The 56,811-nt window shown below is 39.2% G+C and carries 39 protein-coding genes and 1 riboswitch; of the genes, 11 read left to right on the top strand and 28 right to left on the bottom strand.

Features of this window, described 5'->3' with window-relative positions; all coding sequences use genetic code 11:
* The first annotated feature begins 202 nt into the window (after positions 1-202).
* The 3 genes from WSC_RS24635 (at position 203) to WSC_RS0111265 (ending at position 1,692) form a co-directional block, all read left to right on the top strand.
* Positions 203-373, top strand: coding sequence for a hypothetical protein (locus WSC_RS24635; protein ID WP_016956036.1), 171 nt, complete (start codon positions 203-205; stop codon positions 371-373).
* Between the two features lie 385 nt (positions 374-758).
* Entirely contained in the window at positions 759-1,253 is a 495-nt protein-coding gene (locus tag WSC_RS0111270; RefSeq protein WP_016956033.1) for a hypothetical protein, read from the top strand.
* Positions 1,254-1,362: 109 nt separating this feature from the next.
* Positions 1,363-1,692 (top strand): hypothetical protein, encoded by a 330-nt coding sequence (locus WSC_RS0111265; RefSeq protein ID WP_016956032.1) that lies wholly within the window; start codon positions 1,363-1,365, stop codon positions 1,690-1,692.
* A 99-nt stretch (positions 1,693-1,791) separates the two neighbouring features.
* Here the strand turns inward: WSC_RS0111265 and WSC_RS0111260 are convergent, their stop codons facing one another.
* Positions 1,792-2,106, bottom strand: coding sequence for a hypothetical protein (locus WSC_RS0111260; protein WP_016956031.1), 315 nt, complete (start codon positions 2,104-2,106; stop codon positions 1,792-1,794).
* Between the two features lie 593 nt (positions 2,107-2,699).
* Between WSC_RS0111260 and WSC_RS0111250 the strand changes: the two genes are divergently transcribed.
* The 4 genes from WSC_RS0111250 (at position 2,700) to WSC_RS24160 (ending at position 10,231) form a co-directional block, all read left to right on the top strand.
* Positions 2,700-3,161: a protease complex subunit PrcB family protein gene (locus tag WSC_RS0111250; RefSeq protein ID WP_157447260.1), complete on the top strand. Its 462-nt coding sequence runs from the start codon at positions 2,700-2,702 to the stop codon at positions 3,159-3,161.
* 566 nt (positions 3,162-3,727) lie between these two features.
* Positions 3,728-4,945, top strand: coding sequence for a glycoside hydrolase family 88/105 protein (locus WSC_RS0111245; RefSeq protein WP_016956028.1), 1,218 nt, complete (start codon positions 3,728-3,730; stop codon positions 4,943-4,945).
* Between the two features lie 16 nt (positions 4,946-4,961).
* Complete coding sequence (locus tag WSC_RS0111240; protein ID WP_016956027.1) at positions 4,962-6,632, top strand: glycoside hydrolase family 43 protein; 1,671 nt, start codon at positions 4,962-4,964, stop codon at positions 6,630-6,632.
* Between the two features lie 152 nt (positions 6,633-6,784).
* The gene (locus WSC_RS24160; protein WP_016956026.1) at positions 6,785-10,231 is read left to right on the top strand and encodes a response regulator; all 3,447 of its coding nucleotides are present in this window, start codon (positions 6,785-6,787) and stop codon (positions 10,229-10,231) included.
* Positions 10,232-10,259: 28 nt separating this feature from the next.
* On the opposite strand, the gene WSC_RS0111230 is transcribed toward WSC_RS24160, so the two are convergent.
* The 5 genes from WSC_RS0111230 to WSC_RS0111210 form a co-directional block, all read right to left on the bottom strand.
* Positions 10,260-11,384, bottom strand: coding sequence for an exo-alpha-sialidase (locus WSC_RS0111230; protein ID WP_040394354.1), 1,125 nt, complete (start codon positions 11,382-11,384; stop codon positions 10,260-10,262).
* Positions 11,385-11,728: 344 nt separating this feature from the next.
* A complete protein-coding gene (locus WSC_RS0111225) occupies positions 11,729-12,991 on the bottom strand; it encodes a DUF2264 domain-containing protein (protein WP_016956024.1) in 1,263 nt (420 codons plus the stop codon).
* Between the two features lie 21 nt (positions 12,992-13,012).
* Entirely contained in the window at positions 13,013-14,128 is a 1,116-nt protein-coding gene (locus WSC_RS0111220) for a glycoside hydrolase family 88/105 protein (protein WP_016956023.1), read from the bottom strand.
* A 109-nt stretch (positions 14,129-14,237) separates the two neighbouring features.
* A complete protein-coding gene (locus WSC_RS0111215) occupies positions 14,238-15,377 on the bottom strand; it encodes a DUF1501 domain-containing protein (protein WP_016956022.1) in 1,140 nt (379 codons plus the stop codon).
* Between the two features lie 11 nt (positions 15,378-15,388).
* Positions 15,389-16,774, bottom strand: a complete 1,386-nt coding sequence (locus WSC_RS0111210; protein WP_016956021.1) for a DUF1800 domain-containing protein — start codon at positions 16,772-16,774, stop codon at positions 15,389-15,391.
* A gap of 135 nt (positions 16,775-16,909) precedes the next feature.
* Here WSC_RS0111210 and WSC_RS0111205 point away from each other — a divergent pair, with 135 nt between their 5' ends.
* The gene (locus tag WSC_RS0111205; protein WP_016956020.1) at positions 16,910-17,860 is read left to right on the top strand and encodes a glycoside hydrolase family 43 protein; all 951 of its coding nucleotides are present in this window, start codon (positions 16,910-16,912) and stop codon (positions 17,858-17,860) included.
* A 48-nt stretch (positions 17,861-17,908) separates the two neighbouring features.
* Here the strand turns inward: WSC_RS0111205 and WSC_RS0111200 are convergent, their stop codons facing one another.
* The 7 genes from WSC_RS0111200 to WSC_RS0111170 all read right to left on the bottom strand — a co-directional run bounded on the left by WSC_RS0111200 (position 17,909) and on the right by WSC_RS0111170 (position 25,838).
* On the bottom strand, positions 17,909-18,958 hold the full coding sequence (locus WSC_RS0111200) for a sensor domain-containing diguanylate cyclase (RefSeq protein ID WP_237716306.1): 1,050 nt from the start codon (positions 18,956-18,958) through the stop codon (positions 17,909-17,911).
* Positions 18,959-19,023: 65 nt separating this feature from the next.
* Positions 19,024-19,719 carry a MauE/DoxX family redox-associated membrane protein gene (locus tag WSC_RS0111195; protein ID WP_016956018.1) on the bottom strand — a complete coding sequence of 232 codons (696 nt, stop codon included), beginning with the start codon at positions 19,717-19,719 and terminating at the stop codon, positions 19,024-19,026.
* 9 nt (positions 19,720-19,728) lie between these two features.
* Positions 19,729-20,031 (bottom strand): hypothetical protein, encoded by a 303-nt coding sequence (locus WSC_RS0111190; protein ID WP_016956017.1) that lies wholly within the window; start codon positions 20,029-20,031, stop codon positions 19,729-19,731.
* Positions 20,032-20,136: 105 nt separating this feature from the next.
* Positions 20,137-21,777, bottom strand: coding sequence for a hypothetical protein (locus WSC_RS0111185; RefSeq protein ID WP_016956016.1), 1,641 nt, complete (start codon positions 21,775-21,777; stop codon positions 20,137-20,139).
* Positions 21,778-21,858: 81 nt separating this feature from the next.
* Positions 21,859-23,766, bottom strand: coding sequence for an alkaline phosphatase PhoX (locus tag WSC_RS0111180; protein WP_016956015.1), 1,908 nt, complete (start codon positions 23,764-23,766; stop codon positions 21,859-21,861).
* Positions 23,767-23,917: 151 nt separating this feature from the next.
* The gene (locus WSC_RS0111175) at positions 23,918-24,502 is read right to left on the bottom strand and encodes a hypothetical protein (RefSeq protein ID WP_016956014.1); all 585 of its coding nucleotides are present in this window, start codon (positions 24,500-24,502) and stop codon (positions 23,918-23,920) included.
* Between the two features lie 139 nt (positions 24,503-24,641).
* Positions 24,642-25,838: an amino acid aminotransferase gene (locus tag WSC_RS0111170; protein ID WP_016956013.1), complete on the bottom strand. Its 1,197-nt coding sequence runs from the start codon at positions 25,836-25,838 to the stop codon at positions 24,642-24,644.
* Between the two features lie 204 nt (positions 25,839-26,042).
* Positions 26,043-26,272, top strand: a riboswitch (cobalamin riboswitch).
* 110 nt (positions 26,273-26,382) lie between these two features.
* Between WSC_RS0111170 and WSC_RS0111165 the strand changes: the two genes are divergently transcribed.
* Together WSC_RS0111165 and WSC_RS22565 are read left to right on the top strand one after the other, a co-directional pair.
* On the top strand, positions 26,383-28,482 hold the full coding sequence (locus WSC_RS0111165) for a TonB-dependent receptor plug domain-containing protein (RefSeq protein ID WP_016956012.1): 2,100 nt from the start codon (positions 26,383-26,385) through the stop codon (positions 28,480-28,482).
* On the top strand, positions 28,483-29,706 hold the full coding sequence (locus WSC_RS22565) for a hypothetical protein (RefSeq protein ID WP_016956011.1): 1,224 nt from the start codon (positions 28,483-28,485) through the stop codon (positions 29,704-29,706). It abuts the gene before it with no gap.
* A 24-nt stretch (positions 29,707-29,730) separates the two neighbouring features.
* Here WSC_RS22565 and WSC_RS0111155 read toward each other — a convergent pair whose 3' ends face one another.
* Positions 29,731-30,477 (bottom strand): alpha/beta fold hydrolase, encoded by a 747-nt coding sequence (locus tag WSC_RS0111155; protein WP_016956010.1) that lies wholly within the window; start codon positions 30,475-30,477, stop codon positions 29,731-29,733.
* Positions 30,462-31,487, bottom strand: coding sequence for a DUF2817 domain-containing protein (locus tag WSC_RS0111150; RefSeq protein ID WP_016956009.1), 1,026 nt, complete (start codon positions 31,485-31,487; stop codon positions 30,462-30,464). Before WSC_RS0111150 ends, WSC_RS0111155 begins: the two co-directional genes overlap by 16 nt.
* Positions 31,488-31,953: 466 nt before the next feature.
* Here WSC_RS0111150 and WSC_RS0111145 point away from each other — a divergent pair, with 466 nt between their 5' ends.
* A complete protein-coding gene (locus tag WSC_RS0111145) occupies positions 31,954-32,745 on the top strand; it encodes a short-chain dehydrogenase (RefSeq protein WP_202802001.1) in 792 nt (263 codons plus the stop codon).
* A gap of 305 nt (positions 32,746-33,050) precedes the next feature.
* Here WSC_RS0111145 and WSC_RS0111140 read toward each other — a convergent pair whose 3' ends face one another.
* The 13 genes from WSC_RS0111140 to WSC_RS22540 all read right to left on the bottom strand — a co-directional run.
* A complete protein-coding gene (locus WSC_RS0111140; RefSeq protein ID WP_016956007.1) occupies positions 33,051-34,217 on the bottom strand; it encodes a XylR family transcriptional regulator in 1,167 nt (388 codons plus the stop codon).
* A 99-nt stretch (positions 34,218-34,316) separates the two neighbouring features.
* Positions 34,317-36,833 carry a glycoside hydrolase family 3 protein gene (locus WSC_RS0111135; protein WP_016956006.1) on the bottom strand — a complete coding sequence of 839 codons (2,517 nt, stop codon included), beginning with the start codon at positions 36,831-36,833 and terminating at the stop codon, positions 34,317-34,319.
* A 35-nt stretch (positions 36,834-36,868) separates the two neighbouring features.
* Positions 36,869-38,398: a cellulase family glycosylhydrolase gene (locus WSC_RS22560; RefSeq protein WP_016956005.1), complete on the bottom strand. Its 1,530-nt coding sequence runs from the start codon at positions 38,396-38,398 to the stop codon at positions 36,869-36,871.
* Between the two features lie 30 nt (positions 38,399-38,428).
* Entirely contained in the window at positions 38,429-39,724 is a 1,296-nt protein-coding gene (locus tag WSC_RS22555) for a GDSL-type esterase/lipase family protein (RefSeq protein WP_016956004.1), read from the bottom strand.
* Positions 39,725-39,786: 62 nt separating this feature from the next.
* The gene (locus WSC_RS0111120) at positions 39,787-42,723 is read right to left on the bottom strand and encodes a TIM-barrel domain-containing protein (RefSeq protein ID WP_016956003.1); all 2,937 of its coding nucleotides are present in this window, start codon (positions 42,721-42,723) and stop codon (positions 39,787-39,789) included.
* A 30-nt stretch (positions 42,724-42,753) separates the two neighbouring features.
* Complete coding sequence (locus WSC_RS0111115; RefSeq protein ID WP_202802000.1) at positions 42,754-44,490, bottom strand: DUF5597 domain-containing protein; 1,737 nt, start codon at positions 44,488-44,490, stop codon at positions 42,754-42,756.
* Between the two features lie 99 nt (positions 44,491-44,589).
* Positions 44,590-45,972 (bottom strand): tryptophan 7-halogenase, encoded by a 1,383-nt coding sequence (locus WSC_RS0111110; RefSeq protein WP_016956001.1) that lies wholly within the window; start codon positions 45,970-45,972, stop codon positions 44,590-44,592.
* Entirely contained in the window at positions 45,965-47,464 is a 1,500-nt protein-coding gene (locus tag WSC_RS0111105; RefSeq protein WP_016956000.1) for a tryptophan halogenase family protein, read from the bottom strand. The genes WSC_RS0111110 and WSC_RS0111105 overlap by 8 nt, the downstream gene beginning before the upstream one ends.
* 69 nt (positions 47,465-47,533) lie before the next feature.
* Positions 47,534-50,479 (bottom strand): TonB-dependent receptor, encoded by a 2,946-nt coding sequence (locus WSC_RS0111100; RefSeq protein ID WP_016955999.1) that lies wholly within the window; start codon positions 50,477-50,479, stop codon positions 47,534-47,536.
* A 17-nt stretch (positions 50,480-50,496) separates the two neighbouring features.
* The gene (locus WSC_RS22550; protein ID WP_016955998.1) at positions 50,497-52,950 is read right to left on the bottom strand and encodes a glycoside hydrolase family 95 protein; all 2,454 of its coding nucleotides are present in this window, start codon (positions 52,948-52,950) and stop codon (positions 50,497-50,499) included.
* A 313-nt stretch (positions 52,951-53,263) separates the two neighbouring features.
* Positions 53,264-54,784 (bottom strand): cellulase family glycosylhydrolase, encoded by a 1,521-nt coding sequence (locus WSC_RS24155; RefSeq protein WP_016955997.1) that lies wholly within the window; start codon positions 54,782-54,784, stop codon positions 53,264-53,266.
* Positions 54,785-54,911: 127 nt separating this feature from the next.
* Positions 54,912-55,766: a type 2 periplasmic-binding domain-containing protein gene (locus tag WSC_RS0111085; protein WP_016955996.1), complete on the bottom strand. Its 855-nt coding sequence runs from the start codon at positions 55,764-55,766 to the stop codon at positions 54,912-54,914.
* 131 nt (positions 55,767-55,897) lie between these two features.
* The coding region (locus WSC_RS22540) for a DUF4340 domain-containing protein (protein ID WP_016955995.1) at positions 55,898-56,811 on the bottom strand (914 nt) is incomplete at its 5' end.

Here is a 56,811-nt window from a genome sequence, read left to right as displayed (position 1 = left end):
CAAAATCTTAAAAGTAAACGGCTTCAAATGAGGCATTTGTGTGCTTTGCTATTTTTAAATTGCTGGTTGGCGTGCAAAGTTAATTGGCATTTTAGTTTGGTTTTATTAGGTTAGAGCTGTGTTGTTAACGCGCTAAATTTAAACCAATTTATCGTTTGCTTAAATGTTGGTAACCGCAGGTTTTTAGGTTAAGTTTAGGCAATTGTTTTTAATTATTGGTAAAGGGCATTTTTATGCAGCCTTTGAGTTGTCGGGCATTTCTAACAATGCAGTTAAAGGGATGCAAAAAGCTTGGCCAAATTTTTGCGGAGCAAAAATGTTAGCCAACTTTATTCCACCCTTTACTACGGCGTTAGAAATAGCAAAATCTTAAAAGTAAACAGCTTCAAATGAAGCATTTGTGTGCTTTGCTACTTTTTCTAATTTAGCTTGGCGTGCCATGTTTAATTGGCATTTTAGTTTGGTTTTGTAGGTTAGGGCGGTGTTGTTAACCTGCTCAATGCAAGCCAATTTATTGTTTGCTTAATTGTTGGTTACCGCTGCTTTTTACGGTAAGTTTAAGCATTCGTTTTTAATTATTGGTAAAGGGCATTTTTATGCAGCTCTTGCGTTGTCGGGCATTTCTAACAATGCAGTCAAAGGGATGCAAAAAGCTTGGCCAAATTTTTGCTGAGCAAAAATGTTAGCCAACTTTATTCCACCCTTTACCGCGGCGTTATGTTGCAATTCAAAATATGAGTCGAAAGGAATAAAAATAAATGATACATCAGATTGAATTACCCAGTTTGGGAGATGAACTGCTAGAAATTCGTGTAGATGGCCTATTTTCTAAGGCTTCTGTATACCACAACAACAATTGGATTAAAGAGGTGTCTAATGATAGTGGTGTATATGACGTTCATTTGAACACTGGTGACTTAATAAAAATTGAAATTCAAGATGATTTCTTGGATTCAGTTCCTAGAGTCAAAGTAAACCAAAAATCAGTTGAACTTACATCTCCATCTTCAAATTTTGCGAGAGTTATAGCGCTGTTTCCTGCATTTACCGGGTTGCCTATATTATTTTTTACAGATCTTCCAACTATATTAAATTTAATTGTAATAGGTATCGTTTTAGGTGTTTGGTCTCTTTCAATGAGATCTCTTCGACTTAACAATAAATCTATACTTAAAATAGGCATATTAAGTATCACCACGTGCTTGAGTTTTGTGTTTGCAGCTGCTCTATATTTCGTGCTGCAGGCAACATAACAATGCAATTATGAAGGGACGCAAAAAGCTTGGCTGCGTCACTTCGTTCCTATTATAGCCAAGCTTTTTCGCGCCCCATATTGCGGCGTTATAAAACAATAGGGCAATAATGGAAAAATCTGAATATGGTAAGTGGATTCATACTGCTTTTGCTGGCGCAAGTTTTGCCTACTTTCTGGCAGTAATCGATAAAGCTGAACTTATTGTTTCTAGTTACTCGTTAGCCTTTTCGACGTTGCTCTTTGCAATAGCATTGGCATTAAACGCCTTTTTTGCAATGCTTTACTATGGTCTCGACGGTGAACCTGATTTTTCTGAAAAATTCGCCAAGTATTGGTTGTTAGTACGTTTTAATAATTTGGCACAGTGGTCTTTTATCTTGGCGGTGATTGGGGTGGTATATTTTGTAATTGAGCCTGTGGTGATAATTGTTTTATAACAAAGCAATTATGATGGGACGCAAAAAGCTTGGCTGCGTCACTTCGTTCCTATTTTAGCCAAGCTTTTGTGCGCCCCATATTGCGGCGTTAGGTGTCAGTTAACCACTAAAGTAGCCAACGGCATATGAAATTAGCATTATCGCTACAGTTTTAATTCGCTTCTTCCAATCACGCTCACCTCTTACGTCAAAAGCAGCCCAAGCAGTAGCTAGCGCTAGAAAAGCTATGCTTGTAGCTTTACCGACAGTGAATGAAGAATATGCCCAAAATCCAATTCCAACAACAGCAACGAATAGCGCTATATGCGAAATTTTTGTTAGTAATTCCCATAGTTCTTCCGAGCCTTCCATCGGGTCATTCGTACTGTTTTTTGTTTCGTAAGTTTCTGTATTATGGTTTTCGTTGTCGGTCACGTATAATCTCCAAGTTAAGATATGCTTGGATATGGGTATAATTACCCGTAATTAAAGGCGGGTGCAGAAAAAACACCTAACAATCGCATTAAGGGTGGACGCAAAAAGCTTGGCTGCGCTCATTCTTCGCTTAGTATAGCCAAGCTTTATTACGCCACTTATGCGGGCGTTAGCTAGAAGTTTTAAAAGCTAATAGTTTAAAAATATTAAAATTGGTGTCGTTGGTTTTCGTGTTGCTGAAAGTTGTTTACGTTGATCATTTAACTTTCGAGTCGCCACGCACCAGTTGTTTTGAAGTTGGTTTTTTCAACTTGTTTTACCGTTGAGCGGCGATTGTGTTGTTTGCTTGTCGCTTCAAGTTCATTTATAAAAATGGACTTTTGTGTCGCCACGCTTTTGCGTTTCTCAAGTTCATTTTTCTAAGTTTATTTACGGTATTTGTATTGTACTAATCTTCAGCTTTTAGGTAAGCTTCTAGCCAACAATGCAATTAAGGGTGGACGCAAAAAGCTTGGCTTGCGCTCGTTCCTCACTAATTATAGCCAAGCTTTATTGCGCCACTTATGCGGGCGTTATGCGTACAAGGAGTTTTTATGAGTAAATATCTAGTAATTCTAATGCCTATGATTTTTCATTTGCAGGGTTGTAATTCAGCTAAGGCTGAATCACCAATACCGTCTATGGAATATGAGGTGATCCATGAATCTGATTACAATGAATACGCAGATACGACGAATAAAAGTACCATTGTTTTAAGTTCCCAATATGAATATCAAAATGAATTACTCAAACGGACATCAGAAGCATCTAAAACTATTAATTTTGAAACTGAAACTGTTCTTCTTATTGATATGGGTACGCAAAATAGCGGCGGTTATAGTATGAGTACAGAATTAATAGACAAAGGTGATTATATAAACGCCAATATAACTTATGTGTTCCCTGGTGATAGTTGCAGCACCGATCAAGCCATAACTAATCCGTTTAAGTTTATTAAAGTTAATTCAAAGCAATATATTATTGTTACTGAAGAACTAACATACTCAAGTTGTTAGTACGCATAACAATGCAATTATGATGGGACGCAAAAAGCTTGGCTACGTCACTTCGTTCCTATTATAGCCAAGCTTCATTGCGCAATTTATGTGGGCGTTAGCTAGAAGTTTCGTTAGTTAAAAGTAGTTAAACTATTGGTGTTTATTTGCGCGGTGCTGGCATTTATTTGCTTGTTCCGTTAACTTGTTAGTCGCCATGCACCAGTTGTTTTGAAGTTGGTTTTTCCAACTTGTTTACCGTTTAGCTGCCTTATCGTTGATTTCCTGTCCCTTTAGATTCAAGTTTTTGTAAAATTTTAGTTTCATATCCCTACGCTTTTGTCGAAAAAGCCGACAATGTTGTACACGTAATTGCCGGCAAACTTGAAGACTTAACACCCTTGCTGTCTGAACTAAAACACAATCAAGAGAATTTCATTGACAACGGATATTATCAAAAAACAAATTTTCATAATCCATTTATCAAATATCGTATTGTTAATGCTTTGTTGCTCATATAAATTAGTTAAATGAATGCTACCGGTGGCAGTTAGTGTAAAATGTTTGGCCGTCAATAGGAGTGAGCAATGTCGTTCAGTAAACTTAAGCAAGCTTGTGTATTGTCTATTGTTTTTATGTTTTCAACGCAGAGCTATGCGAGTAACAAACAGGTTTTAGATAATTTACTGCCTATGTCTGAGCGTATGGCTCAATCGGAAATGCAACGCAATCCAAAAGCTTGGTCGATTGATTGGCGCGACTACCCAAGATGGACATATACCCATGGTTTGGTGCTGCTATCTATGGCCAAACTATATGAAAAAACCGCTAAAGCTGAATACTTCGAATACATTCAAAACTATGTCGATACTTTGATAAATGAGCAAGGTGATATTGCTACTTACGACATTCATAAATACAACATTGATATGATAAATCCAGGTAAGTTGTTATTTTTTATGTATCAACAAACTGGTCAAGCCAAATACAAAATAGCTGCAGATACCTTACGTCAACAATTGCGTGATCATCCAAGAACAACTGAAGGTGGCTTTTGGCACAAGCAGCGGTACACCTCACAAATGTGGCTAGATGGTTTGTATATGGGCGCACCATTTTATGCGCAATACATACATTTGTATGAGCAGCCCAAAGTATACGACGATGTAATTTTACAGTTTGAACAAATAGAAAAACACTTATATCGCAAAGATACTGGTTTGCCAGTACACGGCTGGGACGAGTCTAAAACACAGCGCTGGGCAGATAAAAAAACAGGGCAATCTAAACATCATTGGTCGCGTGCTGTGGGTTGGTATGCTATGGCCATGGTTGATGTATTAGAGTTTTTGCCACAGCAATCTTCACAAAGAAAATGGCTCGCAAGTCGCTTTAATAACTTGGTCGCGCAAATGGCAAAGTTTCAGCACCCAACTGGACTCTGGTATCAAGTTGTAGAGTTACCCAATGCCAAAGACAATTATTTGGAAGCCTCTGGCAGCATTATGCTGACTTATGCCATATTAAAAGCGCACAAAATGCATGATTTAACTAAAGACTTATTACCTATAGGATTAAAAGCTTATCAGGGAGTAATAGACCAGCTTATTTCTACTAATGAATTTAATCATATCAGTATCAATCAAGTGTGTGCTGTGGCTGGGTTAGGTGGTAATCCATATCGAGATGGCAGTTATGAATATTATATCAGCGAGCCTGTTAGGGCGGACGATCCAAAAGCTGTAGGACCGTTTATTCTTGCCAGTTTATTAATTGAAGAAAGACAACAAATATTAAAAGACTAATAGGGCAGTCAAGCATATGAAACTAACTGACATTATAAAAATATCTTTAGCTGCGGTTACGTTAACTGCGATAAGCGCATGTTCTGAACAAGAAAAACAACAAGTAACAACGCCAGCAACAGAGCAAGCGTTCACTACTGCAAATCAATATTACCAAAATCCAATTATTCACGTTGATTATTCAGATCCTGACGTAGTAGCTGTTAACGGCAATTATTACATGACTGCTTCGAGTTTTAATGCCGCACCGGGTTTACCTATTTTGCATTCAACTGATTTAGTCAACTGGCAGTTGATAAACTACGCCTTGCCTAAACAAGTACCACAAAATCATTTTGCGACCCCGCGCCATGGTGAAGGTGTTTGGGCACCGAATATTCGTTATCACGACGGAAAATTTTGGATTTTTTACCCAGATCCTGATTTTGGTATTTATGTAACCACAACGGCTGATCCGGCAAAAGCTTGGACTGAACCCAAACTCATATTGGCCGGCAAAGGCATTATTGATCCGACACCTTTATGGGATGACGACGGCAAAGCTTACTTGCTACATGCATGGGCCAAAAGTCGAGCTGGCTTTAATAATGTTTTGAGCCTGAGGGAAATGTCGGCTGATGCAATGCAAGTTTCAGACGAATATACCAACATAGTAGAGGGTACAAACTTTAAACATTACCGCACAATTGAAGGGCCTAAATTTTATAAACGCAATGGCTTTTATTACATATTTGCCCCAGCTGGCGGGGTTGATTTAGGTTGGCAAACTGTATTTAGAGCACAAGACATTCAAGGACCTTACCAAGGCAAAGTGGTGATGGAGCAGGGCGATAGCCTAACAAATGGGCCGCATCAAGGTTCGTGGATCCACACAGATTTAGGTGAAGATTGGTTTATTCATTTTCAAGTGAAAAAAGCTTATGGCCGAATTGTGCATTTACAACCAATGCAATGGGAAAACGGCTGGCCGGTAATTGGCATAGACGATGATGGCGATGGTATTGGCAATCCTGTTAGCCGTTATATACGGCCAAAAACGGCAAATTATACAGGCGAAAAAAAGCTAAATATTTCGGATGAATTTAACCAAGATACTTTAGCATTGCAGTGGCAGTGGAATGCCAACCCACATGAATCTTGGTATAGCTTAAGTGCCAAACCAGAACATTTGCGTTTGTACGCCCAGCCAAAAGTACCAACTACAGGTGATAACTTATGGATGACACCTAATTTATTAGTACAAAAACTACCGGCCGAGGCTTTCCAAGCTATTGCTAAGTTTACCGTTTCCGACAATATGCAAAACGTCCAAACGGGTTTAACCGTGTTTGGCGAAGATTACGCATGGATTGGTTTATCACCAAATGAGCAAGAAGGCCATGATATCGTGATAATGCAATGTCATGGAGCGCGTAAAGGTTGTGATGAAAAACAACAAGAAAAGTTAGTTGAATCTCTTAGTGGTAAAAATATAAATTTAAGAATTATGGTGCAACCAGGTGCTCACGCAATATTCAGCTATAAAACACCGGATATGCCAAGATACCGTATTATTGGCGAACATTTCCAAGCACATGAAGGCCGTTGGGTTGGTGCTAAAGTTGGCGTATTTGCAGTAACAACCAATGGCAGCGCCAGTTCAGATCAATATGTAGATATTGACTATATTAGAGTCAGCCGCTACTAACAATCTGTCCACCGTCATTAAATCAATGGCGGTGATACAAAAACCTGCAAAAACAACGACAAATTTTAAATATAAGCTATTGTTTAGTTATTCCTTTATCAGTTAGGCTAGCTGATATTTTCCTTCTAGAGCACCACGGAATACTAGGTAGTATGTTAAGTTTTAACTTGATTCAATTTGCAAGAACACTTGGAAGCATTTCACTTTTACTTGGATTTACTGTACTTGTAGGTTGGTACACACATAATCAGCAGTTGATTCAAGTCTTACCTCATTTTGTTCCAATGCAATACAATACTGCGCTTGGATTTTTTATTACAGGTATTGCACTGACTTGGGTTCATTCGAAGAAGCTTGTTTATCCACTCGCGGTGGCTATTACATTTTTGGGTGGGTTAACACTTGTACAATATTTATTTACGGTGAATTTGAGCATAGACCAACTCTTGATGGAGCATTACGTTACCACTAAAACATCGCACCCTGGCAGAATGGCACCTAACACAGCTATTTGTTTTTTAATGACTGGATTAACCCTATTAATACACTCTAAAAAAGAACGGTTAGGTGTACTTGGTATATTAACCAGTTTTATATTGAGCACCTTAGTGATAGCGTTAGGTTTTATCGCTTTATTTGGTTATTTTACCGCATTAGAAACGACTTATGGTTGGGGCCATTACACGCGAATGGCCGTGCACACATCTATTGGTTTTATATTTGTTGGCACAAGTTTAACCCTGCAGATTTATCGTAAATACAAAGAGCAAGTTACCATTAAGGATTGGATTTCGGCGATTGCAACTGTTGGGCTAGTCACAGTTGTACTGATATTGTGGCAAACTTTGGTCGCGCGCGAGTCTAAAAATATACAAGCTGCAATTGAATACAATCTATTAAATCTAGCTGAGCGCATTGATACTCAATTGCTGTTAAACCGACAAGCAATTGATAGATTGGCTGAACGCATAGCATTAATGGAACAAACAAATAACCAGCTGTTAAATGTAGATATAACGAATTATTTAAACGATCACACAAGTTTTGCGGCAATTTCTTTAGTCAAAAACAATAAAATTAGTCATTTTTATTCACGAGACAATAAATACAATGAGTTAAAGAACGTTGTTGAACACCAGCTAAATTTGCAAAAACGACCTCAAAATGAAGTATCTGCTCGGTATTTTTCATTAAATAAAACAAGTGACTTAAGCCCGCTGCTACACTATATAACGCCAATTCAGTCAAAGTTAATTGCAATGGAGTATTTAGTTGTCACTATTGAACCGACAAAACAATTTTTAACCAGCAAACAGCAACAACAAAGTTTGGGATACCACTTAGATGTTAAAGACCAGCAGAAAGCGGTTTATGCACAAAGTAACATTGTTAACCCAGTATTTATTAAACAATGGCGCCAATCAACCAAGCTTAATGAAATAAATTGGCAAATTGAGGTTACACCGCATAAATCTCTAATTAATAAATTAAAAACAGGTTTAGCAGAAATCGTTTTATTGTTTGGTATCGTATTAAGTTTCTCCATAGTTGCTGCCATTCGCATGTGGCAAATTGCGATAGAAAGAGCAAAAAAATTAGAATTACAAAAAAGTCTATTGTCGCAGTCAGTAAGTAAACTCGAGTTAGCGGCGCGAATTGTAAAATTAGGGGTTTGGGAATGGAATCTAACAGATAACACCCAAATATGGGATGAGCAGCTCTGTCAGATTTATGCTGTATCGAAGGAATCTTTATACAAGGAAGACATGTATGATATATGGCGAAAATCATTACATCCTGATGATGTCGAGCAAACCGAACACAGTTTAAAACAAGCAATAAAATCTACGGCCACCAATTGGGAGATAGAGTTTAGACTAAAGCTTGCCAACGGAACTATTAAGTATATTTCTGCCAATGGCGTAATTGAAAGAGACATGAATGGTAGAGCTGTACATGTCACAGGGACTAATTTAGATGTGACCGCACAAAAAGAAATGGAGCACAATTTAATTGTGTTAAGAGAAAAAGCCGATGCGGCAAATCAAGCCAAAAGTGATTTTTTAGCCAATATGAGTCACGAAATACGTACACCAATGAATGGCATTATCGGCTTAACCCAGCTTGTTTTATCTATGCCGATTGAAAACAAAGTACGTGAGCATCTACAAAAAGTAGAAGATTCATCTAAGGCGTTACTTAATATTATCAATGACATTCTAGATTATTCCAAAATTGAAGCTGGCAAGCTTAATGTTGTTGAAGAAGATTTCGACCTTGAGCGTTTATTAAGTAGTACTGCGGGCATTCTCAGTGTGCGGGCTGAAGACAAAAACAATGAGCTTAATTTTGAAATAGAGCCGGGCATAACCCAATTTTATCGAGGGGATGCTTTAAGATTAAACCAAATTTTAAACAATCTAGTGGGCAATGCGATTAAATTCACAGACAATGGATTAGTGTCGGTACAAGTAACCCAAAAACATTACCAAGACTCAGTATGGTTAACTTTTGCGGTTAAAGATACCGGCATAGGTATGACCCCAGAACAAACGGCAAGGTTATTTCAACCATTTTCGCAGGCAGACCAATCAATCACACGCAGGTTTGGTGGAACAGGGCTAGGATTAACCATAAGCAAAAGGTTGATTGATCTGATGGGCGGTGAAATAGGGGTTGTTAGTGAGCCAAATAAAGGTAGTACATTTACTTTTAGCATCCCAGTTAAAAGAGCACAAACGAACAAAAGCGTAAAACATAGCTTATCTAAGCACTTAAAAACCTTAGTGGTAGATGACAATTTAGAAACCTTAGCCATTATTGAGGGCATTTTGACCTCGTGGAAATTTGATGTTGAGTTAACCGCATCTCCATTAGAGGCACTAGATATAATAGTAGATGCAGCGCAAAACAACACGCCATATGATCTATTAATTATCGATTGGAAAATGCCTGAAATGGATGGCATTGAGCTTACGAGTAATATCAGAGCCAAAGTAGATGAAATTGCCTTACGTCGTCAGTGCATCGTTATTATGGTTACCGCGCATGGCAAAGAACATGTACAAGCGCATGCAAAAAATGTAGCGATAGATGCAGTAATTGAAAAGCCAATTTTTGCCTCGCACTTACATGATGTATTGGTCGATTTACAAAGCGACATTAATGCACTGGTTCCGGATGCTGAGAGTGAACGCTATGCCTTGAATAATATTCCGCAATTTACCAATAAACAGGTGTTACTGGTAGAAGATAACGAAATTAATCAACTGGTTGCGATAGAGCTATTGAATAAATTTGGTATAAGTTCAAGTGTTGCGAATAATGGCCGCGAGGGCGTCGAATTATTCGAGCAGCAAGGTGAGCAATTTGATCTCATTTTAATGGATTTACAAATGCCGGAAATGGATGGGTTTGAAGCCACCAACCGCATTCGAAAAATAAAAAATGGTAAGGATATTCCAATTATTGCCATGACTGCCGCGGCCATGCCCAAGGATGTCGAAGAAGCAATTCAGTCGGGGATGGATGCCCACATCTCAAAACCGATTGACGTTAAAGTATTTACTCAAACGCTCAATCAGTTTTTAGCAAAATAATCTGCTGATAAGGTTAAAGGTGATACAGTCACAAAGCTTGAATAGGGATTTTCGTAACCGCAATATCTTCTTTATTCACCGCGTAACTGACCCAAATTGCATTGTTCCAAACAATGCTTTTTGGGTAACTAAAACCAGCACGTTTATACTTACCAGAGTATTTTTGTACTGGTAACGCATCTTGACCACGGATAATGTACATTTTATCAAATAGATAACCGTCTTGACTGATGGCAATGTTTAATGGAAATCTTTGTTTAGAGCCTGATGCATTATTGATAATAAAAGCACGTCCATCCGGTAAATTACCAGCGCTTAGTTTTGCTCTAGAATCAATAAAATTACTGGTTTTAACATCCGACCAAGTTTGGCCAAGGTCGAGGCTGCTTGATGTCAGAATTCGAAAACTACTGGCTTGGTCGCGAAATACCATAGTGACATTTTTGCCTTTATTTGCTGTAAACCAACTTGGTTCAATACCTTGGCTAATATGCGGTTTAACATTTGGCATATTCAATTCACCATAATGCCAACCAGAAGTCGCTGATGGATCATCTGTATAGATAGGCGTAGTCAATAAACCTGGTTGTTTGTGTAGCACGGTTAAAATACGCTTGTTGGATACATGACGTAAATCTTGCTCAAAAATACCAGCTAAAGGTTTGCCTTGATGATCTGTAACGGCTTTTGGAGCTGACCAATCAACGCCATTTCTTGAACGAACAAAATACGTGAATCCACCTTTAGGTTTTAGTTGGTAAGGCCAATAATTTAAAAATGCGATCAGCTCATTATTATCTAACCACCAACCAGCGTTAGTTATGAGCATATCTTTAGTTGATTCAGCTAAAACTTGCGGCTCAGTCCAAGTTTTGCCATCTAAAGATGAGCTATATAAAACTTTAGTTTCTGGCGCATCTTCATCTTTAATTGAGCTTTGCCATTGAGCGTATAAACGCTCGTTAAATACAAACAACACAGCACCGTGATTATATTGCGCTGAGTTTGCTTTAGCGTTGAACACAGTAAAATGTTCAACCGCATCAAGTTGCGATAAACCTAAGTTTACTTGCTGAACATCAACAAGCTCGTCTTGCAAATAAATGTCAGCTTGTTTTGTTGGTTGTGCGTTAGTTAGTTGGCTAAAAAGCATAGTACACAGACATGTGCAGCGAATAACAAAGTTAAGAATAGTATTTTGTTTTGCTAAACAGCGCTTGAGTTGAGAGCCCATAGAAGTCCTTAAATTCATTATTGTTTTTATTAATCATCAGTATGATTAGTTGAGTATACCAGTAACAGTAACCAAAAATAGCTTTTGTACATACCATAAATCAAATGGCCGATAATGTATATTATGTTAAATTAACTAAAGGCAAGTATTACCTCCTGGATTGCGCTTGGTATACTTCGTCAATGATCTCTTTGGTTGTTGCATAACAAGTATTTGCAAATTCCGCTAACTCGGCATACACAGATTCGTCTTTACTAAAGCAATCAATAATCAACTGGATAATCTTTTTTAAACGCTTGGCCACTAAAGGCAAGTTTTTGTGCCCAAGGTTTTGCCGGTTCTGTCCAAAACGGATCGTTTTGTGGTAAGCCTAAGTGCAAAAAGCTGTTGGTGGTTATATACATGCTGCCGTTGTTTGAATACCAGTCGCCTAACGCAGGATTTGCACCGGCAAAACCTATTTGCAAAAATCCATCTTTAAAATTTGTTGGGTTATCAAATATAGCTTGGTGAACGGCGCGTAAAGCTGAACGTACAGTGCCTTGTTGCAAACTATCGGGTAGCTGTTTTTGTAACGCGAGTTGCGATAAAGGCTGAAAAGCAGTTGTGCGATATGTTAATGAACGGCCTATTGGCGGATAAGTCCCAGTTGGCGAAATTAATCGCTCAAGATGTTCACAAAATCTTTGACTGCGTTTTAGCTCGGTTGCGTGCAGTTTGTCTATTTTATCTCGCCAAAAATAAACTTTATGCTCGGCCATTATTTTCAAAATATCCAATAACATTGGGTGGATAACGTACGAGTTATAATAATCAAAAGCAAAATGATCACCGTCGCCATACCAACCATCACCCACATACCATTCTGAGAATTTTCTTATGGCTAAGTCTAATCTTATTGGATCGTGTTGCTCGCCAACTTGCAGCAAAAACGCTTCGTTCATTGCCGCGAATAAAAGCCAGTTGGTATATGGTGGTGTTACAGTTCTCAGCGCTTTTATTTTTTCAATTATGCGCTGCTGAGTTTGTTTCGATTGTTGTTGCCACAATACAGGCGCGCGCAACATAGCTTGGGTGTAGTATGCAGAATCTACTAACAACTGCCCTTCAGCTATTTCCCAGTTTAGGTAATCCGCACTTTTGGGGTTTACCGAATGTTCATAAGCTTGCAGTGCATAATTTAAAATACGCTCCCTAACCTGTTTATCTGAGCCTTCGGCTTGTAATGCTAACCAAGGTGCAGCGCCAGAAATAGCTCGGGCAAAACATTCAAGGTAAGCTACTTTTTTATTTCTATTATCCGCGTTTGGGCTAACTTCAAGTGGAAACTCTTTATGCAGTTTTTCATGTGCAATTAAATAAAAAACTGGCTCAACTATTTTTTGTAGTAAGTTAGAAAAATAGTTGTGGTCATCAACAGTGCCGGATTTATCCTTGCTGTTCGTGGCCAAGGCTGAGCTGGGCATTGCAAATGAGCTTGCAGTTGCCCCGGCCAAAGCAGCGGTAATAAAGTCGCGTCTTAACATATTCCTTCACCTTATTCGCTGTTATTTAGCCAACTTATAAACTTCACTGCCTGCTGATAAAAATGCACCAATGCCATAAACTTCTGTTTTGTCTGGCCAAGCTTCACCCGGCGCTGCGCCGACGGGTTGAACATATCCAAGTAAACCATCTGCTGTTACGTGGCTTACTAAAGTGTTCCAAGCTAATTCAATTGCTGGCAGATAAGTTTGTTTATCCAACAAACCATTATTTACCCCCCAGGCTAAACCATAAGTAAAAAATGCTGTGCCGCTGGTTTCTGGTGTTGGGTACAATTCTGCTGCTTGCAAACTCATAGCCCAATGGCCTGCTGGAGTTTGTAGTTTAATTAAGCTTTGCGCCATATCTTTGTAGAGCTGGGTGAAATAGGCTTTTTGTGGCCCTTCTGGTAATTCAGGAATAATCAGAGTTAAACCACCAAATACCCAACCATTGCCGCGTGACCAAAATATCTTGTGGCCTTTGTCACGCTTATCAATAAAGTGTTCGTCACGATAAAATAGCTTTTCGTCGTTATCGTATAAATGATTTACCGTTGCAACGTACTCGGCAAACATCCAATCTCGGTATGAATTATCGCCGGTAATATTGGCAAGTTTTGCCCAAACTGGAGGTGCCATAAATAACGCATCACACCAAGTCCATCTATCTGTATATTTGTAATTGTTTAAGCGCATTGGCTGTTGGCTTGGGTTTTGTTTAATCCATTTAGTGCGCTCTAGCGTTTTTGCCAGCATGTTTGGCTTTTTATATTTTCGATATAGCTCGATATAAAGCTGGCCAACGGTTTGGTCGTCTGCGTGGTATTTACCTGGGCCTAAGTCCCAGTTGTTATCTTCTGATACTTTTAATAAAAATTGATAATACTTGTCGTCATCGGCAAGTTTTGCCCACTTTTCCATACCTATATACAAGGCACCATAAGTCCATGCATTGAAACGATTTTCCCAGTGGTTTTCGCGCTGCATATCATCATGAAAATGTTCAATTTGCCAATCAGCAACTTTACCCATTACAGATAAAACTTCGGTTTTTTCTGGCAATTTTGCCGTTACATTGGCGACCGTTAAAAATACACCTGCCATAACTGCGGTTAGTTGGATTAAACGTTTACCCATTTTATTTGTTACTCCCCCCCAAAATAGAATTAACTTATATTGTTTTAATAATATTGTATGGGAACTGTAACAAATTAATTAACAAATGAAAGTACAATTTTGCTAACTTTTACACTAATCTTTGGCTAACAGGTACAACATCAGGGAAAACTTGTTTAAGTTGTGCTGCGTTTAATCCCCAATGTTGGTGCAGTAAAGCAGCAAACCAACTGCGAGAATCTGATGTTGGCGCGAGATCCCTATTTTGATACAAGTTTTCTGGTGCCAACCCAGGCCAAGTGCCTAATACTTTACCGCCATTTACCGCCCCACCAGTGACCAATAAAGCACTAGCGGTTCCATGGTCTGTGCCATTGGTGCCATTAACTTTAACTGTGCGGCCAAATTCAGTTGCAATTATTACCACTGTATTTTGCCATTCTGCTGCTAATGCTGTTTTTAATGCGGCTAGTCCGTCATCCAACTCTTTTAATTGCCTATCTAATCGCCCTACTTGATTATTATGCGTATCCCAACCGCCCATTTCTAACATGGCGCAATCTGCTTGGGTATTGACCAATAGTTCACCACAATGTTTAGCTAATTGAATAAATTTTGCTTTGCTTTTTTTGTCTTGTTGCATGTCATTTGTTTGATTACGCAAGGCTAAGCCTTGTTCTAGGCTAGATACGAACTTTTCATCACCCTCGTGCAATTGCATTAGGCGCTGATATAAATCGCTTTCAGCATCAGGTAGATAAGATGGATACCAAGTGCTGACATTTGTTTGGTCACCACGTAAGCTTAATGGCACTGTATGTGCTATTGCTAAACCATTGGCGTCTTTTTGTTTAATTGCCCGCGCTAACCAACCACTTTCATGATCTATTGTCTCCAAACCGCTTTCTAACAAATCTTGCGCGGAAAAATGCGAGCGCTCTCTATATGGGGATGCAACCGCAACTACTGCAAACATTTGTTTTTGTTGATACCAGTTATGCATATTGCTAAGTGCAGGATGTAATGCAAAACCTTGTTCAAGTGGCAGTAATTTATCTTTAATCGGATTAACTAAATTTGCCCTATGTTCTATCAAATTAGGATCAAACGTTGGTACGACTGTGTGCAATGAATCAAGCGCGCCTCGTAACATCAACCAAACAATTTTCTTGTTGCTTTTGTTGTTATTGTCATTTGATAAGGCTGGTGTTGATGTTGTCAACAAAACGATTCCAGCACCAGTTGCTTGCAAAAACTCTCTTCTTTTCATAAACAGTGCCTCTATTTAAATTGAAACTCAGGGCTCATTAGCAACATAGCCAAAGCTTGTTGACGACTTTCTGCGCGGCTTAAAAACAAATAGGTTTTATCGGATAAACTCTCGCCTATAGCAGCTTTAGCAAGCGCTAGTGGATCTTGTTTAACTTGTTTGGCATATTCATTTGCCCAATCAATCCTATTTAAAATTGCATCTGGCCCATCCCAAGCATTGCGCTCAGTTTTATAACCAGCGGGAGAACCTGCTGAAAACGGCTGCTGGCCCATCATTTCTAGCATATTGATAAAGGCTTTTTGGTATTTACCTTCAAACGGCACATTACCAAGTCGATAACTTGAAATTAAAAATTCGCGTGGAGTTTTAAACTTCTGTTGTTTTGGCTGCCAACTGTTTGGATGATTAATTAGAGCTGTCATCACAGTTTTGATATCACCTTGGCTTTTCTGCCAAGCTTTTTTCATCTCTTCAACAATTGTCAAATCAGCTTCATCAGCGATAAAGTGGCGAACTAATTTTGTACATACAAAATGAATGCAAGATGGATGATTAGCTAAATCTTGCAATATTGCTTTACCCTGCTCCATGCCTTTTTGTTTATATGTTTTACCAAGTACAGTGCGATTACCGGGTTGATGGGCTTTATCACGATAGACAAAACCTTGTTCATCTTCTTTTAATGGATTTGCGACACTCCAACCCGTTATCGCTTTAGCCAGCTCTATGACATCTTGTTGGCTGTAACCACCATCAACGCCTAGCGTATGTAATTCTAAAATTTCGCGCGCTAGGTTTTCGTTAAGGCCTTTATTTTTACGCTTTTTTGCAAAAGCAGAATCAGGGCCGATAGATTGTTCGTTATTTAAATAAATCAACATGGCTGGGTGTGATTCAACCGCCAATAACAAATCAGCAAATTTGCCGGTTAAGTTTGGGCCAATAGCTTCAATTTCTAAAAGCGGTGCTAGCGCACGCATGGCAAAACCATTGCTGGTGACACTAAAATGATTTGAGAAAAAATCGAGCAATTGCGCTTGTAAACCATTGTTTGTTTCAATTGCATATTTAGCCGACAAGTAGGTGGCTAATTTTGCTTGGCGATTAAATCGTTTTTTTAACGCATTCCCATCGTCTTGCATTTGCATTGTTTGAGTTTGTTCGACATTGCGCTTTTTATTCGCACGCGCTTCTTTTTCGGCTTGTTTTTGCAATCGGTAGTTTTTGTAATATTGATAAGCTAGTTCGGTATTCCAAATAGTTTCATCTAGCTTTACTGGCTTAAGCTGGGCGGTTAACCAGCTTTGTGCATCAGTTATTGAGCTTGTTTCGGTGGGGTTTATCCCATAACCGAACCTGTTGTACGCAATGTATTTTGAATGCAAACGCGGCATAAAAATATCCAACCTGTTGTGATTTTTTGATTATAGATAGGAATAATTTTTACGAAATTTAATTTACAAAAAGTTTACTTAGTTAACTCTTCACCTTAACATACAAGCGTACAGTAATATCAAATGGATATAAGAATGAAGAAATTATTAACCTCTATAGCGCTAACAAGTTTATCTTTTTCGGCTGTTGCTGCTAATCCTGCAATTACCGACAAATTCACCGCTGATCCCGCCCCTATCGTACATAACGACACTGTATATGTTTATGTAGGTCGCGATGAAGCAAAACCAGATGAAGGTTATACAATGCACGAGTGGCTTGTATATTCATCTACCGATATGGTCAATTGGAAATCACACGGTTCACCTTTTAAACCAACAGATTTTTCATGGTCATCAGGTTCAGCTTGGGCTGGCCATGTAATTGAAAAAGACGGCAAGTTTTATTGGTACACCACCAGCAGCCATAAAACTGTGAAAGGCAAAGCCATAGGTGTTGCAGTAAGTGATAGCCCAACAGGGCCATTTAAAGATGCACGTGGCAGTGCTTTAGTCACCAATGATATGACCAAAGCAACCGACATTAGCTGGGATGATATTGACCCAGCAGCATTTATTGATGACGACGGTCAAGCCTGGTTGTATTGGGGCAACCAAAAAGCCTATTACGCAAAATTAAAAGACAATATGATTGAGTTTGATGGACCAATTCATGTTGTGCCAGATGAGCAAGTTAAAGGCTTTACTGAAGCACCATGGATCCACAAACGTGGTGATACATATTATTTATCGTACGCAACTGGCTTTCCTGAAAAAACCGCTTATTCAACGTCTAAAAGCATTACTGGACCCTGGAAATATCAAGGGTTGATTGCTGAAGGCGCGCAAAATTCAAATACCATTCACCAAGGCATTATCGACTACAAAGGTAAAACTTATTTCTTTTATCACACAGGTATGATGCAACACCCTAATACAGGTGGTAGCTTCCGTCGCTCTATGGCTATAGATTATTTGTACTATAACGACGACGGTACAATTAAAAAGGTTATTCAAACAAGTGAAGGGGTAAAAGCTGTTAAATAGCTTCTAATAGGGTTGTGCAGTTTATAGAAACTGCACTACTGAACTTACCTATCTTTGGTACATCTCTACCCTATTTCGACCAGATTGTTTAGCCAAATAAAGTGCTTTATCAGCGCAGACAAATAGCTGCTCAGAACTTTGCCCTTTTTGATAAACCACTAAACCAAAACTACAAGTTACGCATTTCTGGCAAGAATGTTCAATTTCGCTTAATAACTGCCTAAGCTTTTCTGCCACTTGATAAGCTTGTTGCTCATTTAATTCTGGTAAAATAACCACAAATTCTTCACCGCCCCATCGGGCAAGCGTATCTACTTCGCGAATATTAGCAGACACGGTTTTAGCTATTACTTGCAGTATTTTATCGCCTTCGCTATGTCCATATGTATCATTTACTTGTTTGAAGAAGTCGACATCAAATAATACCAGCGATATATCAAAATGGTAACGCTCAGCTCGGGCTAATTCTTTTTTTAGCGTGTACTCAAAAAATTTACGATTACCGACATCAGTTAGTGGATCTGTTAAAGATATGTGTTCGAATTCTTTTACTTTTTCTTCTAACAACCTATTTTGACAGGCCAGTTCGTCTGATTTTTTCTGGTACAGCACATCTAATTTATTTTGTTTTCTTAATTGTAAAGTGGCTTGGGCTTCTGCCAGTTTAGACTGCAAGCATATAATTTCGTCTATATTTAAATGTGCACCAATCATACGAGTGGCTTCACCGTTTTCATCTCGCTCGATAACTTTACCTTGGTCGCGTATCCAAATGTAACTGCCATCGGCTTTTTTACAGCGATATTCTATCTGATAGGTGTTAATTTGACCTTGGGTATATTGTTCAAAATGAGTTAATACGCGGGTTAAATCATCTGGGTGAATAATATTTTCCCAAGTAAATACGTCTGGCCTAAATATGCCAACATCATAGCCGAGCATTCGATACCAACTTGGATTCCGAGTGACTATGCCAGTGTTGGCATTCCAGTCCCAAGTACCTTCCAGAATAATATCGGTAAGGGCGTTTAAAGTTGTGTCAGCAGATTGTGCTGTTTTGTGTTTATAAGTTTGTGCAGGTTTAAATGTGTCCATCATTTTTTTACCATACTTACACCTAAATATAGTTATAACACATAGTCTAGAATGCGCGCACTATTAGGCTACAGCAACATGATTGCCCCCATAAAAATCATAGCTAGATTCTCGGTTAAGCTGACAAAACCCAACGGCACTTTGCTGTTGCCGCCAACACATGCGCAATTCAAATTTAACTTATCTATATAAACTGATTTCACTATAGATATAGCGCCGATAAAACCAACTACCAGTGCAATAGTTCCAAATACAATAGGTAATTGTTTAGCTAATAAAGATAAACCAACAAGTAGCTCGGCAAGCGGATAAACTTTTGCATAAACCGGCTGTTTTTTTGCCAATAAATCGTATTGGACAAAACCTTTAATAAAGGCTGGCAAATCCATTATTTTTAAACAAGCTAACACACACAAGCTAAAGCCCATAAAGCCTCTTAGCTCTGTTTGTGTCGCAATTGCCATTAACAAACATACAGAAAAAACCGTTATAACCGGCCAATAACTAGTCGATTTGTTACTAGTCGCTTTCGGCGCAACCTGTAATTTTTGCGCTAAATCTGTGTAACCACCAATGCGTTCACCATCTATAAATATCTGCGGTGTTGTTTGCACTTGGTGGTTAATTTTAAAAGCTTGCTCTTCGTTGGTATTGGCAAATAGATGATCTTCAAATTGAATGTTTTGTTTGCGCAATAAATCAACTGCATGCTGCCCATACGGGCAGAGTTTTTTTCGGTAAACCTTTACGTTTTCTAAAGCCATTCTCTTCTCTTAAGGTTTAATTCGTTCAATTGTTGGTACATCAAAGTAGCTAAAGTCATCATTCTCAATTGCTAACTGGCGCTTTTTATCTGCCGCCTGTTTTTCTTCAATCGTTTGGCCGAAAACTTGGATATGCGCTTTTTGCATTAATTCTTGTGCTTGCTGCTCGGTTATTAGCCCAAGAGATCGGCCAGCAAAAATAAAACCTTCTACTCTGCCCTTGTCCCGTTGAGAAGACTTATTGAGTTTACTTTGCTTAAATAGTTCAATTAGTTGCGAAAAGCAGGCTTGTTGAAATTGATTAGCATCCATGAAAGCACCGTGCTGATTGTGCGTTAAATGCTTAAGATTATACGTATTTTAAATAGATATACAGCCTCAAATTTGTGTGGTTTTGAGGCTGTGTTGGCAAATAAGCTAATTAGCCCAGTTTAAACGAATATCCCATTGATACCTGAACTCAGGTGCCAAAGGCGCTTTGCTTGGGTCAACTTGTTTAATTACATTATTTGCGGGTTTGATTGTTGCATCGCGGCCGTAAATATAACTTTGTTCTTGCACTATGGTGTAATACGCTTTGTTTAAGTCTAATGCTCGGCGTTTACTTGGCATAATTAACTGGTAAATATTATTAAGCTTGTCAATTTCTTGTGCCTTAACTTTACCTTTGTCATCAAACCACAAAGATAGCATTTCACTGTTTTGCCTAAATTCATCGCCACCTCCGACTCTTTGCATATAAGTCAGGTATTCACCTTGCGCTTTCTTTTCACCTACCCCATGGAGTTGATTAGGCACATCAGTGATACTTGTTAAATCTATATAACCCCAACCCTGTTTGCCTTCAACTTTACGGGCAAAAGAAAAAACTTGGTCTATAGTGGTGCCAACCGTTTTATGACAGCCATTACAAAAACTTAGCTCTTCATGTGTTTGGCGACGTAACTCACCATTTTTATCTTCAATAAAAGCTTGCAACGCCCAACCAAAACCATTGCCTATACCTTTATGACCAGCGTTAACTGTTTGTGGTAAATTTTCAAAATGCTTTTCTTTAACTTCGTTGTAGTAAGCACTTTTGAGTGAGTTCTTGTCTCTAAAATAATATTTACGCATATACCGAACTTCTTTCATGCGTTTTGCCAGACCCAACTTGCCATCATCATTTTCACCTATATATCGGACTGTATGCAAAAACTCGGTATCTTGCGGATACAACATGTTAGTTAATTGAATATCTTTAGCATCACCTAAATAATGAGTTCGCTTGACAATATTTGTTGCGACGCTCAATTGACCATCACCATCTAGGTCTACAGCCAATTTCGTTTCATCTATTGGTTGAATGCTAATTTGATTTAGTTCTTTAATTGTTAATTCAACTAGCGCCAAATTTGCAAAATAGATATCTTGATTATACTCACCACCTAGTTGCCTAAATGCTTGAGGCAAACGAATCATGCCATCACCAGTTGAGCCATTTGTTGGCCAAAATGTACTAGGGAAAGGTTTATAGTTATAAGCAACCCAATGGCTGCCATCTTTAGCTAAGCCATTATTATCAAAAGCTTGCTCTGCCAAGTGTAAATTTGAAATTTCAGGAATAATACCCGGCCAGTTTTGTTGTTTTAACTGTTGGATAAAAGGTGTGTAGTTGTCTTGATTAACATAGTCTGCAATAAATGCGTCGTTAATTTGGCCAATTTGTTTTTGCCTATCTTTAAACAAATTACTCCAGCTGTTGCTTTCACCCACTTCTGAAAACGCATAGGTGCCCTGTAATGCACCGTCATTCATAGCATTAGCCCGTCCGTCGCTATAACTTTGATGGCAAACATAACAAGGATTATTTTGCCCTAGTGTATCTGTGTAACATTGTGGAGGAATAACTGATTCAGGATTGTAAATTTCATTGGCGTCAAGGTAAGCTTGTGCTGGTATTTCAGTTTGTTGTTCAGCGGAATCGCTTTGAGTGTGTTTGTTATCTGAACAAGCAGTTAATGTACATATAGACATTAAGATTGAAATTAAAACGATAATTTTATTTTTTTGTCGCATGGAAGGTCTACTAAATAATTTCTTTTAAAACACAAAAAGCCCCAGCTGAAAAGCTGAGGCTTTGCTCCTAAAACCCAATCATTATTGAGCGGCTTTAGGGTTATATAACCATAAAGTATTGTTAGTTTGGTTGCCGTCTTCACCTATCATGATGCGGCCGTCATCCAATACTAATACATTGTCTGGTTGAGCAATTTCATTGACGTTACATTTCATTGAACCACTGACACCTGAGGTCATAGTTGCCCCCATTAACACAGGTTCAATACGTGACACATTGTAATTAGCTTCTAAAGGCATACGATAAACACCACCACAGTCTTTAACACGTGTATTCAATTGAATATCGCCTTGACCATCTGTCATAGTGTTGTCTAAATCAGAAATCGCAAAATATACATATGCTGTTGAAACAACTTCATCCGCAATCATATCTGTACCTTCAACCGCTTCAATTGCTCGGTTGTGGTTAACGTTTATACCTTCAAGTTTACGGAATTCAACCGTTGCACCTTTTGCTTTGGCTGCTTGACGAGTTTCAATAAAGGCAATTCTGTCATCCATTGCTTTGCCTTCAGTTGTTGCATTACCGCCGTTTGCAAGTGCTGGGTAATTTGCATCACCGTTTACCCAAGCGCTGACGTCGGTTAAAGTTAAATAACGTTCAGTGTAAGAGCCATCATCCGCTTTAGTTTCAGGTGCAATGTTGTCAAATTCAGCAATCCAAGCTTCAATTTGTGCATTATTACCGTGACCTAATTCAACCCAACTCACATCAAAACCTGTAACTAGTGGCTCATTTGACGCATCTTGAGTTAATTTAGCTGCATACAAAGTACCAGACGATAGATCGCCCGCTTGGTCAGCAACAAATTTTAATAGAACACCACCTGTGTCATCTTGAGTCGTGTATACAGTGCGTTGATCTGGCATAACCACTGAGTTTTCGTGCTCAACCCGACCCAGAGTAAAATGTTTAACCGGTTTTGGTGTTGCTGAAACTGCGTCTTGGATCTCTACTATATATCCGTAGCGGTAAGGATTTGGAAATACTTGGTCACCGTTAATATAGGTGTTTAAACCGGTTTGTAAGCCACTGTCAGCTCGGGTGTTCCAGCCAGCTGACGTTCGGCTACTGTCATCATCAATTGTCCATTCTTCAGACGTTAACGGTGTATTCCAAGGTGTAACCGAACCAAAACAGTTTGCTGCAGTTCCATAAACGGATGAGAAATCAATCATCTCTACATCTAAAATATCCCATTGATGCATATCATTTTTCTTAAGATGCATACGGCTCATACCACCAGGAATATATTCCCAGTTAGTATATAAATAACCTTCTCCAGTGCCTGTTGGAATAAAACCGTTAAAATCTGGATTGTCGGTTTCTGCAACTTCTTGTTGATTTTGCAGATTCATGATTACACCTAGACCATTTGGCAATTTGCCATCAAAAGTGTCACCGTTTTGGCCTAAAACATGATATTCACCCGCAGCAACGCGCACAGTTTCCATTTCAGCTTGAGTTTGTGCAACTGGTAATGAAGGAAACGATTTTGGTAATTTGTTGATATTGATACCGTAAACTGCACCAACAGTACCGCGGTTGATAACATCTTTGTTTTTATCTTCTGTGGTATTTGTGCCGCTTGGATGCTGGGCATTGAAGAAGAAATCGCCATCAGTTGTGACAAAAGCACCTGTTACCTCAGCACCTAATGGAACAGTTGCAAAACGTGTTAAACCGATAGTTGAGCTGCCCGGACCTGCTAGTCCATCAGTTCCGTCTTGGCCATCCGTACCATTTTGACCGTCGGCGCCGTTTTGACCATCAGCACCGTCTTGTCCAGCATCACCTTTAGGACCTTGTGGGCCTTCTACAACTTCATCGTTATCAGTATCTGCTTCAATCGAACAACCTGAGATAAATGCAGAGGCGAATAGTGCAGCTAAAATAGCACTAGTAAGTTTAGTTTTGTTATACATAGTTTTCCCGTAGCTAGTGTTTAAAATCGACGCTAATGCTGGACGAGAAAAAATACGTTTATATTACAGTTGCTTGAAAGTTAAGGTGTTTCATTAAAACTTCATATAATACTGAAGTTAAACGGTTCGAAACACCTTGTTTAGTTGATGGCTAATCTATATCTGACAAAGGGAAGCTAAAAATAGGTGTAGTAAAATTATCAGTTCTAACCCGGGCTTTTACAGCCCCTTTCTTTAATACTTGATTGGTTTCTGTGTCGATTAACACATAGTTGCATTCAGATATACCATGGTACATATCCACCGCAAGTATGCTAATAGAGGTGCTGCGCTCTGGTTCGGCTAAATCTATAATTGGTAGCGAAAAACCCGCGCTGTCTCTGTCTGTGCCGAGTGATGTATAAAACAGTTTTAGCGTATATTTGGTTGGAGTTTCAAATAGCTGATCGTTTGCTACAAACTTAGTTCCAAAAGTTTCGGTTAATTGGTTTTGAATCCGCGCGTTAGCATAATCCACAACTTGGTTTTGAATAACAAAGTGACTTTGCAAGCGGATCGTTTGATTGGTGATTTCTTCTAATGGCTCTTTGGCAAAATCTTCGGCAATTTGATTAATACTATATGTGACTAATCTTTGTTCGGTTGACCCGGCAAATTGTTTGCCCGCCTCACGCGTACTGCAAGCTGTAACCGAAATGAGTAAGCTGAGGACAAATATAATTTTTATCTTTAGCACAGAAAGTCCTTATTGTTTTTGTTCGCTAAAATTAATGAGCTAAGTGTGCCCGAATTTTAGATACAAAAAAACCAGATAATTAAAAACTATCTGGTTTTTCTAAGGTGCAGTTTGTAGGTTAAGCTACAAATTGAGCCGCTTACTTTTTCAAAGTAGCTGCAATTGCATCCGCTAAATAATCTACATTGCTAGATGAAACACCCGCAATATTGATACGGCTGCTACCTGCCATGTAAATTGCGTATTCGTCACGAATTGATTGCACTTGCTCTGGGGTAATACCTAAGAAAGTAAACATACCTTTTTGACGATTGATAAAGCTGAAGTCTTCTTCAACACCACGCTCATGGATTTTATTTACTAATAATGCACGTAAGTCGATCATGCGAGAACACATCTCAGCTAATTCAGTTTTCCATTCAGCAGTTAATGCTTCGTCAGCTAATAAAATACCAACTGCAGCACCGCCGTATGAAGGAGGCATAGAGTAAATTTCACGTGCGATGTTTAACATGTGAGACAAAGCAGCACCCGCTAATACAGGGCTTTCGCTCACGCTTGTTAAAATACCAGTACGCTCACGGTATAAACCGAAGTTCTTAGAACAAGAAGTCGCAATTAATGCTTCTGGAACTTTGCTTAATAATTCACGAACGCCAGCAACGTCTGTTTCTAAATCAACACCAAAACCTTGGTATGCAATATCAACAAAAGGTACAAAACCTTTTTCTACTGCTAAATCAGAGATCTTAGTCCATAACTCAGGTGTTAAGTCTTCACCTGTTGGGTTATGACAACAGCCGTGCAATAACACAACGTCGTTAGGGCCTAATTGCGCCAAAGTTTCTAACATTTCATCAGCTTTTAACTGATTGTTTGTTTTGTCGTAATAAGGATATTCAGCTACTTCTAAACCAGTTGCTTTAATTAAAGCGACATGGTTTGCCCAAGTTGGTGAACTTACCCAAATTTTTGCATTTGGGTTACCACGTTTGATTAATTCAAAACCAATACGTAAAGAACCAGTACCACCTGGCGCTTGTAAGCTTTCTACACGACCAGATGTTAATAATGCATTGTCAGCACCAAAAACAAGCTTTTCCATACCATCTAAGAAAGCTTGATTACCACGAGCTTGAATGTACGACTTAGAATCTTCAGTATTTAATAAGGTTTGTAACGCTTTTTGCACTGAAGTTAAAATTGGTGTTTTACCATCTTCAGTTTTGTAAACACCTACACCTAAGTCTACCTTTTTAGGGTTAGAATCCGCACGAAATGCTACAGCAATACCTAATAACGGATCTGGTGGTAACGCAGTCATATGTTGAAACATGTAGATCGCTTCCTAGTTGATGAAAAAGTTAAAAAATAAAAGTGCCAATATGATACACGACTATTTTAGAAGTTAATACTTTTCATGCAAAAAAATGGCAATTTAATGGGTATATATTTATATATTGTGAATATATATGCACATCATGCGTTCGCTTTAAGCAAATAAATTTGACCTATTACAACAAAATGATTAGAGTGCGCGACAAATTTAGGTGCTCGAGGTTTGTTGGTTTTTCCAATATAACCTTAAGTTAAACGGGAAGTTTGGTGAATCTTTTAGATGAGTCCAACGCTGCCCCCGCAACGGTGAGCAATGAGTAATTAATCAATCCACTGTATCTGCAAAACGCAGTATGGGAAGGGATTAATTACAGGTAGATGTATTTCTATCGCATTGTCAGCCCGGATACCGGCCTATTTTTGCTATAACCAGAGAGCGGTGGGCTGTCTAGGGAAACGGAATATTTCTACTATTTATGCAGTAAGGATAATACTGCAATGCCCTCACCTTTCTCTGCAATTGTTCAGCTGCAGAGGTTTTCATGTTTTTTCGCAACGCCAATAAAATCGGCACTATCTATAATAGGACAACAACTTGTTTGTTGGCTGCGTCTTTTCACGTTAGCTTTGTAATTCAAGCGACAGAAAACCCGATTGAAGTCATTGAAGTTGAGCAACAAAAACTTCACGCTACAGGTAATTACCAAAAAATTGATCGCCAAGCCATTTTAGAAATAGGCCAAACAGCGGCCGATGTTTTAAAAAAAATAAACGGTATTCAAATTCGCTCTGTTGCTGGTTTAGGTAATCAAACCGAAGTTTCGGTGCGCGGCTCTACTAATAAACAAGTACAAGTGTATATAGATGGCCAGTTGATTAATGATAGTCAGTTTGGTGGTTTTGATTTAAACCAACTTCCAGTGGAACAAATAGAAAGTATTGAAGTTTCAAAAAGCCAAGCCTTGGGTACAGGTAGCACACCAATTGGTGGTGTTATTCGCATCAATACTTTTGATCCAACTAAGAATCAACTCAGGTTAACTGCTGGTACTGGCTCATTTGGTTATGAGCAATTCAGCGGTTTGGTTAGTCACAATGTTGCTGGCCATCAAGTCAGTGCTAATGTCAGTTACACTTATTCTGATAATAATTATGAGTATTTGGTTAAATCACCATATGTTGAGAACGCAGACCCTTTAGCACCTTCTACACCAGCAATAGAGAAATCTCGTAATAATCAATTTAAAAAAGTCAGTTTATATTTAAACGATAGTTTTGTTGTCGGCAGTCACAAGATTAAAGCCTCGTTGCAATATGGTGAACAAGATAAAAGCATCCCCAATTATCAGTTTAATCTAGCTACAAATCAAACTAGCTTAAGCTCTGTTACTAAACGTCTAGCAGTAACAGACGATTGGCTTATCAGCGGCAATTGGTTTGATAGTTTGGAAATTGAAAGTTATTACCAAACTAAGGATGAAGTTTTTCACGACAAACGAAAACATGCTGACCCAACTCAGCCTGATATTGATCGTAAATATTATTACTACGACGATAACTACGCGGTTAATTTTACTGCTCAGCTTAACTTATCTGCACTGTTAGCTAACTTAAACGCCACCCCATACTTAAAACTAAACAAACAAGAGTTTGAGTCACACTCCTATTTAACTGACGAGCAAAGACTATGTAATGGCATTAGCGCTTGTGATGTGATTGCTAACCAAAACACGTTTGAGCTAGGAAGTAGATTTGAATGGAAGAATGATTCAGCAACAACTGCGTGGCATTTATTATTTAATCATCAACAACAAACTAATAGTAACGAAATAAAACAACCGGTTAGTGATAATACAGATCATTTTAGTGATAAAAAATTAAACCATGCAAACTTTACCTTTGAAGTTGGACTAGTGAATTCAAGTTTAACTGTATTTAAGCAAAATTTGGTTGTATCCGGCAATTTTAGTCAAGGTACGCGCATGCCGACCTTGTTCGAACAGTTTGGTGACAGAGGTTTATTGACCGGTAATGACGATTTGTTACCAGAGCAAGCGATTAGTGCGTCATTAAGCTTGGCACAAAGGTTTAGCCAGTTTAATTGGCAATCGAATTTTTATCGTCGCCAACTTGAAAACGCCATTGTTGTAACTTACAACTCAAGTGGAATTGGCAGGTACACTAATGTCAGTGACGCGACCATCATCGGTTTTGAAGGTCAATTCGATTGGCAAATATCGACTAAGTTAACAGCCATGACGAGCCTACATTTGATGGATAGCCTAACTGAATCAGACACTGACGCATACAACCACAAGAAGGTTCCAGCTATTTACCACAACCAATTGCAACTAGGGCTTAGTTATCAAATCAGCGAGCAATTTAAGGCGCGTTTAGATACGGTACACAATTCCGATTTGTACTATAACCGCACAAATTTCATTGAGCCCAACAGGCCGTTAAACCCTAAAGGGGAACCTGCTAGTCAAAAAGTCACAGATCTAAGTATCCAATGGAATAAAGGTAACTATTCAGCCAGTTTGTCGGTTTTAAATCTATTCGATAAACAATATCTAGATTTAGCTAATCGTCCTGCTCAAGGGCGTAGTTTTCAAATTAAATTCACTATCGAGGACATATAAGTGTTAAAAAAATCACTATTGAATATCGCTATTGCAGCCGCTGCGCTCTCTTTAACTGCATGTTTAGATTCAGGCAGTTCAAACGAACCAGAAGCAAAACCTATCACGCTAGGTGCAGTGGTACAAACTGTCGCTGCAGATTATTCCAGCTCACAAGTAGCACAAATTGATTATGACAAAGATTTAGACAGCTATGAATTAACCGACGGTTATATGGTTAAAGATAAATCTGACTACACAGTTGCTAGTCATTTGGATAGCATTTTTCACATAGGTAGAAATAGCATAGATACTGTTGATTTCTACAACAAAGATGATTTAACAACAAACTTGTTAGGTGTCAGTACAAATTTGGCGGTTGAACAAAGTTCGGGCAATCCTTATACATTTATCGCTTTAAATAAAGATAAAGGTTATGTCATTCGTTATGGTGCTGACAAAATATTAGTTGTAGACCCAACGCCTACTTCAGCAAACGACTTTGTATTAAACACGATTGACCTGTCTGCATACACTGTAGAAGGTTCAGAGCAAGCTTCACCAAATGCCGCTGATGCAGTAATTGCCGACGGAAAACTATTTGTGGTAATGCAGCGTATGCATATTGAGGGTTGGACTTGGACACCTAATACTGCATATATAGCTGTTATCGACACAGAAACAGATATGGAAATAGAAACCAATGCTGATACAACTGATGCGTTTAAAGGCATACCATTATCTGGGGTAAATCCATTAGGTGGTTCATTGGATGTTTTTGGTGATTATGTGTACGTTGCCGAGCGCTCTTCATACAGCTCAACCGATTTAAGCGAAAGTAAAATTGAAAAAGTACATGTCAAAAACTATCAAGTTAGCGAAGTGATAGCTGCCGACAAAATCGTCAACAATCAAGCGCCAATCAAACAAGCTGTGATAGTTTCAGCAACCAAAGGTTACTTTTACGTATCTGCGGGTTGGCCAGAAGTTTCTTCAATTTACGAATTTAATCCGAAAAACGGCCAAATTGTTAATGCTGACGTAACCTCTACTGCGTTAAATGGCGAAGGTATTGGTTATATGGCTGTTGATGGCAAAAACCAACTTTGGATTAGCGTTTCTTCTTCAGACAATCCTGGTATCGATATTGTAGATACAAGTGATAACTCGCTAGTGACTAACCGTTTAACGACCGAGTTAAATCCCGCTCGTATCGCATTTATTGAAGAGCTATCTGCGGAATAAGTTCTTTCAATAAGTATTGTTAAACTAAGGGGCTACCCAGCCCTTTAGTTTCTCCAGTACCCAATCTGCCCTATCTAAAGTTAAATCATGCCCACCCTGCTCTGTTAAATAAATCGGCAATTGCCATTTTTCCGCAAGTGCAGTTGAACATTGATAACTTACCAATTTATCTGTTGTAGATGCCAATAGCTGAATTGAACAATTGGGTTTGGCGGTTAACTTAAATTTAGCAGCGGCTTTAAGTTGCAGTAAAAAGTTTTTAATCGTAACTGGTGCATCTAACGCAATATATTGTCTTTGTTGAATAATGGTCGGTTCGTTATATCGCTCGCTGGTCATTTTTAAAATCAGCTTTTCACGTTCACATGGCTCATTGATAGCCGCTTTAATGATACTGGTGTAGTTGTCGCTGCGCAGCCTTTGGTAAAAAGGAATTAAGCCAGCAACACTGGTGTTTATCAGTGTCATTGATTTGATCTTTGTGATTAACGCCAACTCAATTGCGACCATAGCCCCTAAGCTAATTGCGACCACGTGAACGTTTGCGTTAGTTAAATTTAATCGGCTTAATTCGGCATTAACAAACTCTGCGTTGGCTTTAATACTTGGCAACGATTTCAACTGGTTGTTTTGGCCGTTGCCCGGTAAGTCGATACATACAATTTGATGCTCTGGAAAAGCTTGTTGCAGCTTAGCGATAAAATCGCCCCAATGGCGCTGCTCTCTAATTAAACCACGCAGCAATAACAATACATTTAATTGTCGTACCATAGCTGAGTTGCCTTTTGATCCATATTGAGACTTTTACCATCGTACAGCCAGTTTTGATAAGAGGCACAAGCGCGAATAAAAAACTCCATCAAAACTAAGTGTGAGCGTAACACGCGTTTAACCCTATGTGGCTTTATCGGATGAAACAAGCCGACTGCTTTTAACAACTGCGCGGGATTTTTACGTACCCAGCGCCACGAGCCCATTTCAAGCGTTAAAGGTAGAAATGTGGTTGGTTGCGCAAGTGATTGGTCGTACAGATAATCCCATAAATCACCATGGCACAAATAGTGTTTTGCTTGTGGCTCAAATTTGTACGAATGATAAGGATAAGCTTGAAACAACAAATCGCGTAAATGAAATACTTCACCCAAGTGTTGAATAGGTTGAAAGCGGCTACGAGCGTACGGAAACCAAATTCTGTCATGCAAGCCAAAGCCAGAATGGCAATCGAGCGCCAAAGAAAATGGCGAGTTGAAGGTTTCTTTTTGCATGAAATCGACCAAAGCTTGCGCTTCTACTTGCATTGGCTCACCCGCTTTACCTCTGTACCAAGGAATAACCGGGCTAATACGCTGGCCGCCGACTAAAAACGCAGTTTGTTCATGGCTATCAACCGGGGCATTGCGCATTAAATCAACACTGTTACCATTTGAGCGCCTATGTGTTGCCATGCCAACAGGGTTTAATAACGGAATAAAATTAAGCCGAACCTGCTCTAATAAATGATGTAGCGATACATCCCAAGCTAAACGGCCGATAATACCTTCTAAAAAAGCCAATAATACTTGGCTGCCGATGCGCTCTAACCCGTGCACACCACCAACAAAAGTCATTACTGGTTTACTGGTATCTTTACTACCTAAACTAATTGCATGAATGGGCAATAAGTGATCTTGATAACTAACGTTAGCCAGCACTTGGCTGTTTAAATGGGGTGAGGCTAGCTCTAATAAATGTTCGAGTTGTCGTAATTCGGGCAACGCACTGTCTACAAACTTCAAATTCACTTAGATCCCTTTTATCTAGCCTAGCGAAAGATTGCAGCATAAGTTTAGGTCAATTTTGTGACATTTAAATGGGGTAACAAAAGTTTAATGACTGTGGGAGAGTAATTATGTCTCAAATTTAACTTTATGTTTATTTATACAGTTATAAATAAAAATGAACCCAAAACTCAAACTATTTCTCGCTTTGTTTTTAACAAGGTATTGGTTTTATGGTGGCAATAGAAAGTAACAGCATGATTTTATTTGTTTTTTATAATAATGAGTTTGCATAACGACCCTTGATTAGGCTCACTGTGACGATTGGCTTGATTTCTGCCCTAAAATTATTGTTGCATTTTAGTTGGTCTAGGCTTAAGTTTATGAAATTATTAATTTAAAACGAATTGGAATGGCGTTGTTAGACTCAATATTGAACAGTTCTATACGCACTTCTGATGATTAAGCTGTAATGTTTAAGGAGTCTAACTTGAGCACTGTTCCAAAGTATCCAACTCCTAAAGAGTTTCTAATTGATTTGCCTCTGTATGAAAAAGTTACTTTTCAAAATGAAGACTTAAAAGAAGGGAGGGAACTGTTCTGCTTTAATGAAACTCTCGATACATATTGCCCTGAATGCAATCAACATAGTATTTTTTCGCGCATAGGTAATCACGTAACTACAACCGATGCTAGCATATGGGTTGATAGAGGCCGATTTTCAATATCATTAGGTTGCAGTAGGAATAGAAAGCACACTTTGTTCTTCTTATTCCATGCTGATGGTCAGACGATTCAAAAAATTGGACAATTACCTTCAATAGCATCGCTAAATCTATTTGATGTTAAAAAATACTCAAAAGTACTCGAGAAGAGATACTTTCAAGAATTAACAAAATCTATTGGGCTAGCTTCACATGGTGTAGGGGTTGGATCCTTTGTTTACCTAAGAAGGATATTTGAATTTCTTATCGAAGAGGCACATAGAAATTTGATAAACGATGAAGGTTGGGATGAATCAAACTACCAAACAGCAAGAATGGCTGAAAAAATAGAGTTACTTAAAGCTCAATTGCCAGATTTTTTAGTTGAGAATAAGTCCATGTATTCAATTTTAAGTAAAGGTATTCATGAACTAAATGAGAATGAATGTCTGGCAGCATTCCCAGTCGTTAAGTTAGGAATAGAAATTATTCTTGATGATAAACTTGAAAAGATGAGAAGAGAACAAAAGTTAGCTGAAGCAAAGAAGGCAATTGCATCTCTAGCTAGTCGTATTTAAACATAACAAGGCGTTCAAGAGCGGACACAAAACAGTTGGCTGAGCTCGTTCCTCGCAAATAATAGCCCACTGTTTTTAACCGCTTAGTAAGGCGTTTCAGTATTTAAGTTAAGTCGGCTAACTGATTTTAGCCGACTTAACTATCCTAGCGATAAGCTTCCGCTTTTGGAGCAGAGCCGCCGGTTGGCTCTAACTCATTTTCGTCCAGAAATGAGTTACAACAGTATGATACTTTAATACTCAGTTGTAGAACGATTCAGACTTGGTAGTAGCAAATAGTATGAACCTTTATTCCTCTCCTACAATTACGAATAATTACTCCGATATTGCTTAGGTGTTTCACTAAAGTGTTTTTTGAAAATAGCATATAAATATTGCAGTGATGGATAACCACTTTGCATAGCAACATCATTTAACTCTAAGCTAGTTGTTTTTAGTAGCTCACAAGCTCGGTTGAGTTTTACTTGATGTATTTCGTTGTGCAATGAATGGCCGCGTTCAAAGGTAAAACGCTTTTCAAGATTGGACCGTGACACCCCAACAAAATCTGCAACCTGCTCTACTTTTATTCCTTTACAGGCATTCTGCCGGACAAAATGTAACGCTTGAATCACGTATGGATCGTCGACCGCTTTGTAGTCTGTTGATGCGCGTTCAACCACACCTAAGGGTTTTATCAGATGAATTTCTTCGTATCTTTTGCCTTTATTGAGCATTTTATGCAGTATGCTTGCAGCTTTGTAACCTATATCAACACAGCCTTGCTTGACTGAAGTCAGGGAAATTTTGTGTAGATTACGTACCACTTCGTCGTCATCAATACCAACAATTGAAACTTGATCTGGCACCATTAACCCAACCAACTCACAAGCTTGCAGTAAATGGCGTGCTCTTGCATCTGTTACCGCCACAATTCCGACTGGTTTAGGCAAACGTAACAACCAACGACCTAGCTCATCCATAGCCGATTGCCAACTTGCAGGTTGGGTTATGCGGCCATTGTAGAAGTCGCATTTATAGCCTTCTCGATTAACCAACTCTTTCATTGCCAGTTCGCGCTCTTTTGGCCAAATAACACCGAGCGGATCGGGCACTCCATAAAAGGCAAATTGCGAAAAACCTTTTTGGCGCAAATGTGTGTAGGCCGCGTTGACTAACTCAAAATTATCCGTTGCGACATAAGGCACTTTTGGATAATCGGCTTGGTTTGAATGCGAACCACCTACACCAACAACAGGACGGCTTGAATTTTCTAACGCACGGCGAATTTCTGGATCATCAAAATCGGCGATGATGCCATCCCCTTGCCATGCGTATATTTGTTCAAGCCGACCTCTAAAGTCTTCTTCTAAATATAAATCCCAGTTAACGCCAGTAGTTTGTAAATACATGCCAATGCCTTCTAACACCTTACGGTCGAACACTTTGTTAGCATTAAAAAGTAAAGTAATACTGAATTTATCTTCTGTCATAACTCACACCTAGGTTAACGCTCCGAGTTTTATAATAAACGTCCATGTCACTAAAAACGTTTTCACGATTCTATATCATAAGACCAATTATGTTAATAATCAGTTACAGCTTAAGTTTGCGTTACCCGCCTGTAAAATTTGGATATTGGCAAAACTTAACTGGCCTTGGCCATTTGCTTCAATGCTAAACGGAATGTTTACCGCAGCTAATTCTTCTGGTTTGGCAAAACAGCTTAATTTAACGCTAACGTTCATCCAGCCGTGAACCACTAAGGTGCGCAGATGACTGGTTAAATCAAGTGTGCGACGGCAGTTGTTACCGCAGTTTAAGACCAACTCAACTTTACCTTGCGGAATTTCGTCTACTTTAATATCGAAAGACAAGATACCGCCTGCAGCATAATCGGTTAAATCAAGTGGTTTACCACCTTCAATTAAAATGCTTGAAGGTTTACCTTGCCACTTCCATAACAAAGCGTCTTCTTGAATGTCTTTGTCTATGGTAGTTACTTGTACTTCGCCATTTGGTAATTCTGCAAATGCACCACTTAAAATTTGTTTGTAGTTGTTTTGGTTAATAAACACATGCCAAGGTTGTAATGGTCGACCTACATACACATCAATTTGACTTGCTGTGCCGTCGTCAACCCCTTCAACATCTTCTGGTAATTCAGCTAAGTTATTGGCATCTTTATAAGTTAAGCCAAAGCCGAATGGGAACAATGGTTGGTAGTCAGCGTCCGCAAGGTTAAGTTCATCTTGCAGAGGAGTCGCTGGCCAAGAAAATGACAATTTGCCGCTAAAGTCGTACTGAGTTTTACCTTGTTTGTCCGCTAAAATAACATCGGCAATACCCTCACCTTCACTGCCCGGCAGCCAAGCTGCGACAAATGCATCAGCTGCATTTAATTCAGGGTTAACCCACATAGGGCGGCCAGAAATAAATACCGCAATAGTTTTAATACCTTGTTGTTTGAATTTGTTTAATAAAGCTAAGCTTTGTTTTTCGCCAGCTTCAAATTCAAGGGTATTTATGTCGCCTTGACCTTCGGCATAAGGTGGCTCACCAAATACAACAATTGCTACATCCGGCTTGCTTGTGTAGCTACCGTCCTGCGACAAAGTAGCTTTACCACCAGCAGCTTTAATTTGTTTTGCTAAACCTTGGTAGATAGAAGTTGCACCTGGGAATTTATCATTTGCGCCAGTTAAGCCTTGCCATGAAACACTCCAACCACCAGATTGAAAACCTATATCGTCAGCAGCTGGACCAGCTATAACAAATGATTGTTTTGGCGACAGTGGCAATGCTTGATTGTTATTTTTCAATAACACTAAGCTTTCACGCACTGATTGACGAGCTATGGCTCTGTGCTCTGCTGAACCTGGTGTTACATTAATCGCTTTTGCACGCTCAGACGGTTTTACTGTATCTAATAAACCTAAATGTGCTTTTACAATTAAAATGGCTTTAACCGCTTGGTCTAAGCGTTGCGTTGAAATTTCGCCACTTCTAACTTGCTCAAGCGTGTTGTAATACATGTTTTTCCAGTCGTACGGCACCATGACTAAATCAACACCCGCGTTAATCGACTGAGGGCAAGAGTCATTAGTACAACCCGGTACTTGGCCATGGCCATTCCAGTCGCCTACCACTAAACCGTTAAAGCCCATTTTTTGCTTTAATACTTGGTTTAATAAATATTCGTTGCCGTGCATTTTTTCGCTATTCCACGAAGAAAAACTCGCCATAATCGACTGTACGCCCGCCTCAATTGAGGTGTAATAACCTGGCGCATGTACTTTAACTAATTCGGCTTCGCTCATCACTGCATTGCCTTGGTCGTCACCTTCTTCAGTGCCGCCATCCGCTAAAAAGTGTTTAGCTGTTGCTAATACACGCGAGCTTGATAAAAACTCATCTGTATTGGCTTTGCCTTGCAAACCTTCAACCATGGCAAAAGCGTAGTCAGCAACTAATTGAGGATCTTCCGAATAACTTTCGTAAGTTCTGCCCCATCTGTCGTTGCGAGCAACCGCTACCGTTGGTGAAAATACCCATTCAATGCCACTTGCGCGAACTTCTGCTGCGGTAATTTGACCAATTTTTTCAATTAACTCTGGGTTGCGTGTTGCACCTAAACCAATATTGTGCGGAAAAATAGTCGCACCAGTTAAGTTGTTATGGCCGTGAACTGCATCTGTCCCCCAAATAATTGGAATGCCAACACCACCGTCGCTGGTATCTGTAGATGCTGCATAATAAGCATCAGCCGCTGCTAACCAGTCTTGTGGTTGCGCTTTTTCTTTGCGGTTTGGCGTTGAGCCACCACCATTTAAAATAGAACCAATGTTGTATTCTTTTGCTTGCTCAGGGGTTATTGCCTGAATTTCTGCTTGCAAAATTTGCCCAACTTTTTCTTCTACAGTCATTTTGGCTAATAACTGATTAACCTGCTGATTTTTGCTGTCGCTAACGACGACTGGGCTTTTAGCTACCGGCCAAACCGAAGCGTCATCAGTACCGTCAATTTGCGACTTTGATGTACAAGCTTGTGTACTAATTCCAACAACCATTGCGACCAATACCTGTTTGAGTGAAAAAACTTTGTTCATTGATTAAAAAACCTTTAAAAAACTTTTGCTGTTAACTATTCAGTGTCTGTGACAATTTTGATTAAAGTTGGCTCTATTTGAGCTGCTGTGTGTCGGTTAAATAAGGCAAAACCTAAATCGTTAACGTCACCGTTATCCCAATAAAATGGCACGAGTTTTTGTGCCAACGCGGTTTGGGTAACATGCCTGTGCCAGTCATGGCGGTATGCTTCGTGCTCTGCAAGGTTTCTACGGGCAAATGCACCAAACTCACCCAAGATCAAACCTAAACCTTGTTGGTAAAAATTGTTGTACATGCGGCTAAATTGCGTATCTATATGTGACTCGTCACCCCAACCTGCGGTTTTAGTTGCATCAGTTGCATCAGTTGCATTTTTACCCCATTGCGTAGCGTTGCTAACTTCTTGCAAGGCAAATTCATACGGGTCATAAAAGTGCACTTCTAACAACATTTTGTTGCTAACTAGATCTTCAGGAATGGTGACAAAATTAATTGTGTGATCGATATTGGTGTTAAAACCTTGGAAGATTAAATGGCGAACCGCATTGCGCCCACCCGTTTCACGCACTGTGGTGACGAAGGTCTGGTTAAAACTATTTTGTACTGTGTAGTATTCAAGTGTCGGTGTGCCGTAGTCGCCAGTAACCATAACTTCATTTGTGCCAGCAAATAACAATTTGTCATCGTACTTTTCAAAACGATTGGCGATTTGTGTCCACATCAATGCAAGTCTGTGGTTTGCATAATTTTGTGTAGCATAGGTTGGTTGCAACCAGCCACCATCCCAATGCATATTTAGCATAACGTAGAGATCTTGGCTTAACGCATAAGCAACCACTTGTTCAACTCTATCTAACCAGTCGGTTTTGATTGTGTAGTTACTCTCGTCGCTAAATTGACTCCAAGAAACCGGCAAACGAATAGACTTAAATCCTGCCGCTTTTATCGCATCAATTAAATCAGTACTAATTTGTGGATTGCCCCAGGCTGTTTCACCGCCTACAGCTTCCATACTGTTACCAATATTAAAACCTGTGCCCATTAGCTCGGTTATTTCGGTAGCTGTGATATCTCGCATACCATCTGTATTAACTGGTAACTGATAAACGAATGCGGCTTGGGTAACGGTCAGCGTTTTTTCATCATCTGCGTTGGCAATTTTAATATCCGAGCTACGAGATGAAGATAAATGGTTTACTTCGGCTGTTAGTTCAACAGTGACACCATTTGTAGCACCATCAGCTTGTTCAACAGATGCTTTTAACCAAGTAGGCAATTGGCTGATTTGCCAATCTTTTTCACTGGTTACAGTAAATTTACTCATAATGCCATTGCTGGCTAATGTCACTTGATTCGTTGAAAGCGTAACTTGTTTAACAACTGGTGTGTCGTCACCACCATTGCCATTGTTGTTACCACCGTTATTACCATTACCTGTATTGGTGTCAGGGCTTGAACCACCACCGCCACCACAAGCGGCGACAGATAATAATAAAATGCTTGTTGTTATAAATTGCATAAACGCATTTTGAATACGTTTACAATGTTGTTGGTGTGTTGTCATAAAATAAAACTCACTTAGCGTTAAACCATTTTAGCGAAGGTTACGAATGTAACGTTCAACATAAGGTTGTAGTTGCTCGGCCCAAAGCGCATATCCTCGCGCATTAGGATGGAGTAAATCTGGCATTATTTGTTCGGTTAATTGGCCGTTTTCGGTTAAAAACACTGAATTGATATTGGCAAATTCAGCTTGGTATTCATCTGCGAGTTGTTTGAGTAACAAGTTAATCGCTTGATTGTTTTGCCGTGCCATATCTGTTTGGTCTTTACCGCGCGGGAATATGGCTAATATCAAAACCTGACTATCTGGGGTTATTTGTTTGAGTTTATCTAATACAGCTCGAATACCCTTAGCGACATACTCAGGTTTTTCCATGCGATGGCCAGTATTATTAGTGCCTAACATAATTTGGATAAGTTTAGGTTTTGCCCCATCTAACTCACCTTGATTCAAGCGCCACAATACATTTTCGGTTCTGTCACCTGAAAAACCTAAATTGAGTGTATTGATATCAGCAAAATTTTGGTGCCAAACCTCTGCCCCTTCTTTCTCCCAACCATGGGTAATTGAATCGCCAATCAATACTAATTCTACGCCGTTCTTATTAGCTTGAAGTTTTTCTTGATGCCTGTCCATCCACCAATCAACCGCCCAGTATTCATTTAAAATACCTGGTGTTGTTGAAAGACTTGCTGCATCAGGACAAGAGAAATTTGCCGTTTTGTCAGTGTTAATATGAATATTTTTAAACTCAACTTCGCCGACACCATCACCTTCAACTGTGAAGACTTGTTGAATCTTGCTTACATCATTATCAGCTTGAATAAAACAACTCAGCGGTATATTCAGTTGCTGCCAACCTAAACCGTCATATTGCTGCGCCCATTCGCGTAAACGCAATTTGCCAACGCAGTTTTCACCACAATGCATAACTAAATTAAGTGCAGCTTTTTGCGTATTGTTTACTTGCATGTCTAACGATAAAACACCATTCGCCAAGTACGGTGTTAAATCAACACCCTGCGGACTTTCAAACGCAATTGCACTGTGCCAGCTATGCGCAAAATCAAGTGAATAACTTTGAGTTGATTGCTGAAAACTTGCTTTAGTAAATTGAATTTTATCGCCATCAATTTGTTTGGTCAGTTGATGCACAGCACCTGTCCAATTCACGGATTTTTCATGGTTGCGCACTAGTAGTTGATACGCAGCGCTATTATCGATAACAATGGGTTGCAGCGGCTGAACTGTATTATTTGCAGTTAACCCACAGCCAACTAGAGTTTGGGTTATAGCAACTGCTGCCAGCAAAGTCTTAAATTTCATATTTAACCTTTAAAAGCCAAATAACTGATAGACAGGTTGGGCCTGCCTATCAGCCTTTCTTTTTAACTACGTTTTACAGTTACAGCTTTGCCTGTGTATTCAATGCTAGTTACAACACTTTTATCAAAGTTTGCAGCATTGTCAGACTCACCGCTGATCCAACGCACGTTAATTTTGCGTGTGCTCGGCATACCTTGGTATTGGCCTTTTTGCTCACCTATGGTTAATTCGCCTTTAGCATCGTCATAACTCATATCGATAAATAGATATTCACCTTTTTCGTAGTTATAACTCTTACCATCATCTTCATAGTAGGCGTATGTACCGTCTGCACCTGTATAAACATTTAAGGTAATTTCACCGTTGGTTTTGTCAAATACGTGCTGAATTTCAGGGCCAGTAGGTACAATAGAGCCAGCTTTAACAAACAAAGGCATTATGCCAAGTGGTGCATCCACCTTAACGCTTTGGCCACCTTGGTATGCTTTACCAGTATAGAAGTCATACCAATTGGTTTGGCTTGGTAAATAAACGTCCCAATCACGCGCTTTAAAGTCAGTTACTGGCGCAACTAAGAAAGACGGACCAAACATATATTGTTCTGTTAAGTTAATCGCAGTTTTATCGTGTGGGAAGTCCATCACTAAACCACGCATTAAAGTATCGTCTAAATGATACATGTGGCCTGCTTCACTATAGATATAAGGCATTAAGCGATAACGTAGTTTGGTGTAATACACCATGCTTTCGTATGCTTCGCTACCTTCGTCCGCGATATTAAATATTTCGCGATAAGGGTTTTGACCATGTGAACGGAACATTGGAGAAAACGCGCCAAATTGGAACCAACGCACATTCAATTCTTGCCAGTTTGGAATGTCTTTTTCATCTAAACCAGAGAAATGACCAACCGCACCTTTTGATGTCCAACGCAAATGGTCTTCAGGGGTGAAACCACCAATATCAAAGGTCCAGTTTGGCATACCCGCTAAACCAACACTGATACCAGCAGAAATTTGTTCTTTTAAGTTTGACCAACGTGGAACCGTATCACCACTCCAAATTGCTGAGCCTGTGCGTTGAATACCACCAAAACCAGAGCGGGTTAAAATAAACGAGCGTTTATGCGCATCAGTTACTCGTTCACCTTTGTATACACCTTCAGCATGAGCGAGTGCATATGAATTGAAATATTCAGTACCAGATCCAATAGATTGTGGGCTCATTATTTCTTTGCGCTTACGCGGTGATAAGTTTGAATGAATATCTGGCTCAGAGGCGTCTAACCACCATGCATCTATCCCCAATACATTGAGTTTTTTATTTAATTGACGCCAGAAAATTTCTTGTGACTCTTCTGGATACGGGTCGTAGAAACCATTTAAATAACCTGGGCCTATCCAGTCACGGTTGCCTTCAATATCGACGTTTTTATTCAACATATAACCTTTTTCATCAAACTCTTTATAGTTATCTGTTGTTGAATAAAACTTAGGCCAAACCGAGATCATAATGTTGGTGTTCAGATCATGAACTTCATCAATCATCTTCTTCGGATTTGGGAAGTGCTCTTTGTCAAAATCATGGCTACCCCAAGCGTCCTGTGGCCAATAAGACCAATCCAAAACGATATTATCGATTGGAATTTCGCGCTCTCGGTATTCTTTAACTACATCAACTAACTCTTGTTGGTTTTTATAACGCTCACGACTTTGCCAGAAACCATACACCCATTTTGGCAACATAACTGATTTGCCCGTTAAGTGACGGTAACCGGAGATAACTTCGTCGGTATTTTCACCAGCAACAAAATAGTAATCTATTGCTTTACCTGATTCAGACGCGAATGAAAGAGAATATTGCTCGTCGAATGCACGTGGTTCATTGTGTAATAAGCGGAAGTAACCACCTTGCGAATTCCAAGAAATATTGATTGGTGTTTTCTTCTCTTCTTCCAATTCAATTTGCGTATCGTGGTACCAAGGGTTCCAGTTCATACGCCATCTATCTAATAACTCTTGGCCGTCGATAGTTAACTTGGCATAACCTGAGTTATACATTCTAAACTTATGCATGCCAGATTTTTTCGCTTTAATGTAACCCTGCCACTCAACTCTTGGTTGTTTTACATCACCAAGTTCACGTGGGAATGGATATTCACGAATATTGTTATTGGCAAGGTATTGGTAATCAGGATCTGACTCGACACGGGTAAATAACAGTTTGTCGCCGTCGTAATACTTAGCGGTTAAACCACCTTTGTTGCCGTTGGCATCGTATAAATCTAGATCTTGATGAAGTGGTGTTGCGCTTTCTGGATCACCAAAGTTAGTGATTGACGCATTGTCCCAAAGCACACCGTAATTGCGCGTAGATACTACAAATGGAATGGTGATCACTAAGTTACCAGTCGATAACTCAACGTTTTCACCTGAATAGTTTACTTGACCGTTTTGGTGTTGGCCTAAACCAAATAAACCTTCTTCAGAGCCTTTGTTCCATTGTTGGCGAACTGCATAAGATTTTTCGTCCGCTTTCCATGGATTTTTGGTAACTGGTGCAAATTCACCGCCGTTACTGCCGTTTAAGACAACTTCACCTTTGTCGTTTTTAAAACTCACTTGGCCGTCTGCTAACGACACTATCGCTGTTACTTTAGCGGTGGCCAATTCAACTGTATCACCTTGTTGTTTAACGCTAAACTTGCCTGCTGGCTGAGCTTTAACCATTAAACTTTCAGGTACATAAGATAAATCTTTATGTGGTGTTGCAGTAACACGGATTATTTTGTCATTAATAACCGTTAGTTGTACTTTTTTAGCTGCGCTGTCAGCCAAGGTAACCACTAAACCCGTGTCGGTTTGTTGGTAGCTACCTAGCTGCTTTGTTTGTTGCGATTGCTGGCTGCTTGCTGTTGAGCTGTCAGAACCACAGCCCGCTAGCATCATTAGTGGTAAACCAGCAGCAACCACGGCTTGTGTTATACGGTTTAATTTCATTGTTTTTGCTCCAAAAGCATGTCGTCTTTTTTATAATTTGTACGAGGCCATTTTTACTTTGAGTAAATGTGGCGTTGAGGTGAAGTTAAAGCCCCAGTCGGTTTGGTCGCCGTTCCATACGCGCTCCATTACCCACTCGCCTTCTTGATTAAAATAACCTTCTTCAACTCTATCAATCATGTATGGGTTATCTGAAATTTCGTCCGACGCCGACAAAGTTACACGTGAGCGATAACCTGTAATTAAGTATTCATCATCAGATAACTGTGCGATAAGCGCGCCGCCCGATGCTGGGTTATTACCTTTTGGTGGTGCAACCCAAAACATTTCACGCCCGTAAGTTACTTCTGCATTCCAACGGCCTAAATCTAAATTCTGCGTGTATTTATGTGCGTTTTCTTTGCGCTCTTCGTTAGTTGGCTCGCTATCGGTTGATTTTGCATTCCACACTTCTTGTTTTTTGCCAAAAGTATCGTGCGGCTCAGCGACACCCCAAACATTGCCTTCAAAGCTCAAACGCGCCCATTGTTTAGCAAATGGTTTCATCATCACGTAGTTTTCAGCAAAGGTATTAATAATCTCGTCGTTAAACACCTCAGCGCCAAGTGGGTAGTTGACATAGTCTGTGTAGTCCATACCGAATGGCGCAAAACCAATGCCTTGATGGCCTAAAGTTTCAAAGAAATATCTAGCGTATGGTTGGTCGTTACCAATTTCAGCGACAAATAATGGGTTATCTGCTCTAGCATATAACTCTAAAACTTTGGTGACGGTTTTGTAGTCGCGGAAATAAATATCCGGCGAAATCATATCGATATTTGGCGCAGCTTCTTTCCATAAATCGAGCACATTGTCAGTTGCACCACCCATTGAATACCAATCACCTGGATGGAACGGATTTCTTAGGGCAACGTTTACATTCATTGGCAAGTTTTTAATTTGTTTACCCGCTGCGGCTATTTCATCTACATAGCGGCCGATATGCCAAGCGTGGAAAAATTCATCTGCGTCTTTACCGAATGTTTCCGCCCAAGTACCTGGTTTAACGCCTAATTTTTTAACTAGATTTGCTGGTACTGCTTGCTCAAATGCTTTTTGCGCAAGAGGCGAAAAGTCGCGTTTTGAGCCGTAAGTTCCGACTTCGTTTTGTACTTGCACTAAAATAACTGTATTGGTTGGATCGTTATCACGTAAATAAGTCATTAAACGTTTAAATGCCTTTTTGTCGGCTTCTAAAGTGTTTTTACCCAAAGGTGATAACGAGTTAAGTGTTTTGCCATCTTTAGTCATAACTCGTGGAAAACGTTGGTTATTTGTTTTAACCCAAGCTGGCGCATAATGCGGTGCATTGTTCTTCCATGTTGCAAACCATAACAAAACAACCTTGATATCGTTTTCATTTGCTTGCGAAATTAAAGCGTCTAAATAACTAAAATCAAACTCCCCTTCATTTGGCTCAATTTGCTCCCAAGCTACTGGAATACCTAAAGTATTTGCATGCATTTGTTTTACTACAGGCCAAATATGCTTGAATTGTGAAGGGTAATTTGCCGAGTTATTGGTTTGCGCCGCCAACATTAAAAACGGTTCGCCATCCACCTCTAACATGTGTTTACCATTTTTAGTTATTAATTTTGGTAACTCAGTAGAATTATGTTTTTTACTTACAACTGTATTTTGCGTAGCACTACAGCCCAATAAAATGGCTGCACCAGCTAAACAAGCGACGGTTGCTTTTACTTTATTTGATAATTTTGAAACCAACACTGATTTTGCTCCCATGTGATATGTAATAATAAAGTTATCAGCCTGTTTACGTTTACACAAACAGAATGGTAAATTTAGTAAAAGGATTACGAATTTTTATTATAATTGTTTAATTCGCTCTTTTACGCTGACTAAAAAATCTTCTATTTCCGCCCGACTGAATGTTTTGACCATAGGCTCAACTTGATAAGCTGGATATAAGGCGGCTAAATGGTTTATCCACCTTTGATATGGAATTATCGGGTTTAATTGACGCTCTACTCGGCCACTTGCACAGAAAAACGCAACCAGCAGCTCTGCTGAATTTGATAATTCTGGATCATGCACTGAGTAAAATTGATAAAGCTCGCTAATATCCTTTTCAATTAACTCGTTTAGATATTCACGATTAAACGGACTATGTTGTTTGTTTGGAAAGTTTTCTAATAAATAGGTTAACGCTCTAACCATTAACAAACTGTTGGCAAAAATAGGTTTATCAAATTGAGCAATCGCGCCTAATGAACATAGATTGCCGCTAAACACCTTATCTATTCGCCCTATTTGGTATTCAATAACTTTTGCATTCTGCGATAAGTTTGTCCTTGATTCTGCTATATATTCATTGGTTACAACAAAACCGTTGCAGCTAAATTGTTGCTGCAAACCAAGTGTATTTTTGTTGCTAGTATTTGCTGTTTGTTTCTGCACAACCAAGTGCTTGTTAATCGGCTGTTGGTGCTGTTCTATCGCTTGTTTAGTCTGCACGCAAGTTTGCATCTTTGTGTGACTTACATCCTCACCAGCTAACGTTTGCCACTTACTGCTGAAATACTTTTGACTAAAACGACTATTCCAACTGCAATCTATAATAAGATCTGCATTTAGATTGGTACCATCGACTAGGCTAATTTGTTTAATTAACCCTGTGTTATCGTCCTTTACAATAGCTGCAATTTCTTGACTAAAACACTGCGCCCCCATTTGTTGGCAAGCGCCGGTCGCAAATTGAACATAAGACGCGCCATCCATTTGTAAACCAATCTGAAAGCTGTTGCTTATATGTCCCTGTTTGCCACTTGGTAGAATGAGTTTGTTATTTAAAGCCGCTTGTGCTGCATAAGAATAATTAGCTAACTCAGTGGAGTCAGAACTAGCAAGCACGTGGTGAAGCTCTATAGTTCTGAAAGTGGGTAATTCTAAATCTAAACCTATAGTGGTATTTTCAGTATCAAAATAATTTTGGTATTGAACTGCCGAGTAAGTCTGGGCTGCCCCCGTTTTTAATAAGTGTGTGAGGTTGATGCCCAAGTTTTTATGTAAATCAATAAACTGACTATCGGTAACAAAAGATAGATCAACTAAGTTGCGCTCAGTAGGTAAATTAATCACAGTTACTTTACTCAGTGGTGCGCATGCTCTAGCCAACACCATAGCGCTAAACCAAGCTTTGTAACTGCCACCAATTACTACTATATTGCTAATTTGCTCGGCATTAGTCACAACTCACCTCCTGGTAAATCTTTGTTAGGTATTCATGCGCAGGTGGTAATTGTTTTAATGTTTGCGCAATTTTTTGTTTTTCTTGGCGCAAAAATTCTTCGAGCTGTTGTTTGCTTAGGTAATTAATTCTAGCATCTGGGTATTGCGGGGTTAAGCCTTGTCCAATACAAACTGACGGCCATACTCCAAACTGACCTGGTTTAACCCGACCAGATTCTGCAAACAAACCTTTTTTAAATGTAAGCGATTCTGGTAGTTCCATTTGGCGCTGATGCACCCAGAAACCATTATCATCTCGGTTATTTAAGTTGTAATGCAAAATAATAAAGTCACGAATGGTCTGGTAGGTTTTGTTTATTTCGTCATTAAATTGTTGGCGCTCAGCCTGCATATTCTGTTTGTTCGGAAAGTACTCTAAAAACTTAAAGATAGAATGCTGAATTAAATAAATACTGGTTGATTCTAATGGCTCTAAAAAGCCCGCTGATAAGCCAATACCGATACAATTATTTTTCCATGATTGAGGGCGTACACCAGCTTTAAAAGACAATAGCCTAGGCTCTGTAATCAATTTACTTTTTATATTTTGCCTAAACAAGTTGGCAGCTTCATCGTCCGACATATAACTATCACAATACACATGGCCATTGCCCATACGTTGTTTTATCGGAATTTGCCATTGCCAACCTGCTGGAAGCGCGGTTGCTGTTGTTAAAGGCAAGCTGTGCTCAACTAGCTCAGATTGTGCAACTATGGCTTTGTTGGTTGGTAACCAATGTGACCAGTCTTCAAAATCACTATTGAGTGTTTTACCCAATAAAATGCTGGAAAAACCACTACAGTCGATAAATATATCGGCAGAGAGCTGAGTGTCGTTATCCAACTCTATACTAGTAATGTCACCGACATCGTTTTGTTCGACGCTAATGACTTTAGCATCTATGTGACTAACACCACGCTCAATTGCATAGTTTTTTAAATAATGCGCGAATTTAGTTGCATCTAAATGGTAAGAATATGCGTAATTGCAAAATTGACTTTGGTTTACAATAGCAGGATCTGAAAATAAACCTTGGCGTGAAGCTTTTGCAAGCAGAGAGAAGTCTTCAAAGTCACTCTCCAGCCCTAATTGTTGCGCTCTAGCCCAATAATGATGAAACTCGATACCATTAGTGATAGCCCCGACTTCACCAAACGGATGAATATAATCATCACCAATTTGTCGCCAATTGCGAAAGCGAATACCTAATTTAAAACTGGCGTCAGTTTGTTGAATAAAAGTTTTTTCGTCTATTCCTAAATTTTGATTAAATTGACGAATATGCGGAATGGTTGATTCACCTACACCAACACTACCAATTTGTGAAGATTCGATAAGTGTTATTTGGCAGAAGTTTTTTGGAAGTCGGTTGATAAAAGCTGCAGCAGTCATCCAGCCTGCAGTGCCACCACCCACAATAATTATTTTTGTTAGTTCTTGTGTGTCTTTCACGGAATAACCCTATAGTGAATTGTGGTTAAGACAGCATAACACTGTCTTAACCACATAACATTTTAACGGTTAGAAATTCCCGCGTAGGGATAACGCATAACGAATATCATTTACATGGTAAGCAGAGTGTTGATTACCTGCGCCATTGTGCTGAATGATATTACGAGTTACAGCGTCATTTAGGTTGTTAGCTTCTAAAGCCACCGTTAGATTATCATTAATTTTGTAGCTAATTGACCCATCTAAATAACCGGTAGCAGCGTTGTATACAGGTAGGCGCCACTGAACATCAGCATTATCATTCCAAGGAACTACGTTACCATTTTCGTCAAGGTCGATTGAGCCATTAAAGCCATTAGCACCGACTGATGTTAAATATTTCCCACGCCAGTTGTATGCTAAACGAATTGATAAAGGACCTTTTTCATACATAGCTGTAATGTTATACGCATTTTTTGAAATGTTTCGGTATGGCATAGCGTCATAAGTTGAACCGTCAGTATCAACAGGAGCCGCGTCATCATTCACATCTGTTTCGCTATCTATATATGTATAGTTAGCAGAGATGCCAAAGCCATCCAAAGGTGCTGGTAAATCTTTAAACCAATGATTTACTGATATCTCTGCGCCGTTTAACTTAGCTTCACCTTCACTTACAGGTCGTTGTACTCTATAGTCCACACCGTCGTATGTTTCTGTCAAGAAGCTAGTAACTTGATACCCTTCAATGTCTTTAGTGAATAGTGCAAATGACATTGAATCACCTTCACCATAATACCACTCCAATGATAAATCTAATTGATCTGAAGTCATTGGATCCATGTATGGATTGGTGGAAGATTCAGCGGTAAAGTCAAAATCGTTTAACGAGAAGGTTTCACCATCTTTTAATGTACCGTCGTCATTAAATTTATTTTGAGAAGACTGTTTAATAGCAACATTTAATTGCATGCGAGATTTTAAGTCACTGAAATTAGGACGAGCCATAGCTCTCGCGGCTGCAAAGCGAAGTACTAAATCATCGGTTAAATCGACTTTAACGTTTAAACTTGGCAAAAAGTTACTATAGTCATGCTCTGCAGGCATTTCGATAGCGCCGTTATTGAACTCGTCTCTAGTTGGGAAAGTTAGGTAGCCAAATGCTGTATTTTCAGTCTTAACATAGCGACCACCTAAATTACCACTAACCGGCATAGCTGAGTCGAACTCAAAATCTAACTGTACATAAGCAGCCGAGGTTTTTTCTTCTTGTGAGTTATACCACTGGTCATCCATTAAGTTTCGTGGTTGCCATGTGTTGGCCACAGGATCAAACCAACCATTATCAACATATGTAACCTTGTCTTTTACTTCCTGGTAGCTTTCAGGGAACCCTTCAGCGAAATATGCTTTTGGAGCGTATAATGCTGCTGGTTGAGGTACATCACCACCAAAGAAGTTCTCAAATTTATTCAAGTGCATATCGTCTGCAGTAGGATTTGCACCACTTTCAATCAAACCTGAGTTATATAGCCAGTTACCTACAGCCCCCCAGTTATAACCTGAATCAAAATTACTTGATTCAGATTTACTAAAGCGGACCCCAGTTTTAATTGATTTGATGGGGCCAGCATCAGTTAAATAATATTTGACGTCAGCTTGAAATGAAGTCATATCTGCTGAATTATCATATTGATTGTCCATAAGGAAATCCCAAACATAGCTATTTGGATCGCCCATCGTGACAGGATCTGATGTAACAGTCGGTAGTGCACCAGTTAAATCGACATCGATCCAAGGCAACCAAACGGCAACCGCTACGGTCGAATCTATACCTTTAGACGTAGCATCTAAACGTTGTACAGCAAAACTAACTTCTGTATTGTCATTGTGCCATTTATATTCCAAAGATATATCTTCTGTTTTTGCATTTTGGGTAGAAATACGTACATCTGAGCCCATTTGAATTGAGCTTGGCGTTCCATCCGCTGCTACCGCAGATAAACGACCTTTTGCAAATACATTCGCATCTGTATAAACAGAGTCAGCTGATGCAACTACCTCAGTAATATCATTACTTACGAAAATAGCATCTTCATCCCAGCGCATGTCGTAATCACTCGAGAAATAAGTAATTGCAAGTTCTTGATTGTCGGTTGGCGCCCATTGCAATGCTAAATATTTACCTGAACGCTCACGGTTGAAATGCATAGTACGCCAGTCTGCTCCACGAGGTACATATACGCTTGTACCTTCTTTACCCGGCATATTATTTTTTGAGAAAAATGGACGCACATACATAGAGTCATTACGAGTTGATAATTCTGAATTTGCAATATCTGCCAAGAGACCGAATTTACCAAAGTCTGTGTTCCATGTATTTGAATACATAAATGAATACTCAGGATCAACTTCTTTCATTGTATCGCCATAGTTGGCAGCAATACTAAAAGCAACTTGTTGTCCATCTTTATGGAAAGGTAATTTGGTAATTAGATCAACTGAACCAGATAAGCCACCTTCAATCTGGTCTGCTGTAGGGCTCTTAAATACATGCACCGCATCTAACAATTCTGGTGGAACATCACCAAAACTTAAAGTACGACCACCATCAGCACTAAAACTATTTCGACCATTCAACAAACTAGCTACTTGAGTTAAACCACGAACGGCTACACCATTACCTTCAACTGAGAAATGCTCAGGGTCGCCTTGAGACATATATCTGTCAATTTGGATACCCGGAATACGTTGAAGTGTTTCAGTCACACTTCGATCAGGTAATGCACCAATATCATCAGAGCTAATAGCATCCATGATTTTATTCGAGTTCATTTTTACTTCTTGCGCAGAAATAATACTTGAGCGCATACCAGTTACTGAAATAACTTCAGTTTCTTCACTTGCGTCTGCTGATTCTTCTGCGGCAAATGATTGGCCATGTGAAAACATACCCAATGCGCCCATGACCATGACCGTGGCTTTAGATAACGGAAAACGTTTTCTTTCACGGTTAAGTTTTGATGTATCGTTCATGTTATTACCTTATCTAGTTATAGTTGGTTAATTTGAACCATGTTTGTGTTGTTGATGGTTATTGCTTGGCCGGCTTGTGCCGATACCTTTATTAGTGTTCCAAACTGATCTTGGGTAATTTTTGCTGTTGAGTTGCCACCCATCACAGCTAAATTATGTTTAGAGAGTTTGCTGCGTACTATTACAACTCCTGTGTATTTAGGGGTAAGTTTAGCGCTAGCTAACTGACCCTTGTTCCAACTGATATCCACTACTACATTGCCCCTAGCTTTTAGGCCGGATACTTGGCCTTGTTGCCAGTTTTTTGGGAGTGCTGGCAATAAGTGAATTTGGTTTACTTGGCTTTGCAATAACATCTCTGTAATACCTGCTGTTGCGCCAAAATTTCCGTCTATTTGAAATGGTGGGTGGTTATCCCACAAATTATCTAATGTGCTGTGTTTTAACTGTTCGCCAATTAATTTTTCTGCGCGATCACCATTGAATAAACGCGCCCAAAAGTTAATTTTCCAAGCTTTGCTCCAACCTGTACCACCGTCTCCACGCGCGTTTAAGCTAACTTCAGCAGCTTTGGCTAATGCAGGTGTGGTGATTGGTGAAATTTGATTGCTTGGATGCAGTGCATATAAATGTGATACATGGCGATGTTTTGATTGCATGTCGTCAAGATCGCTGCGCCATTCCATTAATTGTCCGTGTTTGCCAATTTTTAATCCCGGCTCAAGTTTATTAAGCGCTTGGTCTAGCTGGCTAATAAATTCCTGGTCGGCTAATTCGCGTGCAGCTAATTTAGTGTTGGATAATAGTTCATAGATAATTTGCTGCGACATGGCGGCACCCAACGTAAAGTCGCCATGCTCAGGTGAATAGCTCGGGTTTACCACTAACGAATTTGTGCTTGTGTCTTTATATAAGTTGTCCATCCAAAACTGACTAGCAGATTTCATAATTGGGTATGCGGTATTTTGTAAAAAATCATTATCTAAAGTGAACTGGTAATGTTCGTACAAGTGTTGGCAAATCCAAGCTGCAGCTTCTGGTTGCCAAAATGCAGTTGGCCATTCAATTAAGCCGGTGAACCCCCAAATGTTGGTATTGAGTAATAAAGTCCAACCATCTGAACCAAATAAGGTTTTTGCAGTTTGTTCGCCCGGTTGTTGTAGATTTTGCACAAAATCGAATAAAGGTTTATTTAGCTCGTCTAAATTGGTTTGGTTGGCTAACCAATAATTCATTTGCACATTGATATTAAAGTGATAATCAGAATTCCACGGTGCATGCATGTGGTTATTCCAAGCACCTTGTAAATTAGCTGGCAATGAGCCTGAGCGTGAAGAGGTAATTAATAAATAACGACCCAGTTGATAATACAGTTCAGTCAGTGAGCGGATTTGCGCTTGGTTTAATTGATTATTACGCAATTTAGTTAATATTTGATTTATCGGAAAATTAATCGGCTCGCCGGTTAAATCTAATTCAACGCGGTTAAATAAGCCTTGATAATCAGTTAAATGCTTTTGCCAAACTTTGCTGTAGTCTTGCGCGTGGTAATGTTTAACCTGTTGCTGTAATTTTGTAGTCGCGGACTCCCCACGATAGTTTGGATAAACTGGCGCGTAATTAGTAGCGGCATAAAAAGTCAGCCAAACTTCACTTGCGTTGCTGACCAATAGCTGATTATTTTGATTTTTACTAATTTCACCATCAGTAGAATAAAGGTTTACATTACCTGCGTATTCTAATGCGTTGTCGTTTAACGCGCCGGTGAAGGTTAATGAATTTTGCGTCGAGTTAGTGATTAACTTTTTATTAAAAGAACGATTTTCGTCAACTTCTACATCAATAACTAGGTTTAACTGGTGTTTTTTATCGCTTTGATAATGAACGACTAAAGCTTGATCTGGGTATGAAACAAAGTAGCTGCGCTTAAAGTGTGTACCTTGTGCATTAAAATTAACTTGAGCTGCGGCTTGTTGTAGATTTAAGCTACGTTGGTATTGGCTAAGCGCGTCTTCATCTAAGTTGTTTTGTTGGCTGATAACTAAATCAGCAAACTTTTGAAAGCTGCCATAGCCTGTATAACCACGCGCTATTTCATCTGCAACTGCTTTTGGAGTCATGCGCCCTTTAGCTGCTAAAGTGTTTTGCAGCTTTGCTAACTTGGTTTGATATTCGCTGGCATTTGCTGGCAGACCATAATCATATCCTTGTACTGAGCCAGGCCCGCCCGTCCAAAGTGTTTTTTCGCTAATGATAATTCTGTCTTGATTAACGCCACCCATTATCGATGCGCCAATTGCACCATTGCCAATTGGCAAAGATTGGCTTTCCCAGTCTTGCGCTGCTCGATCGAAATAGTAGCTATGAGTTGGTTGAGCAGTTGATTGAAAAGTTGCAGTTGCTAATAATAAACCAACAGACGCGGTTAAAATCTGAAATTTATTAAAACTTAGCTTACGAAAACTTACCATATCACCCTCAAGAAAACATTTACATATTTAGTTAGCGTCTTACAAAGTCACTAAAAAGCACAATTTAATAGTATTCTGGTAAATATTTAATGCAACTTGTTAATAAGTTTTTAAGAATTTTTACAAATGCAAAAATAAAAAAAGTAAAAAATTATTAATTTTTATAGAAAAACAGCGCTTGAATAGGTGAAATCGAGCTAGTTTGAGGTATAGGAACTAAGTTTAAGATAACGTTTTCGAATAAGCTGTTATACAAATTGATAACAGCTTATGAAATTTACTTTTGTGCAATTTTGATTACATGCAGCTTACGTTAATTAGACCCGTTTACAATTGCATCGGCTATTTGATTGAATGGCCAATAATTGTTTGCTCTGTTGTACAAACGATAGTTATGTGCTGAGCCGCCTAACGCGTTGTTATCCCAAACGACGGTTGGGATTCCGTAGCTAGTCGCTTTTTGTACATAGTATTGTGCGTATGCAACTCTATCAGCTGTATTACTTTTATCGACTGTGCCCCACTCGCCCATAACCACTGGAATACCATTAGCGATGAATCTTTGGTTAAGCTGCTCGAAAACATAGTCAATTAAGTCTATCTCGTCTTGATTAAATACAGCATCACCACCGTCTGTGACTTCTTGCTCGGTAAAATAATATGGGAAATAACCATGAGTTGATATTGCTATAAAACTGTCATTTGGAATTTCTATGTGTTGAGTTTGATCGTTCCACGGGCTTGCTGCATAGCCAGGTAACATGACTAAACGCGTGCTATTGTTGTAACCCGATGCGCGTACGGTAGATAGAATAACTTGATTAAACTCATTGATAATTTGATAGTTTTCCAATTCACCAGACCATTCCAAGTTAGTCCCTTTGTGTGCACGCGGTTCGTTTAATGTTTCAAAAATTAAATATTGATTGTAGTGTTTAAAGCGTTCAGCGATTTGTTGCCATACAGCTTGTAGTTTAACTTTGGTTGCTTCTTTTGTACTGCTAACTGGCTCTACCCACTCTTCGTGATGTAAATTAATGATCACGTATAAACCACTATCAATTGCATAATTGACGACTTGTTCTACACGGTTCATCCAAGCTTCATCTATACTGTTGTCTTCCGCTATTTTCGATTGCCAAGTCACAGGAATACGGATGGTTTTGAAACCTTTATCCGCGATAGCTTGGATCATATATTCTTGAGTTAACGGATTTCCCCAATTAGTTTCTCCACCAATCGCATCCAAGGTATTGCCCAAGTTCCAGCCGGCGCCCATTTGTTGAGTAACCGCCATACCTGTGCGTATTTCGCCTGAATGAGCTACTACTTGAAGATTCCATAATTGACCGTCTGACTTAGCTAAGTCAACTACCTGAATATTGGCACCATTGTCAGTTGACGAGTTTTCAACGGCTAACGCTTTACCACTTAACATTGAAACTAACTTATAAAAACCATTACCTTGGTTTTGTAATTGCCATTGCTGGTTAATATTACCGTGTGTTGTGTACTGAGTAACGTTTGCACCGCTCGCTTGATTATTCGCAGCAATATCTAACGACTTGCCACTGTGCGCTGCGGAAATAATGTAGATATCGTCATTAACCTGTTGTAAATCCCATCTTTGATTCAAACCTGAGCCTAAATTCCATTGAATTATGTTGGCAGAATTGGCTTGGCTATAACCAGTCACATCTAAAGACTTGTTACTCAGTTTGTTAATTAAAATATAGCGTCCTTCAGGAATATTGGCGTTAGCTGTTAAGCTAAATGCACTAAATATCAAGAAAGTAGCCGAGACTAACTTTTTACTTAATTTGATTAATTTCATATTTTTACTCTATTTGTGTGTGTTGTTGGAGTAAAAATCATAGATATAAGATGCAGGGTTTTCTTTTATTAAAATTTACAAGCACGTTGATTTATTTGTTAATCAAATGTAAGCGAAACGTATTTTTTTAAAGTGGCAACCAATATTTTTTATCATCTACTGGTGTGCCTTTTGGCAAGATGGGATTTTCCAAGCGAACGATACGAGATTTTTGCCACTGCTCTATTGGGAAAACTTTTGAAGTAATTGGGTGATTTTTAAAATACTGCTCAAACTTACCTTCGGCGATTAATAATTCTAGTCCCTGAGTAAGGCGCTTGTGTAACATTGGATTTTGTTTTGAGACAAAATAATACATGGGGAATGGGTAATAGATGATCAAATCAGTGTAAAAGATCAAGTTCGGATATAACATTTCTCTAGCTTTTACCTCACTTATGCCTTCGTAAATTCCACGCGGAAAATAATCACACCGGCCAATTGCGACTTGTTTAAACATACGTTCGTAGACAGCATTTTTATGAACCCTAATACCTGCATGTTCGAGAATATCTGTATCCGGCCAAGATAAACCTTGGCAAGCTGTTAGCTCCTTTAGCTGAGATAGATTTGATATTTTATCAAAGGTGGCAATAGAATCTTTTTGAATAATCGGCATTCTGTAGCCTAACAGGCCTTTGACCAATGGGATTGTTACAGGTAACAAGTCAGTATCCCGTTGATGCGAGGTGCCCGCCCAATATACATCGACTAGTTTACCCAATTCACGTAAAGCTCGACCTTGAGGCACATCACCAGCGATAATAATATTCGCTGGGCCAAACTCAGCTTGGGTGCGTTCTACGGTTAATTCTAATAAACCTAAAAAATAGCTGTAGCTGGTATCAAAAGAAGACTGTGGCGATACGATACGAATATTTTCAGCACTCACTGCGGCCACGCTAAACATACAAATGACTAGCGACATTAACAAAGTTTTCATTCGCGCACTTAGGTTTAAATTGAATAATTTAAGTGTAGTACAGAATGACAGTGAGTTTAATTATTGAATTATTGAGATTAATAATTGAGTAACCAGCCGAAGTGGCTGGCAACTCAGTTGTTGAATTGATTTTATTCTGCTGGAGCTGGCTCTGTAGTCGCCTGCAAAAACGACTCTAATGGTTTTAATACCAGCGAGCTTTGGTAGCCTGCTAACACATATTGCCATTTAGGCTCAGTGCCGTTATCTACTAACAAGCTTGTTTGTTGTTCTTGCTCAAGTAGATAAACAGTAACATTCTGCCCTTGCTGTAGCGTGATACTAAGTTGGGCTAACTCTGCTTTGTTTTGCCATAAGTCTGCGTTGTACGCTTGCACATCTGAAAAATTTAAGTTGGCAATAGAATTAACATGCGAGTTTACAGCGCCTGAGTATGTTAGTTCACGCTCTGCCGGTTTGTTTTCAAGGATAAACTCACCATCATTATCTTCAGATGCAGCCTTGCTAATTGTCCAATTTAGCTCGGTTTGTGTAGTTGAGCTTGACTGTAACTTTTCAATTTGAGCTGAATCAAAATCAAAGATTTCGCTGTTCAACCAGTCTGATGCCTGTGCGGGTACACTTACGTACTGATCTAATAACCAGGTTTGTTGTTGCGTCGCAAGACGTGCAAATTGCCCAGAACTAGTAGCATCACCTAAAATAAGTTTATGCTCAGTACCTGCAATTGTTAATACAACTAAATGGCCTGTACCTTCACTGTTGTTAGCATTATTGGTCATCTCAGCTGGGTTAACTAAACCTAAACGAGCAAAATTTTCTGCTTTAGCTGTTTTGGCTTCAATGTTAGTTGCTGCTAACAGTTGGTTATACCATTTGGCTAAATTTTCGGTGTTTATTTGATAGCCTGCGGCATTTTGCATTAACCAGTTATCTTGCACCAATTGCGCATCAACAATAAGTTGGTTGTCAGGCGAATATATTTTAACTTCTGTAAGCTTAGCTTTGTTTTGTTGCACGTCAGTTAACCAATGCTTGATTTCAG

It is taken from the genome of Catenovulum agarivorans YM01, assembly GCF_000281085.1.
Classification (GTDB): domain Bacteria; phylum Pseudomonadota; class Gammaproteobacteria; order Enterobacterales; family Alteromonadaceae; genus Catenovulum; species Catenovulum agarivorans.
Note: the sequence above shows the minus strand (reverse complement) of the source record. Positions and strands in the feature narration are given on the sequence as shown.

Bases quoted from the DNA above. Each gene is read 5' to 3' on its own strand.
- WSC_RS0111225 (WP_016956024.1), bottom strand. From the start codon at position 12,991: ATGTTAAGACGCGACTTTATTACCGCTGCTTTGGCCGGGGCAACTGCA.
- WSC_RS0111265 (WP_016956032.1), top strand. From the start codon at position 1,363: ATGGAAAAATCTGAATATGGTAAGTGGATTCATACTGCTTTTGCTGGC.
- WSC_RS0111100 (WP_016955999.1), bottom strand. From the start codon at position 50,479: ATGAACGATACATCAAAACTTAACCGTGAAAGAAAACGTTTTCCGTTA.
- WSC_RS0111180 (WP_016956015.1), bottom strand. From the start codon at position 23,766: ATGTATAACAAAACTAAACTTACTAGTGCTATTTTAGCTGCACTATTC.
- WSC_RS22555 (WP_016956004.1), bottom strand. From the start codon at position 39,724: ATGAAATTTAAGACTTTGCTGGCAGCAGTTGCTATAACCCAAACTCTA.
- WSC_RS0111085 (WP_016955996.1), bottom strand. From the start codon at position 55,766: ATGAAAACTTTGTTAATGTCGCTAGTCATTTGTATGTTTAGCGTGGCC.
- WSC_RS0111140 (WP_016956007.1), bottom strand. From the start codon at position 34,217: ATGACAGAAGATAAATTCAGTATTACTTTACTTTTTAATGCTAACAAA.
- WSC_RS22560 (WP_016956005.1), bottom strand. From the start codon at position 38,398: ATGACAACACACCAACAACATTGTAAACGTATTCAAAATGCGTTTATG.
- WSC_RS0111230 (WP_040394354.1), bottom strand. From the start codon at position 11,384: ATGCTTTTTAGCCAACTAACTAACGCACAACCAACAAAACAAGCTGAC.
- WSC_RS24160 (WP_016956026.1), top strand. From the start codon at position 6,785: ATGTTAAGTTTTAACTTGATTCAATTTGCAAGAACACTTGGAAGCATT.
- WSC_RS0111185 (WP_016956016.1), bottom strand. From the start codon at position 21,777: ATGCGACAAAAAAATAAAATTATCGTTTTAATTTCAATCTTAATGTCT.
- WSC_RS0111135 (WP_016956006.1), bottom strand. From the start codon at position 36,833: ATGAACAAAGTTTTTTCACTCAAACAGGTATTGGTCGCAATGGTTGTT.
- WSC_RS0111200 (WP_237716306.1), bottom strand. From the start codon at position 18,958: ATGATGGACACATTTAAACCTGCACAAACTTATAAACACAAAACAGCA.
- WSC_RS0111205 (WP_016956020.1), top strand. From the start codon at position 16,910: ATGAAGAAATTATTAACCTCTATAGCGCTAACAAGTTTATCTTTTTCG.
- WSC_RS0111155 (WP_016956010.1), bottom strand. From the start codon at position 30,477: ATGGTACGACAATTAAATGTATTGTTATTGCTGCGTGGTTTAATTAGA.
- WSC_RS0111190 (WP_016956017.1), bottom strand. From the start codon at position 20,031: ATGGATGCTAATCAATTTCAACAAGCCTGCTTTTCGCAACTAATTGAA.
- WSC_RS0111250 (WP_157447260.1), top strand. From the start codon at position 2,700: ATGAGTAAATATCTAGTAATTCTAATGCCTATGATTTTTCATTTGCAG.
- WSC_RS0111215 (WP_016956022.1), bottom strand. From the start codon at position 15,377: ATGAAAAGAAGAGAGTTTTTGCAAGCAACTGGTGCTGGAATCGTTTTG.
- WSC_RS24155 (WP_016955997.1), bottom strand. From the start codon at position 54,784: ATGAAATTAATCAAATTAAGTAAAAAGTTAGTCTCGGCTACTTTCTTG.
- WSC_RS0111220 (WP_016956023.1), bottom strand. From the start codon at position 14,128: ATGGGTAAACGTTTAATCCAACTAACCGCAGTTATGGCAGGTGTATTT.
- WSC_RS22550 (WP_016955998.1), bottom strand. From the start codon at position 52,950: ATGGTAAGTTTTCGTAAGCTAAGTTTTAATAAATTTCAGATTTTAACC.
- WSC_RS0111120 (WP_016956003.1), bottom strand. From the start codon at position 42,723: ATGAAATTAAACCGTATAACACAAGCCGTGGTTGCTGCTGGTTTACCA.
- WSC_RS0111165 (WP_016956012.1), top strand. From the start codon at position 26,383: ATGTTTTTTCGCAACGCCAATAAAATCGGCACTATCTATAATAGGACA.
- WSC_RS0111210 (WP_016956021.1), bottom strand. From the start codon at position 16,774: ATGCCGCGTTTGCATTCAAAATACATTGCGTACAACAGGTTCGGTTAT.
- WSC_RS0111170 (WP_016956013.1), bottom strand. From the start codon at position 25,838: ATGTTTCAACATATGACTGCGTTACCACCAGATCCGTTATTAGGTATT.
- WSC_RS0111245 (WP_016956028.1), top strand. From the start codon at position 3,728: ATGTCGTTCAGTAAACTTAAGCAAGCTTGTGTATTGTCTATTGTTTTT.
- WSC_RS0111240 (WP_016956027.1), top strand. From the start codon at position 4,962: ATGAAACTAACTGACATTATAAAAATATCTTTAGCTGCGGTTACGTTA.
- WSC_RS0111270 (WP_016956033.1), top strand. From the start codon at position 759: ATGATACATCAGATTGAATTACCCAGTTTGGGAGATGAACTGCTAGAA.
- WSC_RS0111195 (WP_016956018.1), bottom strand. From the start codon at position 19,719: ATGGCTTTAGAAAACGTAAAGGTTTACCGAAAAAAACTCTGCCCGTAT.